This window comes from Vibrio sp. 10N.261.51.F11 (assembly GCF_041471665.1).
GTDB classification, from domain to species: Bacteria; Pseudomonadota; Gammaproteobacteria; order Enterobacterales; family Vibrionaceae; genus Vibrio; species Vibrio crassostreae_C.
The window spans coordinates 1-57671 of sequence record NZ_JBFROW010000010.1 but is presented as its reverse complement, the minus strand read 5'-3'; the positions used below and the strand labels follow the sequence as shown (position 1 = coordinate 57671).

Genomic DNA, 57671 nt, shown 5'->3' with positions numbered 1-57671 from the left:
ATCTTCGCTTTGGTCGATGTTGGATTCTCTAAGTCATACGGCGGTTGCCAATCGTCTACAGGCTTTAATCTGTCTACCTGATTCACAACCGACACCACAATCGGCTTCTTGCGTGAGATGTTGTTAGGATCGTCATAGAAAGCATCAAATCTATCTTTCAATTGCTTATCCAAATCACGCGCAGATTGATTAGCTTTAAGCACCCATAACACCACATCGGCTTGGGTCATCTCTTTCAGCATTAAGGCTTCGGTTTTAGGATTGCCATCAAGCCCTTGAAGATCAACCACGCGAACATCATTGTCGTCGACAAACGCGTTGTAAACCGTTGAAGTGTCGGTTGATGGCAGTACATCCACTTCGGCAACCAGCTCTTGCTTAAGGGCATTAATCAGTGAAGATTTACCAGAGCTCGTTTGCCCCACCAGCACGATTCGCACGGGCTCTAGCTCTGGAGCAAAGCGTTGTTCGTCGAGTTCAGAAACATCAGACACTTTAAGTGCCTCATCTTCAATGCTGAAACGTCCGCTGTAGAGGTCAATCGCCACCGCCGCAACTTCATCTAACAAGGCTTGTTTGGCGGCGTATTGCATGTCATCAACCACACCCCTTGTCATCGTTGCTGTCGCTTGTTCTCGTCCTAAATCAGAAATCACCTTGAGTGGATTCAAATACAAGTTTTTAAGGTGGTTACCCCAAATAGCCGCTTTGAAGATCTTCTGTCCTAGCTCACCGTATTTATCGTAGGCTTCGTAGCCCGCTTTGATGTAAGAAACCTTGAGATACTCAATGCCGGGGATATGCTCTCGCACTACCAATTTGTAGCGTCGGCTGACCTCTTCGAACAGCTTTAGCCCTTCAGGAATCGAAAAATCGAGTGATTTCTTATCAAACTTTTTCGCAACAAATTCAAGTACCTCTAAACCGGTTTGGTCTAGGTTACCCCACTCTATGTCGACCATTAATTGTTGGCGTACATGGTGTTTTGAATCATTCCAGATCGACAGTTCTTTTTGAGACCAATCAGCCGAAGCCTTAACCAATGCATCGTTGATATCAGCTTTTTTATGCTGTGATTCAGCTTCAGCAATATCCTCGCCAAGGCCGCCACTCTCTTTATTCGAGAAAGACTCTTTATTTGAAGAGCGGCTTGAAGAACGGCTAGAAATGAATAAAGGAATGGTGAACACCAAGGTACTCACGGCAATGGCAATCGACATTTCGAGTAGATAACCGTATTTGATCGCCAAGAAGACACCAAAACCCATCATGATAATGCTTGGGAAGATCGCCGAAATCAGGGCAATGCCCCAGCGTCCGCTCGATAGCACCGCCAGTAATCGAAATAGGTTTCTAATTTTCTTCATAACCCGACGCCGCCTTTCCTTTTTTCAGAGATTCTTTGTAGATCTTCTGCATCTCTTGTTCAGACACTTCTTCACCTTTGTTCTTATGATAGAAGTAAAAACAAGCCGCGCGACCTAAACCATAAGAGGTGCCGAAACTCATTGCCGCTGCAGCCACCGCACCTACCGTTTGACCATAAACTGGAATCAGCTTTATCAACTGTCGAGTGCCCAGCTTCATTCCGTATTGCAAAGCAAAGCTGCTTCCCAGAGTGCCTATCAACTCACTAAAGACTCTCTTATTCCATTCGACCCCATATTGATTGGCCAAGCTGTGAAGCATTTTGGCTTGAATCGCAGGTACCGACACCAAACCAACACCCGGAATCAGGTCACTCGCTGCGGCACTTCCTGCATACCAAAGCACTTCGTTTTCTACTTGATCAAAGTTGGCTTCTTCTTGCGTGGAATGTTCTTTGTCTTGCACCATCATTCCTATCACCGGAAGAATACTGCTCAGCTTTTCTAACAAGATGTCATAGTTGTAAACCGCTTCGCTGTTAGACATAGCGTTGTCATCCGTTTCGAAATCGACCGCTACCGATTCAAACTCTTTACCCCAAGCCTTCTCTACTTGGTTGGTGTTGAACTGAATTTGCCTTGCTCGATCTGGTTCACTGGAAGACAACACCGCCGTATGAACCAGCAACAAGTGTTTAATCTTCTTCTGTTTCTTAATCTGTTTTAGAGCCGTAAGCACAGCGGATTGTTCAGGTTCGTCGGCTTTCATTACAACGACTAACGCATTACCTGCCTGACCAATCTCTTCCAAATCCTCTTTCGCATCGTAATTCGCTTCGCTGAGTCCTCTGGCATCAAGAAACCTCATCACGGGTTTGTCTTGCGGAAACTCATACGACATCGCCGTCATGGTACAAGGCGCAAAACCATTGCCCACTTCTACAGAAGAGTCGCCCGTGACCGCTTGAATAAACGATGACTTGCCCGCCCCCGTTTTGCCCAACAGCCACAATGTAGGAAGATGCTTGCGCTGATATTCATGAGCCTGAGTCAAGTCTGGGTTCTTGCTCGGATTAATGAAGTCTTTTATTTGATCAAACATGTTTAGAGTAACGCTCACTTGATGTTGAGATTCGAGTTGATGACAAAGCAATACTGACTTATATAATCACAAATCATATTAAACTTATGTTTGTTCAGTCGCACAGGTTTACAATGCCTAAACGCTTGTTTTTATTTGCGCGCTCATTTTTATAGACGCTTTTTTATACGTACGGGTATCATCGTATTGATTCGGGTACCTAACGAACATCAACAAACACAGAGAGCTCAAAGAGAAGTATGGAACAAATTTATTTAGCTGGCGGCTGCTTGTGGGGTGTACAAGAATTTATTAAGTACGTTCCTGGTGTTATCAGCACAGAAGCAGGCCGTGCTAATGGAAGGGCCCAGCCAACAGAGAACAAAACGACACAAAGCGACGGCACACAAAGCGATTACAATGGCTACGCGGAGTGCGTACAAATTGAATTTGATCCAAACATCACGTCAGTCACGATTTTGATGGAACACTTGTTTGAGATTATCGACCCTTACAGCTTGAATAAACAAGGTGTCGATGTCGGAGAGAAATACCGCACAGGTGTATACAGCACTAATGCAGAACACTTAACCGAAGCTAAGCACTATATTTCTTCAAGAGATGATGCCGACCGTATCGCTATTGAGGTGTTGCCGTTGACCAATTATGTTGCCAGCGACGACATCCACCAGCATCACTTAAGTCACTTCCCTGAAGATCACCACTTATGTCATATCCCTTGGGATCTACTGCATAAGTATAAATCACAGTAGTCTCGACGTAAGATTGAGATGATCACGACCTAAGATCGATAAAGCCTCAACAGACATTATCTGTTGAGGCTTTTTAAGTGTTAATGGTCAAGACAGCTATCGTGAATTGATTTGATAGCTCAAACCATTAAGCATTAGCCATTAAGTAATGACCCATAGCCAATAACTTACTTAGTCGTATTCTCAAGCACGTAGTCCGGACCCGCTGTTTCAGCCGTCACGACCGCAAGTTTAGACACGTCTGCACCTTCGCCTTGATAAGCGTTGATACCGTTCTCAACCGTCATTTTTGGCAGTTCAACCGAATAGCTTTCAATCAACCCAGAATCCGTTACTTGACCTACGTAAGTTTCGTCTGTGTAGGTTGCGCCGACTAATGGGTAATCTTGCGTTGCACGCACACTTACAAATTCAGGAGATTGCGAGTTATCAACCACGTTGTGTTTGAACGCCACATCAACGCCCGCATAAATGCCTTCCACTTCTGCGTTGTCAAACAAACTTACACGGTGGCTTTGGTTGCCGTAAACAATGCCCCACTCAGTGTCGACTAGAGAGTTATTCTCGATGGTGATGTTTTTCGGTGTCCACTGCTTGTTCAGCTCTTTGCCTTTCACCGATTGATCTAGCTGCTCACCATTCGCTACGTCGATAATACCTGTGTTAATAACAATGCCGCCACGTAGGTCAGCGTTGCCTTCGATCAAACCATCGCGGCCTCGAGTGTTTGCAATGTAGTTATTGCGAATCACATGATCTTCATCGTAGATACGGACGCCGCCGGTTAGGCGCTTTCCATTGCCAAGAATCATGTTGTTCTCAACCGTGTTGCCTTTTCCGTGACGCAGTGAAATAAGCGCGGTGCTTTGGAAAATAGTATTACCTGAGATCGTGTTGTCGCCCGACTTAATCGAGATAAGCTCACGCTCACCATCCATATCGATCATCAGGTTGTTCACGAACTTAGAACTTGAATCCCACTGTGAAGCTTTAGAATCACCAATACGGATCGCTTCCCAGCTGTTGCCGTTGTAACGAATCGCTTCTTTGATATCGAATTCATTGAATTGGTTAGGCTTTTGATCCATGAAGATATTATTTGCGATCAGGTGGTTGTCGGCTGTGTCATCTTTTTGTACACCGATCAAAGTGCCGCGTTTTTGCTTACCTTCGAAACGGTTGTTGATGACTTTGCCATCTTTACCCCATAGAGAAACCCATAGGTACTTTGGATACTCAGAACGACGCTCGTCTGGCTCGTACGTGTAATCATGGTTGAAGTAGTAGAATGTTGAGTTTTGCAGCGTGTTGCCATTACCCATCATACGTACTGCACCAAAGCGTTCGTTAGGACCGCCCTCAGTAAATACCAAGCCATCAAGCGTGATGTCATCGCCTTTCAGTTCAAACTGAATCAAACCAGTGATCCACGCAGAGCCTGCTTGCTCAGCCTTGATAGTGATGTCATTCGCCGTGATCGTCACTTGACCTAAGTTCGCGTATTTACCGGCAGGGATAACCACTTCGTCGCCATCTTTTAGGTTTTCAAATTGTGCTTTAAGCGCAGCCACTTGCTCTTCCGAAGCAACGGCTAAAGTGTCGCCATCTACCTCTGTTAAGCGGTCACTGCTCAATAGGTAACTACGGTCAATTTCGCTAACAGCAGGCGTAGCTTGTTCAGCGACACTGACTACGGGTGCTGTTTTTTCTTGTGTTGTACAGCCTGTTGCAAAAGCGAGTGTGAACGCGCTAATAATGCTTACCGATAATAGTTTTTTGTTCATCGTACATCTCACATTAAAGTTTGGATTATAAAAATGACGACCACCCGTTCAGGTGGCCGTGATGTTATTTAGGATGCGTATTAAATTAGCCTTCGGCTGGAGTCACTTCGTCTTGTTGCTCGACTTTGTCATCGACTGCTTTAACAAGTAACAGACCAACAGAGAACACAATCAAGCCACACAGAACGAATACCATGCGTCCCCACATTGGGTTTGGCAGTACGAACATAGTCATTACGCCCACACCCGCTACCGCGATAAGTGAACCCAACATACGACGTTGCTTGTTATCCAGTTTCTTCTGTTCATTACTTTCAGCAACTAGTGGCGTCGCTAGGTTGTTGAAGAACTTGTCTACGTCTTTCTCACGGTGCTCAGCAAGAGGCTTGTAGAACAGTGTTGAAAGAACAAAGAAGCCAGCAGTAAATATGATGTGACCGATAAGGCCGATAGCCACTTTCAGGTCAGCCCACTCACGGCCAGTTAGTTCATTTAGACCGAACCAGTTTTGAATCATGTCCGCAGTGATAACGAAACCAACGAAGTAAGAAACCACACCACCTACAACTAGCGTGCCCCAACCTGCCCAATCCGGTGTTTTACGGATGAAGAAGCCACAGAATGCTGGAATTGTCATTGGGAAGCCGATCAATGCGCCCACGTACATCATGGTGTCGAAAAGGCTCAGACCTTTAAGAGAGTTGATGAACAGAGCAACCAAGATGATCGCGATACCGAAGAAGGTAGACGTTAGTTTAGAAACAACCATTAGCTCTTTCTCTGTCGCTTTAGGACGAAGAATCGGCTCGTAGAAGTTCTTAACGAAGATACCTGAGTTACGGTTTAGACCTGAGTCCATTGAAGACATTGTTGCTGCGAACATAGCGGCAATCAGAAGGCCAACCATACCTGCAGGCATGTATTCTTGAACGAAGTAAAGGTAAGCGAAGTCAGCGGCTTTGCTGCCAGCTTCTGGGTAAGCAGCTGCTAAATCAACACCTTGACCAGCCATGAACCAAGAAGGCATGAACCAGATGATTGGACCAAGCGTCATTAGTACACAAGCAAGCAGTGCTGCTTTACGTGCGTTGTTTGAATCTTTTGCAGCAAGGTAACGGTAAGAGTTAAGCATGTTGTTGGTAATGCTGAACTGCTTTAAGAAGATGAACACAGCCCAGATGCTGAAGATGCTCATGTAGTTAAGGTTGTCACCCGTGATGAACGAATCCGTTGGGAAGTCGCTAATGATCTGCGTAACACCGCCACCGTGGTAAATAGCAACGACTGCACATGTCACCGTTACTGCCATGATGATAACCATCTGCATAAAGTCAGATGCGATTACCGCCCAAGAGCCGCCCGTCACTGACATCACCAGTACAACCAGACCCGTTAGGACAATCGTCGTTGTCATATCAAAGCCGAAGATACCCGATGCGATGATTGCTAGACCATTCAACCAAATACCTGCAGAGATAACGCTGTTTGGCATACCAGACCAAGTAAATACTTGCTCATTCACCTTACCAAAACGCATACGAATCGCTTCAATTACCGTCACAACACGCAGTTGACGGAACTTCGGAGCGAAGTAAAGGTAGTTCATTAGGTAACCGAATGCGTTCGCGATGAAGATAATCGCTACGGCAAAGCCATCGGTAAAGGCTTTACCTGCTGCACCAGTAAATGTCCAAGCACTGAACTGGGTCATAAATGCGGTTGCACCTACCATCCACCACAGCATATTACCTCCCCCACGGAAGTAATCACTTGTCGTACTTGTAAACGTTCGAAACATCCACCCTATCGCAATTAAGAATAGGAAGTAGATGCCAACTATCAGGGTATTGAGTTCCATCGTTAGACCTTTTATTTATGTTTTTTTGTTGAGGTCACTATAAATAAATGGCAAGTATATTTGTACTACAATAATCCAAATGCGTGACAGTGATCTTACAGTCTGACACTCAATTAATCATACAAGTGATCGAGTTCAAAGTTGCACCACCTAGGAGCGCAATTCCTCAAGTCAGTGCAGTTATCCGCACTAAATTTCGACCAAAACCCCGAAAAACATGAACAAAGTCTCTAAAAATCGAAGATTCATCGTTAAAAACTATTATTCTTGACGATCAAAGCTTAAAGAAGAGCAGCAAAAATATCGTTAGATATAATTTATAAAAATGAATTAAACCAATGCATTTGTAGTACAAATAAGATCGATAATTTGCTTTTAAAAGTTCCTTATATTAGGCAGCCAATAATGAAAACTTGAAAACCACTATTAGATACTGACAGGGATACACGGAAGTGAAATGCTTTTAACACACCCGTTACACTTTCCCCGTCCAATAAAAAGGTGTCATTATGAAGAAATACGTTCCAATCTTAATTGCTCTTAGTACGGTATCTTCTATGAGCTATGCAGCAACACCGCGTGAAGATGCTGTTGACTACTTACAGATGCGTAAAGGCGTGGCTTACCAAGTAAACCATTCAAAACCTTTCACTGGTCAATTTGAAGAGAAGTTCGATAACGGCCAAGTCGCGACCCAAGCTCAGTTTGCCGATGGCTTAGAACTTGGGCTAGAAACTAACTGGTATCCGAATGGCCAAGTCGCTTCTAAAGTGAATTACGTAAAAGGTGAACTGCAAGGCAAAGCTGAAACCTGGTATCCAAACGGACAGAAAAAAGCAGAACTCAATTATAAAGACAATGAATTATCAGGCACCGCCTCTCGCTGGTATCCCAATGGGGAACAAAGCCTGACAGCTGAATACAGCGACGGACAAAAAGATGGATTGGTAACGGACTACTACCCGAACGGTAATAAGGCCAGCCAAGCGAAGTTTGATGAAGGTGAAGTCGCGAACGGAAAACTTACTCGCTGGAATACTAACGGTGACAAAGTTGAAGAACTGACCTTTAAAGATCACAAAGTCACCTCTAAACAGGTGTGGATGCCTACAGAAAGCTAAGCCTCAAGAACAGCTCTCACGGAGCTCTTTGATATAACTAAACGCCTGCTGTTAAAGTTTGCAGCTACACGTCTGCAACTAAGAGACAAGAGAAGAGAAGAGAAGGGAAACGAACATTCATGTGATTAAGCGTGAATGTTCGTGGCTTTGATGCTGTAACAGACTCACTTGAGCGTGTTGTCATCAACCTAAAAGCCTATTCTTAAGCCGCGGTTTACACGCTTATTGAGCCGCACACGACTCTCTACTCAAATTTAAAATAAAAAAACGCTCATGTTGCCTGTATCAACATGAGCGCAAGGGTAGATCTTCGACTACCATCTCCTACCTTTCTAGATGAAAGCAGAAGTTATAATTAGAATAGTTGGGAGCAATAATCAAAATGCTTTCGCAAGCACTTCAACGATTTCTTCTTTGTCGCTGATGAGAACAACGGGTAACGATTCGAACCCAGTTCATTCCTATCAAGTTCATACTTATATAGCAGGCTATGTCACTACCTTGCCTACTACATTTCAAACCTTCTCTGATTGAGCTTTAAATCACCTCAAGTAAATGTCTCATGTTCTTAAAGCGGTGGATTTAATCCATTTAGCTTCAAGACCACTCTTACTTATTCGGCTTCACACCGTCTGTTCATGCAATCAACACAGCAAAGTTATGTGTTGCTAAAGAAAGTTAGTAAATAATAATGTATTACAAATAAAAATGATATCTAAAGGTTCAATTTTTTGCTGTAGCGCACATTTATTGATGAACAAAACTCTTCAAAACCATTATCAACAGCCAAACAAATCACTAAAAAACATCAACTTAACAAGACAACTCGATTTTGTAACCCTTTGTAAATAGTGGTTTTGTCCTAACAACACGATCAAGTTCACAGATCATCACGCCTCGGATCGCTACCATATTTGTATTATTTAAATGCAAAATAAATTTGAAATAACCAAGAAATAATTTCAAAAACAAAATGCATTTAAGACAAGAACTACTCTATTTGGCTTGTAATTATGGCCAATACTCAACCTATAAATATGGAATTAATACCATGAATAAAACTAAAATCGTGATTGCTGTGGCATCTGTACTCGCTGCTGGCTCTGTATCTGCTGCGTCTTTCGATATGAGACACGAATACAAGAGTCATACAGATCAACACGCTACTCGTGTAAAACTTGGCGATAGCATTGGCAACTTCCTTGTAGATATCGAAGCGAAATTCAAGGGAGAAGACGGTAAATTCATGGAAGATTTGAAGAACAATGGTTGGGAGCTTGGTCTAAACTACCGTCATGTACTAAACGATAACTGGACAATGACTTACGGTATGCCAATTGAAGGTCGTGAATCTGGCGTTACATACAAGCCTCAAGTTCGTGCAACATACAAAGTGGATAGCGTTGATGGTCTAAGCCTAAGTGCTCGTTACCGTTACGATATGAGACAGAACACTAGCAGCTCAGAGTATCAATTCGATGACAATGGTGATGTTATTGTTGATAGTGACGGTGTTCCAATCACGGTTGATAAAAACGTTTCTAATCAACGTCGTCACCGTCTAACGGCAAACGTTAACTACTCAATGGAAAACTGGCGCTTTGGTCTAGAAGGTAACTACTACAAAGCGGATGGCTATGACATCTACGACAACGACGATACCAACTACGAGTTGAACGCAAGCATTCGCCATATTATGGGTCAATGGGCACCATATGTAGAGTTTGGTGATGTGAGCACTTCATCAACTAAAGCGACTCGTGAACTGCGTAGCCGTGTTGGTCTAACTTACAGCTTCTAATCGATAGCTACATGAATAATCTAAGATAATTACTGTCCTAATTTTCTAAGACCTAAACAAAAGCCAGCTTAATCGCTGGCTTTTTTTCCTTTAAAATCAGTAAAATAAGAGCCGCGCACTTGCAGCTCTTTTTCCTAGTGACTAATCCGATAGAGAAAGGCAACGGTCACATTATCGTTAGGCACAACTCGCTTCTGCTGAGCCAAAAACAATTCCGCTGTCGAAACGGCATCGGCTAATGCATTGTGGCTGTTGTACTCAGGAAGCCCGTACCTTTCGCGAGTCCCTGCCAAGGTTAAATCGACTTCTTCATGATTGCTGATCGCTTTCTCCATGCTTTTCTCAATACACAAGGTATCAAGCCAAAGCAGAGGAATCGCTCTTAAACCGTAGCAGCGAAGAAGGTATTGGCTAATGAACTTCTCTTCGACTACACACGCGTGCGCGACGATAATCTTGCCTTTCGCTGCTTCGAAGAAAGCGAGCATCGCATCATGAATAGATGCGCCCTCTTCCAGCATCTGTGGTGTGATGTGGTTAATCACCGCAGTTTCAGCGTTAATCTGAGAATCATTGTTCAGGTAGATATGCTTGGCAGAAGCCAAATCGATTCGTCCTTTCACCACATCGACCCATCCCATAGACAAGATAAGATCTTGTTCGCTGTCTAAGCCTGTGGTTTCGAGATCCAACACGATATAGTCGCTGTCTTTGGCCAAATCCGTCATTTCAGGACAAGGCTGTTCTACCAGATCATGTAACGCTTCTGGCAGCTTAACCGTACCCAAATATTGCTTACGCTTGCGTTTAATTCGTTCAAGCGGGTGAAAATAGTTTAGCATTCGTTTTAAACATTTATTAGTTGAACATAGCTTCATTAACGTGCTCCGAAACGAATTTTCGCCGCTTCTTGAAGGTCAGCAATGATCCTAAAGGCATCTTTCAAGTGTTTACGCTCAAAGCTACCAAAGCTATCTGGGTTGATGTTGTTGTCAGGCACATCCCCGTTCTTCAGCGCTTCAAGTTGATGGCCAAAACGGAAAGAGAGAATGAACTGGTAAGCACCCAGAATGTTCTTGAATGCATCGTCGCTCAGCATGCCTTTTTCATTGGCAGCAGCGAAACGTTCGTCAGTCGCCGACAAATCGCACTCCACAGCAAGGCCATAAATACGCGCTAAGTCGATAATCAAGTTGATCGCGTACTTCTTCACGTTCAACGTTTTCTTATTCTCACCTGACTTCTCTAGCACTAAGCTATTGAAGATGCCAAGTGGCGGGTTGGTATTGACCGCGTCTTTCACTAGCGTGCTTAAAAACTCACGGTTACCGCGAATATTGCTATGCAGCTCATCGCGCAGAATACCTTCGAACTCACTGTTGCCGTAGATAGTACGAATTTCTAGGAACACACTGATATTAAGCAAGCGTTCGTACTCTGGGTTAGCCACCCACTTCTTGTAGTAGTGCTTCCATACACTGAGTGGCTGACACCATTTTGGCGTCGCAGCCATGAATTTACCTGGACATAATGGGTAGTGACAGCTTGCTAAGCCGTTGGTCACCATCATCGCTAAGTGTTTGAAGTAAATACGGTCACTGTCGGTTGCATCGTCAGCAAGAACAATCGCGCTGTCTTGGTCCGACAACATGTGCACTTCATTACGTGCGTGCGATCCGGCTACGATCCAAGAGAAATCACACGGTGGTGGGCCTAACTTATCAATCGCTATTTGAATCAATCGACGGGTGTAGGCGTCCATAATCATGGTCATTACCTTGCCGACGGTTTCAGGCGCCACTTTACCTTCCACCAGCGCTTCAAAAATAGCTTGTCGCTCTGAGGTGAACGAAGACATGGTTTTCACGCTGCCCGCGTATTTGATTTTCTCGATCAAGAATATCGCTTGAACACGGTGGTTTTGAACCAAATGAGACGTAGTAAGAAGACCAACGACCTTATTCTCTTTCACAACGGGCAAGTTACGGATATTAAATTGCATCATGATAGAGGCCGCATGCAGCACCAGATCATCCGGTTTTACAGTAAGTGGAGAGTGCGTCATTACCTCTGAGATCAGGCTATCAGTACTCACGCCGTGGGCAATCACTCGCTTAGTCATGTCTCGGTCGGTGATCAAACCAACAATGGTTTCACCTTCATAGATCACGGCACACGGTGAGCGTTGATGAAGCATTTCAACCGCAACCGACTGGATGGTTTGCTCAGACTTAACAATTGCCACCTGCCCGCTTGCCACTTCCTCAACTTTACGAATGAACAGGCCTTTCTCTTTATTCGACCAGACCACATCCAGTGCCGACTTCAAGCGAACCTGCGCCTGTGAAGCAAAGTGTTCTGCGCAACTTGGAAAGGCTTTGAAAAGCGTTTGAAGTGCCGAGTGTGGAATCACATAAAGTAAGGTGTTTTCGATTGCGACAGCTCTATAGCCTTTTTCGTCGTTGACTTCAGAATCTAAGAACGTAAAGCCAAACAAATCTTCACTGCCTAGACGGGCACGAAGCACACCATCCGATTTTCGTTGCTCCATAGAGCCCGTTCGAATGATATAGAGCGATTTTTCCTTCCCAGACTCACACAAATCGACCACATCTCCCTTGCCGAGATAAGTAATTTGCACGTTAGAGGCAAGTTCGCGAAGTGCTTGTTTAGGGATCTTATCGAATGGGTCGATTTGACCTATGAATTGAAGAATATTTGGCAGTAGAGACTGAGGCATAATCACACTCACAATAATTTAATTAGTATTATTATATAACTTAAAATACTGGTTACTAGTGCTTTTAACGAAACAGCAAATAATAGATTAAATATTGGACACCAGTCAGGTTTTCATCAAATTTGGATGCAAAAAAAGCACGTATCAAACGTGCTTTTTAGAGGTCACTGCTGAAATTAGCTTTTGAATAACCGTAATTTTAACTTTGACTACCCTAGTTTTACGAGAATGCCCTCTCGTCGATAATGCAAAACGATCAAAGCTAAAATAACAGTGAAAACAATTAACTAGCGGCTGGTAATCTGTGGTTTGTTTCTAACAGGTGACTTGCTGACGCGTGGCGTGCTTTGTCACTATTACCTGCCATGATTGCTTCATAAATCTGGCGGTGTTCGTTAATACAAGTACTTCCCTCTTCAGAAGAGTGAGAAATAAAGTTAACAAACATGGTCGTTAAGATGTTACCAAATGGAAGATAGAAGTCGTTACCTGTTGCATTGAAGATCAGGCTATGGAACTTCATGTCGATATCTAGCCAACGCTCTTGATCAAGCGTTTCTTCGCTAGAAATTTCTACCATTTGTTGGAAAATACCAGACAGCTCAATGCGTTGTTCTGCACTCGCGAACTGAGCAGCTAAAGCACACGCTTCTGGTTCAATCGCGCGGCGTAAACCCAAAAACTGATGACAGAATTGGTCTGTATCGGCCAAACCGTCCATCCATTCGATCAATTGTGGATCTAAGAAGTTCCAGAATGCACGGTCAACAACGCGAGTACCGATCTTAGGACGAGATTCTAATAGGCCTTTTGAAGTCAGAAGCTTAACCGCTTCTCTTAATGCTGTTCTACTGATACCAAATTGCTCACACAGAGCCATCTCACCAGGGATAATAGAACCTTGAGGCAAATTGCCCGACAAAATACCACGGGCGATTTCACGTGCAACTTGCACATGAAGGCTTCGCTTAGAGCCTGAAATAGAATTGAAAGAGCCAGCCATGTGTCTACTTACCGATTAGATATGTATTATTTAACTCGGACTATAGCACTGATTTATATCTTCACCAACACAGCATCAGAATAACGTGAGGTCACTACCAGTAAAGGTTGGAGCAATATTTCACAAACCTGCTCATCTTTAGGTTTATAAAACCAATTCAACCTATCAATTCATACAAATAGTTCTCATTTACTATTTCAATGTATGCGTGAACTCACAAAACCACCCTTACTCTCACTATTTATGTCGGTAATAACCCGTTTTTAGATAAACACCCTTGAATATAGCAAGTGTTATTGTATGATTTATTGGCGTGAATAATCTACAATATAGGCGGCTCTGATGTTTAACGATTTAAAAGGCAAACGCATTCTAATTACTGGCTCTACTGCTGGTATGGGTTTAGCTACCGCACGTGTCTTTGCAAAATACGGCGCAAAAATCGGCATCAATAGTCGTGCTTTCAGCCCAAAAGTCGATGACGTTCTATCTGAACTTACCGCACTGGGTGGCGATGTTGCCTTTTTTCCTGCAAACCTAATGGACACATTAGAGTGCGAAAGGTTAGTCAAAGAGTTCACTGATCATTTTGGTGGCATGGACGTGTTGATTAACAACGCCGGTGGCCTTGGTGGTCGCGCCAATCTAGAAAATATCGATGATGAGTTTTATGAGCGCGTAATGAACCTTAATGTTCGCTCTGCGCTGATGACAACCAAGTTCTCTATCCCGCACTTACGCGCCTCTGCTGCTGAGTCCGGGCAAACATCTTGTGTGATTAGCACAGGATCTATCGCCGCTCGCGAAGGCGGTGGTGTTGGTGCAGGCATCTATGCCGCGTCTAAGGCTTGGTTACACGACATTCACCGCAATTGGGTGAAAGAGTTCGCGCAAGACAATATCCGTTTCAACATTGTTTCACCGGGCACTATCGACACCGCATTTCACGATGGCAAGAGCGACGATTTGAAAGCGACCATTGCTAACAACATTCCAATGGGACGCTTTGGCCATATTGATGAAGTTGCCCCTTCATTCGCTTTCTTTGCATCGCACGCTTGCAGCGGTTACATCACAGGTCAAATCCTAGATGTTAACGGCGGACAAATAACGCCCTAGTTAGCTGGTTTATATAAGCTCACTCAGCGATTTAAGTTCGCCACACTATATAAGGTTAACAGACCCGAGTAGATGAGGGAAAACCTCACACTAAATTCGACGTATACACTGACACTAAACACCAGATTCGTCTGGCTTTTAGTGTTTTCAAAGTTTCAATTTCAGGTGGTTTAAATGTCAATATTTACATTGGTGGAAGATTCAAGCCGCCGAATTCATGTTCAAGTGGCGAGACAAATTGCTCGCAAGATCTTGTCAGGCGAGTTAGAAGAAAATCAAAAGTTACCCAGCGAAATGGAGCTGTGCGAAATCTTTGGAGTGAGCAGAACTGCCCTTCGAGAATCAACTAAGCTACTTTCGGCAAAAGGTTTAATCGAGTCGAAGCCAAAAGTGGGCACTCGTATCAAACCGAGAACACAGTGGCACTTCTTGGACCCGCAATTGCTGTACTGGATCCAAGATTTAGAAGATACTAAACCCTTCTTGTCTCAATTTTTAGGCTTAAGAAAAGCGATTGACCCGGAAGCGTGTGCACTCGCTGCAACCAATGCAACTGTAGAGCAACGCAAAGAGCTTTCGATTCTTTTCCAGAAAATGACCATCGCAGCAAATAGCTTCGATTATGAAGAGTGGACGACCAACGATCACCTGTTTCACCAAACGATTTTCTTATCGACAGGTAATCAATTTTACATTCCATTCGCGAACATTCTGTCGACTATCTTCAAGCAGTTTATCGACCACTCCGCTGAAGGCGGTCGCTTCTGTTTAGAAGAACACAAAGCGATTTACGACGCAATAATGTCTGGCGATGCCAAGCAAGCTCGAATTGCTTCTCAAGTCCTGCTAGACGATGAGAACCAAAAGCTCTCTAGGGTTGAATTAGCCATCGCATAACCGAGATTAACCAAACTGACTTGTTTTTCAAAGACACAAGTCAGTCTTGTTTTAGCACCCATTTTTTAACCATCAACTACCGTAGTGTTTTCTTCTTTAAACGCTCTACTCCGCCACCTCAGAGAAAGCTTACGGTTATACACATAAGGTGTTGTTTGTGTCTTCACAATCGTACGTAAGGAAAAATTTCTCTCTCGCCTGGCCCCTCGCCTTAAACGGTATCTTGATGCAGTCGATGTTGATGATCGACACACTGCTTGTCTCTCCTCTTGGTGAAATACCTTTGGCTGCCATGGGAATTGCGACCACTATGGTTGCTTTTGTACTCGGTATTCAAATGGCGCTGGCAAACGGCACTCAGCTAGTATTAAGCCGCGCCGTGGGTTCTGGCATTACCGCTTCATTATCCAAAGCGTTTTGGGCAGGTCTGTTCATCAACTTAGGTATCGCGACAATATTTTGGTTTCTGCTCACCTTTTTAGAACAGCCTTTAATTCAAGCCTTAACCGACGATAAAGCCCTTTACTTAGAAATCAGCCACTACCTTGATATCTCAAAGTATCTCGTCATTTTCACAGCATTAACGCAAGTAATTATCGCCCTATTTAATGCATTAGGAAGAACCAAGATACCGTTTAAAGGGTATTTGATTGAATTGCCGATCAACGCTGTACTTTCTTATGGACTCATTCACGGCTTTTCAAATTTCGAAGGTATTGGTGTTCAAGGCGCCGCGCTAGGCAGTGTTATTGCTATCACCCTTCGCCTTGTGTATCTGGTTCTTTGCGTGTATTTGAGCTCAGCAATTTCACTCAAATTAGACGCCCAGCGATCTGAGTTCATGACAAACGTTCGTCGTCACTTTATCGAGATATTCCCTGTCGCAGCAAATGTAACCATGCTATTGATTGGCGCAACGATTTATCAGTTACTGTATTCGCAACTTAACATCAACGCGTATGTTGCGATTACTTTGGTGATGCCTTGGATCAGGGCTGTCTCTCAATTTATTACTGCTTGGGCTCACTCTTCCGCAATTACTATCAGCCAAGCGATTGGCTCTAAAAAGATGGATGACCTAGTCAAAAACGTCGATACCAGTATTGATATTGCGGTCGTCATTTCTTTTGTGTGTGCAATCTTGTTCGCAGGATTAAGTCTGGTTATTGGTGACATTTACCCGAACTTGGATGAGTCTACCTATCAAGCATTGGCCGTTATCGCCCCACTCTACATCTTCTTGCCGATTGTCCGTGGCTACAACACGGTTCATGGGAATGTATTAAGAGCACTAGGAAAAACGACCGCAGTCTTCAAAATCAACTTTACTGGTCAATGGGTAATTTCAATTCCATTGTGTGCATTGATCATCTTTGGATTAGACGGTTCTATCTTTTGGGCTTTCGCTATCCAACCATTCGAAGAAGTCGTTAAAGCTTTCCCATTCCGTCATTTGGCTCGAAAGTCTCTTAAAGAGTTTGATGCCGACAAAGCTAAAGAGTTGATGTATGACTAAACTCCGTATCGAGTTGCCGTCCTAAAATCTTCCCACGCGTTCTGAATACAACCTTGTCTTTTGACAAGGTTGTATTGTTTTAGCTGTACCATTCATTGGTAGGCTTCAGCACACCCTCATTGATACCAAGGTCACATTAATACCAAGGTCATCTTAAAACTCATATAAAACAAAAAGACCACTCAACATTCGGTTAAGTGGTCTTCGAAAATATTCCTTAAGGACTGCGTCTAGCTAGCCTATTGGTTATGCTATGTGCTATTTACCGTTCAACTTAAGCGCTGAGAAAGTCACACTGTTGTAATCGCCATTCTTTTTATCGATAGCGAAATCGCCAGTACCGCCACAACCAGGTCCCCATACAGGGTGAGAATCGCTCACGCTACATTGGCCGTATGCGCCCGCTTTGTAGTAAAAATCATCTTCAGCATAACCCGTTGGTGAATCAAGTTCATCGATGCCCTTACTCAGGTCGATTTCATACTTAACGGTATCGTGACGCTCGGTTTCAAACGTTAGGTACATCATGGTGCCTTTCACTTCCACTTTGTAACTAAACTCTTCACCAAGAGCAATACCCGCTTCACCCGGCTCTGCAGGGTTTTCCCACGTGTTACCCCAAACAGGGTAAGCTATATCGGCACGGTTAGGATCTTTTTTCTCTAGGTTACGTTCATAGTTCCAGAATACTGAACCCATTTCTTGGTCAGGAAACTTCTTATAGAAGATCTTTAGTGGTTCATTACCATGCCCATAACCGGTTCCAGCTTTGATTAGCTCATTATGTTTTTTAGCGTGAATCTGACCAACAACCACCGAGTGAGCTGGGTACTTTTCTGGGAACTTAGCGTTAACTGAGACGTGATTAACTTTTAATGTCGCTTCTAATGTTCCGCCAACAGCACTGTATTCACTAGCCGCTGGGTGACTCGACAGTGCCCACTGGTTTCCTTTATCAGCCGTATCGATAGAGAAATCTGCGCCTCTTGGCATTTGTCGTAATTCAGAACGCGCATTCTTCGAGTTTTTCGTCGTAATCGCTTGGTTCTGCACTTCAAATACAAGGTTGCCGTCTTTATCAAGATGGAAGAAATCACTATGTGAGTAGCTCATCATGGCTACCCCTTCTATTTCATCAACACGACCATCTTCATTAATATCTGAAGGTATGGTTATTTTCCAATTATGCATATCGAATTTATCGGCAGGTACGGGGTAAGAAACACCGTTATTTGCGAAAGTAACCATTGGTACAGTCGCTAATAGCGCCACTGCTAATATGTTTTTCTTAAACATGACTCATCCTTTATTGTTAAATAAGTACCAAGTTCTCTCAGCACAGAAAATACTTTGAACACTGATTCGCAATAACTATTTTCTTCAATTTAAATAGTCCAACCACAAAAATTAGGGTTAACAGCTTGTTAAACACACTCAAATACAGCTCTTATCTTTTCGAACAAGATCTCTTGGATAAAGCAGCTACTCGTAACAACCAAGGTTGCCATCACCACCAAACCCCAAAGATAAATCGAATATTTGTCTTATTTTAACATTTTTAATTTCGTATATTCTCAAGCATTATAAATATGAGAAGCGAGTCATGCTCAACCTAATAAATAGGCGCAAAACTGGGACATTCATTACATTTAACTATATATTCACTCCATTATTCAGAACTTCTTGATAGATATCACAGAAATACTAAGCGGTAATAAATACCATATTTGTCATACATTAATTTAATACCATTTATAGTGTTAAATTGTGAGCCATGGGTATATTGGATGTATCCAAAATAAAAAATAATAGTGAGACAAAGGTATGAACTCTATTACAAAAATTGCTGCAATTGTTGCTACAACTCTTCTTGCAGGCACAGCGACTGGCGCAACTCTTGATTACCGTGCAGAACATAAGCATGAAGACGATAAATACGCGCATCGTATTAAAATTGGCGGAAGTACGAAAATAGCAGACGAGACAAAGCTATATTTTAGCGTTGAACAAAAGTTCGCTCCAAATGCAGAAGGCGATATATATAACCAATTGGAACGCGGAGATTCTGAGTTTGATTGGGGTGTTCGTTATGCGTTAGATGAAAAGTGGTATTTGCAGCCAGGTATGCCTATTACGTTCGGCGATGAAAAAACAACATTTAAACCACAGTTTCGTGTTGGGTATAAAGCTGACTTCGGTCTAACAACGGCTCTTCGTTACCGTCATGAATTCCAAAACTACACAGACAGTTCAAGCAGTTCTCTCACAAAAGTTAACGGCGACAAAATAGCATTAGCTGGTGAGACTGTTCAGCAAGGTAAATTTACATTGACTGGCGCTTATAAATTCCAAGACGAAGATTTAAAAAACCTTCAATTAAGTTATGAGGCGAACTACGTCAAAAGCTACGAAGATCAAGTCAAAGCGAATGGTGAAGATTGGGAATGGGATTTAGGTGTAAAAATCGGCTATAAATTCGATAACCTAAGACCTTATGTTGAATTTTGGACATCAGATTACGGCTCAGCGGAAGAGAATGAACGTCAGTTGAAAACACGCGTTGGTGTTACATACTCATTTTAAACATGGTGACTATCCATTCTTTAAAAAGGCTTATAAATTTCTAAGCCTTTTTTATGGTTCATCGCGGCTTTCCCGGGAAAGCCGCTTTTATCTTCAGTAAGCATTTGTTCTATATATCTTTTTAGGCACTCCGTTATACGAGCTTAAAGCTCCAACCAAGATAGAGATTCTGTTTTTATGCCGCAGTTACGACACTTAATTCTTCGTGTTTAAACAGAAAGTTCAACAAGAACACCGAGCAACATGGTCTCTTTTACATGACGCCATTGATACTCATGAATAGCCTCGGCCTCGAGACCACAAAGGCACTTAGCCTCAGAGTTAGGTTTAAGAGTCAGGGTAATAAGTGATGCTGTCTGATGAGACTTTATTATTTGAAAACCTTCCCAGAATGAAGGTAGGAAAGTATGATTCGGCATGAAAACGGTCGTTTGTGTATGGTTTTTGTTTGGCGACTAAACCATATCACTTACTGCCGTTTTTTTTTAGTTCCCGCTAATCCGCGTTGAACCTTTTTTATTGACGAAGTATCCTAAAACCCAAAACTTGTAGAGCGAAGCCTTAGGATTAAATAAAAGTAGTCCTATCGGTAATGAAAAAATGGCAGCTAATAATAGCTGCCATTTTAGTTGTAAATTCAACTTATTCATTATTCCTGATACTGATCGTGCGATACGTCTAGCTGGTAGAAAGTCGCTTGTGAGTAATCGTCTAGGTCGCCGCTGATGTTTTGGTTGTAAACACCGGCTTTGAAGTACATGTACTTGCCGCCTGCGTCGTAGCCGCTGTTGCTCATATCAACCACTTGTACAACATCGTCTTTGCCTTCACGCATTAAAGTAACTGTCATCGTGTTGCCTTTAACGTCAATGCGGTAGCTGAACACTTCGCCAAGTGCGATACCATCTTCACCTACTTCTGCCGTCATATCGCCCACGAGAGGGTAGAAGTCCTCTTTTGTTGCGTCTTGGCTTTCGTGTGCAAAGTAAACTGCGCCCGTAGCTTGGTTTGGCAATTTACGGTAGTACAAACGAATCGGCTCATCGTTTTGATCGTGAATCTGACCAATGATAAAGCGACCTACTTCATTCGCATTACCTGTCGTTGTTGCGTGGTCGATTTTCAACGTCGCTTCTAGAACGCCGTCGATACCAGCCGCCGACTCTAAGTCAGATTCAGGCGCGCTTGAGAATACCCAGTTGTTCTTGTTAACACCTTTAGTACTAATAGACTGATCACCACGACGCATCATTTCACGAAGCTCTGTACGCGCGTACTTAGTGTTTTTAGAGGTACGTACACCCTTCACATAAGCCTTGAATACTAGACCCCCATCGTCAGCGGTGTAGAAGATTTCAGGGTGTTGGTAACCGTTTGCAAGGTTCCACTCAGACACATCATCAGGTTTGCCATTTTTGTCATGGTCAAATGGTTGAGATAGGTACCAATGCGTCATGTCAAAGTTTTCGCTCGGTGCGTTACCAGCAACTGGTATCGCTGGTAGGCCTGTCGGAACTTGAAGTGCACTGCGAGTGTCACATTCAACGGTCGTCTCACAAGGGTAAACCGCTGCTACACCGAAGTTACCAGAGCGTAGATCTTTGCGCGCATCTTTACGTGCTTTTTCTGCCGCTTTCATTTCAGCGATAATCACGGCTTCTGCTGCTACCACGTCTGAAGTGATGATATGGCTAGCAGGACATGCGTTAATGCTACAGTTAACCGCCGCTAATCCAGTCACACTGTTCCAACCGTTTTTGGTGTTACCGTGACCAACGTATCTTACGTAGCGTGCTTGCACTGCTGGCTCAAATTGGAAACGCTCTAGGCCGATAGCTTTACCAGAACTCAGTTGGTTCTCAAGTACCGTCGTCCAGGTTTCGCCATCGACACTCACTTGAATATCAAATTTAGATTGGCGCTGATTACCTTTACTGAAAGATGCCTGAACCGCGTCAAACTCTTGTACTGAACCATAGTCTAGTGTTGCCCACTCACCGTCACCCGCTGAAGACCAACGTGTGGTTAGATCTTGGTCAATAAGACGATCTGGGCCGTTACCATCATGGCTACTAGCGGCAACTGAAACTGGCGTTAGAAGCGCTTCACCCGTTTCTTTGTTATTTGGAAAATCAGCAGTCGTCGTGCTCGTGCTCGCACAACCAACCGCAAGTAGAATAGAAGAAGCGAGTAAGGTTTTTAGAGTAATTTGTTTCATATTTAATCCATTATTATAATACAAAGACAGCGTTCGTAAGTGAAAGCTAAATCAGCAAACACGAGCTATAAGGCGGTTCCCCTCTCAGTATTTGCGATAACATGAAAATATTACGTAATCTTATAATACAAATAAAATATTTCATTGAATAAATGAGACTGGGAACACTTTCCGATTTTTCTATGCTTTAACTGGATCACACTTCCTATTGATAAAAGACAATATATAGAAATTTAGAATACAAAATAAGCTCGTCATCTACGGCTCTCCTCCACTGAATGTGCGAGCTATAAACTCAATAAGACGAGTTCCCAGCAATCAGAAAACGCCGATTTATCTCTCCCTAAAAACCGAAAAGACCACATTAATGTGATCTTTTAATTTAATGTAGGAACGGCTTAAATCTCGACTCAATCAATAGTGTGCCGCTCTAAGAGAACTAAAGCTGACATCGAACACCTCACCAGCATAGCCGCTATCAGGTTTAAATTGAGGGTAAATGCCCGCTTTGAAATAGAAAGCGATGTCTGTCGATGTCCAATCTGACGTCAACGAGGCCGTGTCCCCATTTTTATCTGTGTAATCTTGTCCCCAAGGGATTAAATGAGAAACGGTGTTGGTTCCATCTAAATCATGAGTCGCCAAGTAGATACCTTCTGGATTGGCTCGAATCGTATATCGCCACTCTTCACTTGCCGAATAAGTCCCTAACTCGACACTGAACGGGTCACAATGATCACAGTCTTGGTTGTTGCGCTCAAAATCAGAGTTCAGTATCACTCTTACTGGCTTACTCTCGCCTTCCCATAACAGTTTCACCAATGCTTGATTGATCTTCCAACCATGGATTTGTCCAAGTACCACTTTTGGATCTTGATTGTTGATGTTCGGGTAATCTTCAATTCGCAAGCTTGCGGTTAACTCGTGACTGGTAGCGTTCGTTCTAGTGTCGTCCAAATACCAACTTGTATCTTCATCGCTGGTGCTACAATCCGGTTGAACACTGCTTTGATACAACTCCCTGAGCTCAGAGCGAATATAGCTAGAGTTTTGGGTAGAGGTGCCGTATCCCATATCCGCTCTAAAGTGCATTCTTCCTTCATCAGTATTGAAGTAAGAAAGATCAATATCACTGTCGTACACATCGCTGTCATTTGAAAGAAGATCTTTACTCGATTCACAACGTTCTGGTTCTAACTCAGCAGCACTGTCACCACCGCTTCCATACCAATCATTCTTACTCGGTGGAATAGTCAGCTTCCAATCATTAATGTCCCAATCGTTTGATCCATCGATTTGAGTCGTGGTGTATCTCAACGCCTGATAGTAAGCAATCGCTTCACCATTCTCAAATTGGTTATAGATACCCGCTTTGAAGTAGCTCAATAAATGCTGCCAGTAAGCGATGTCTTGATTCACTTTTACTTCATCATTCACTTTGAGCGACAGTGTGTTCTCATAAACAGAAAGATCAAATTTGGTAAAACTGTCCAATTCCGCCTCACCTAAATCGTAGCGATTGTATGACGTGGCATAACAATCCGAAGAGTCAGCAGCGCTGCTACAATCAATGGCATTGTTTTTCATGACTGCCCAGTAGTGACCTGTGAGGCCATCTCGTTCTTGCTCCCAAACCACACGCAATAGCGGATGAGGGATATAACCCGTACCACTCTCATCAGTCCCCTTATTGTGTATCTGCAGCAACGTCACTTCATCATGGTCGGCAGGTGAACTCGCCATTGCATGCTCGATATCAGGTAAGCTTATTTCCGCATACAAGCTTCGTCTTACACCCGTTTCATTGATATCGAAGTTTTCTCCCTCACGAACCTCAGAACGCATCTTATAGTTCGCCATTTTAAAAATTAGGTTTTCCGTCTCTTCATCTGCGTAAAAGTAATTACTGATGTAACCATCGAAATCGCCATCTTTCACTTCAGAGGTTTTGTTGCCCTCTGTGCCGTTAGGATCCGATACCTGAAGGTCAGAACTGGAGAGGATGTTTTGATACTTAGCAATATCATAAGGCGCAACAACGCCATAAGACGTTCCTGGACTGGTGTTATCAGAAGGGTCATCGCTATCACTTGAGCTATTTGAACTGCTTCAACCGCAGCCATAGGTGAGTGAAGCGAGAGCGACGATGAGGGTTGGCTTATTCACATTTATCTCACTTATCCATAAGAGTAGAGTGATAAGATATATTTGTACTATTTTATGTCAATTATCTATTTATCATAATGTGAGATGCGACAAATGAGGTGATATGAGGTGGCGCTACCGAGGATTTAGAGACAAAAACAACGCAGAAAGGCCACTCTAAACTCGACAGGTTTGGAGTGGCTCTCAGGCTAAAAGCCACAATTAAAACATTGATTTTTAGTGTTTATTAATAGAAACGTTAGACTTTAAAGCTACTCATTAGCTCGCTAACGCTGCCATTCAGTGTTTTGATTTCAGCCGACTCTGTCAGTTGATCTTGGCTTAGCTTATTGAGTTCCTCAACGAAGCTTTCAATCTTATGCATGTTCTTAGCGATACTATGAATCAAGGCATTTTGCTCGACAGAAGAAGCAGAGATATCGTTGTTGAAACGACTCACGGTTTTCATCTGTTCCGTCAGCTTCGCTAGCATGTTTACCGCTTGCACAACTTGAGCACGAGTCATCTCACAATTGCTCTTCGTTAACTCGATCGATTTAACCAAGCCATCCGATTTAGATTGCAACCCAGATAACGCCTCTTCGATTTCAGAGGTGCTGATTTGAGTTCGGTTTGCTAGCGCACGGACTTCGTCAGCCACGACAGCAAAACCTCGACCATGCTCGCCTGCTCTCGCCGCCTCAATGGATGCATTCAGCGCAAGCAAGTTGGTTTGCTCAGCAATACCACCAATCACAGACACTATCGACTGGATGCTCTGTGTTTCATTGGCCATAGAACGAATATCATCCGACGTCGTACAAACTTGCTTCTCAAGATCACTGATGTACGTTTCGGTCACAGTGTTAATTTGCTTAGTCTCGTCACTGGACACGGCCGCATCTTGCGCTGCTTCTGCCGCAAACTGTGAGTTCTTCTCGACTTCACTTGAAGCCTCGGACAATCCATTAATCGCAGAGACCACCTGAACCGTTTCATCGGTATGAACTTTCAGTACATCGCTGGTTTCCTTGCAGCCTTCTCGAATACTTAATACCTTGGTATCAAGATCTGAGTTCTTGAATTTCACGTCTTTAACCATCTCTTGCAAGCCAATGATGAACAAGTTGATGTCTTTGGCGATGTGTCCTAGGTCGTCATTACTTTTCTCTGCGAGCCTTTGGGTCAGGTCGCCATTACCTTGAGAAAGGTCGTGAACAATCTTACGCAATGACACGATTGGGCGGTAGAAACGATTCAGGATTAAAGTCATCAATATGACCGACCCCAACACACAGGCAATAATCAGCATTCGAGCATCCGACATCACACCATTCAGCTGATCGAGCGCAAGTTCAGGATCAATACTAGAAATCATGTACCACTCTTTCTGGCTGCCAATATCGACCTTCTTAGCCATCAAGATTCGCTGATTACCATCAATCATACCTTCAATGAATTGGTCAGGTAGTTCAATAGCTTCATTGAGTTTCATTAAGGCGTCAGCAGAAGATATATTGCTCTGTGGAAGCACGTTTTCTATTGTGGATACAATTACCATCCCTCTCTCATCCACGATGATACCTTTGGCTTCGTAGATGCTATCTAGCTGTTTGAGCTGAGTTTCCAAATCATCAAATCGAATGTCTGCCATGATGACGCGATCTTGATAGGTGTAAGTCACACCAATCATAGGTACTTGAGTACTCTTGGTGAAAAACAGATCACTAAAAGATAAACCTGATTTCAATTTCGCTTGTTGATACCAAGGACGAGTCGTTGGGTTGTATTTTTCTTTGATTCCAACACCGTTTGGGAAAGACTCTGAAGGACGAGAAGTGTAAGAACGACCATCATCAAAACCCACTACAATCTTGTCAATACCACCGAGCTTAGCGGCAAAATGCATCAGCGCTTCGTTTGGTACTTGGTATGGGGATTTCATGAACTCTTGTGCAACGGAATTGACCGTATCGATGGTGCGCTGGACGGTGCTTTCAATCTGATTAATTTCTATCGTTAACGAGTGATCAATCTCGTTATAAATCGTTTGGTTTACTTGATCAGTCGCCAAGTTAAGCGTGAACCAGTTCGTAAATGCCAAGGCACTGGAACTGACGATCGCCACCATTAAAATCAATTTTCCTTTAAACCCTAGAGACAATTTTGAATTCATAAAACTCATAATCCATATCAACCTATGTCTATTATTTTTATCCGAATGAAATGGTCATTTTTTAGATATTCGAAGATACGGGAAGCAAAACTTGTTCATGCCGTTCCATCGTCACAACCATCAATTTAATTAATATTGTATGTTTAATTGACTGCACTTTCTGTGAGCAATCTTGACATATCAAAACTGGTTAAAATCACCCTGTGACATAGGTATCATTTATGAGTTTGAACTTTTAACATGATTAGAAAGGAATAATTAACCAATTAAAAATGATCAACTTTCAGATGATTACCTCACAACTTCGCCGATAATACCTCCACTCAAATTATTCATATCACTTTCGGTCACCTGACTAGGAAAGTGAGCCTTAGGTCACATTTTCACTAACCAACCATTCACTCAAGGCATTCAATCTTAAAATTTATTTGTAATACAATAAGCCTTAAGTTATGGTGTATTTGAATCATAACTTAAGTTCTTTCTGGATGCTTTTGTTCAGTTCAAAGTGATAATTGAAGCAGCCGCTTTAAGGTCATTGAACTCGTTTAACGTAGAAACTGTCGGGGGATCTCGTTATTCGTTTTTTCACTTTCTATTGATCATTTGTTTTTCCAGACGGCTCGTCCGAACATGCCCATACAGTCACCAGCTGTGTGGGTTTTTTTTACTTTCTTTTCAGACCCGATATACGAGCGGTGTTAAGCCATCGCCAACAATCAGTTAAGTGCACTGGTTTAAGCTTGCGAGGAAAAGTGAGTGAGTTGGTGCTAGAAGGCTTTGAATTTACAAATAGATATAGATATAGATATAGAAACAAAAATAGGAATTGAGGCAGTAACAAAGTTGAACAGAGTTTTGAGTAGGTGTAGCTGAGGAAGTAGAAGTAGAAGAGTTTAACGAGGGAACAAAGGGTTGGGTATGGCAGATAAAAACGAACCTCGCTGAGGTATCGCCGCCTAAAAAGACAGGCAATACCCTAGCGAGGTCGTACGTCGATTACTTCTCTAGTTTAGCGAAGTAGTCGAAGATTACTGGTACGTCGTTGTTACCCATTCCTGCGTCAACAGCAGCTTGTAGGCTAGTTGCAGTACCTTGAGCAATTAGAGACTCAGTACCTAGCTCTTCACAAAGAGCAAGGAAGTAACCAAGATCTTTGTTAGCGTTAGCAACAGAGAAACCTAGCTTCTCTTCGCCGTCTACTGCGTAGAACTTACAGAATTGCATGAATGGTGAGTTAGATGGACCTGCAGACATGATGTCAAACAGTTGTTGGCCATCAACACCAGCGCGTTGAGCAACAGCGAAAGCTTGAGACATAGTCGCAACAGTCGTCATACCCATGAAGTTGTTTACAAGCTTAGTAACGTGACCAGAACCTAGAGCACCTAGGTGGAATACGTTTTCGCCTTGCTCTTCAAGAACAGGTTTAACTTTGTTGAAAGTTTCCATGTCGCCAGCAGCCATGATGTTCAGAAGACCATCTTTAGCGTGTGCAGGAGTACGGCCTAGAGGTGCGTCGATCATGCCCGCGCCTTTTTCAGCTAGAGCTGCGCCGATTTTCTTAGTAGAAGCAGGGATAGAAGTACCGAAGTCTACTAATACTGCGCCTTCTTTGATGCCAGCTAGAACGCCGTCTTCGCCGTAAACGATTTTTTCAACAACAGCAGAAGTTGTAAGACAAAACTGAACGATATCACTTGCAGCCGCTAGTTCTTTAGCAGAAGTGAATGCAGTTGCGTTGCCGCGATCTGTAACGCGAGCAACAGCTTCAGCGCTTAGATCCATTACGTTTACGTGGTAGCCGCGCTTTTGTAGGTTTTCAACCATGTTGCCGCCCATAAGACCTAGGCCAATGAAACCGATTACAGGTTTAGTCATGTTCAAACTCCAAATATAGTATTGTATGATTATATGGTCATTATAATAACGACGTCTTTTCCGTTACGCAATAGTTTTAGGGTAATCCTTCAATGCTTAGACGCAAGTTGTGACGGGGATTCACTTTACGAGAAAATATGGGGCACGCTTTGTACTTACAGGAACTATTTGCCAGTTTAAAAACCGTCTATTGATGAAATAACATACGTTAAATGTCATACGATTAGTAAGCACAAGCTACGCCTTTACCTATGTATAGTTCACGACTCCCCTACTCAGCCAGTGATTAGACTGTTCACGCAGAAGTAAGTCATATCAGTTTTTACGAAAAAGGGGTTGGCGCCCTATTCTTTTAACAGAGCGATACATGCGAGTCTCGTATACGACTCATGCACCTTTCATTGAACATCGTGGCTAAGTACATGCCCGATCTTTGTATGTATCAGCTTCCAGGTTCAGCCATCGAACTATTGGCTTGGCATCGAGAAGCGATTGATTTCTCGGCCAATTAGTTTCGTTTCAACCTGATGGGGTTCCCAACTTTGCCAACTTAACTGACTTATCCAACTTACTAACTAGCCAAACAAAAAAACTCCGAGCTTTCACTCGGAGTTTTTAGTATCTAGCTTCTGTTGCTTCAGCGAATTACAGTTCGATTGAAACCGTTTCACCGTCAACATTTAGCATTAGCGTGTTGCCTTCAAGCTTGTGAGACACTTCAACTTGCTCGCCTTCGTTCTTATTAGGAACAAGAAGCGTCAGGATGTTGTGCTCTTTCGATGGCTTGAATTCCACTTCAACGTGACGGTGGATTTCAAGATCTTTGAACTCGTATGGGTCAACTTCGCCAAAACCTTCAACATTCTTAACTGACGTGATGTTATCAGCAGACTCGTTGATGAAGTTTACGTCTAGGTGCGCAACTTCGCCACGGATAGTGAAAGACTTTTCTGCCACTTCGTTTGCGAAAGTTGTGTGCATTAGCCAAGTCATGTCTTTCTCTTCAGAAAGCGTTGCCTTGTCTTGCATTACGAAGACTTTACCTTGAACGAACCAAACCTTACGCTTGTAAGATTCAATTTCAGGAACGAAGTACTTGTAAGATGCCGTTGCATCACCTTCAACCATCTTCACATCAGATTCAGTGTCGAAGTCAGAGATAGTGCCGCCCGCTTCGATACAGAAGCGATCTTGGTGGTTTTCGTAGCCCGTGTTCTTGTTCTCGCCGTACTGACCTTTACCGCCAAATAGTGGAAGGTTCTTAGAGAACGTTTGACGACGCCATTTCGTGTGCATATCAACACCGAAACCACCGTAGTAGCCAGTGATTGACGCTAGCGTTTCACCGAATGCATGCAAGGTGAATGCGTTTTGGTCACCGTGAGAGTGGCTGATTGAGCCAAACGGAGAACATTTGAATACCATGTGAATATGGTTATCACGCTCAGTCATCTTGTTGTGGAATGCAGCCCAACCCGTGATTGGGAATACTTTCAACAGTGGATCATTCGATGGTGCTTTCTCTTCAGGTGCATCCCAAAGGAAGTTAAAGCGAAGATCGTCGTAACCGAAGTCCCACCAACCGAAGTTGTAGAATTTGGTGTGCGCTTCAGTATCACGGCCTTTCAGTTGGTTGTAGTACCAAACGTACTCAGGCTTCTGGTTAACACCTGCGTAGTGCTTAATGTTGTAAGCCAGTTTTAGACCTGGGAAATCACCGATTGAAGACTGGTCACAGAAGCTCGCGCGCTTAGAGTGAACAGGCATGCAGTAAAGCGGGAAATCACCTGTGTTTTCGTAGAATGTTTTGTTAAACATGTCTACGCCACAGTATGCTTTCAATAGATCGAATGCTTCGCCTAGGAATGCAGTTTGCGTGTTCCAGTAGTCAGGACCTTCAGCCCAACCGCCGTCTACACCGCCCCATGGTGGGTAGTGTACTGCGTAGTATTCTAGTGCGTATGCAATGTACTCGCCTGCTTTCGGGTGATCGTGGTAAAGCGCGATACACGTTGGGATGATAGCAGAAGAGATAGAACGAACACCGTGGCTGTTCAGTGGGTTGTTCAATAGATCAACCGTCACTTTCAGGTGGTGCATGATTTCGTCTAGACGCTCAATCAAAGCATCTTGAACTTGCTGACGTTCTTCATCTGTGAAGTAGCCGTGTAGCCAGTCGTAACCCCAAGCCATAGCCGCGATAACACGGAAAGCCGCTTCATCGTTATAGCCACGAGAAGTCACGCCTTCTGGATCGTACGTAGACAGTTTTAGAGTCCAAGCTTTTGCTTTAGCAATTAGCGCTTCGTCTTCTTTCACAACACCAGCAATTGCTAGGTTACGTGTCGCGTTTAGTGCCATTTGGCAATCAACGTACATTTGACGCCAGTAAGGACGCCATAGAGAAGCTTTGCCTACCGTGTCAGCTGGGTACGCTTGAGGCTCTTCGAAAGGAGCAGTCTCAAGGAACTTAACTGTCGAGTTATTGTAGAAATCATCAAACATGCAGTGAGCTTCATCAGCTTTCACTTTCGCTTTGAATTCTTCTAACTGATCTGCTTGAACAAGAAGACGTGGACGTGCTTCGCTCAAGTTGTCTAGGAATGATAGGTCGAAGTCACGTTTCTGTACTTCGATAGGGAGTAGGTCTACAAGATTACCTGCTGAAGTATCATTCTCCAGCTTCATCTTCCTGATTGCATCAAGAGATTTTTGGTCGCTCATTCTAACTCACTTATTTTTCAAGTTGATTGAAAGGAATTAGCAATAATATACGTCTTATTGTAGGACAATTGAATATATTTCGATTCGATTGAACCATTTTGTACAGTTTTCGTGATTTAGGTCAGATATCTTCCACCTGACAGTTTTTCCGTGTCGCAGAACAAAAAATGCGACGCCCTTTCGAGTCGTCGCATTCTATTATAAACGTTTTCTATGTATTAGCTTTCGGTTACTGCTTTCGCTTGCTTGCCGCCGTCATCGACCGCTTTAACCAGTAAGACACCAACACCACCAACAATCACACCACAAAGAATGAAGACTAGACGTCCCCACATTGGGTTAGTGAGTAGAGCCATTAGCATGATACCGACACCCGCTACCGCAATCAGTTTACCAAGCATTTCACGCTGTTTGTTATCCAGTACTTTCTGTTCTGCTGACTCCGCAACTAATGGAGTAGACAGGTTACCGAAGAACTTATCAACGTCTGCTTGACGCTTCTCAGTTAATGGCTTGTAGAACAGAGTTGATAGGATGAAGAAACCACCTGTCAGCGTAATGTGAGCAATCAGACCGATAGCAACCTTAACATCAGACCATTCACGGCTTGTTAGCTCTTCTAGACCGAAGATTGAAGACACCATTTCAGCGTTAACAACGAAACCCACGTAGTAAGAAACAAAACCACCAACCACTAGCGTACCCCAACCAGCCCAGTCCGGAGTCTTCTTAATAAAGAAGCCAAGGAATGCAGGAATTGTCATTGGGAAGCCGATCAGTGCGCCTACATACATCATGGTATCGAACAGGCTCAAACCTTTAAGCGAGTTGATGAACTGTGCAATAAGGATGATAGCAATACCAAACACGGCAGAAGTAATCTTAGAAACCGTTACTAGTTCTTTTTCGCTAGCCGTACCTTTACGAACGATTGGTTCATAGAAGTTCTTAACAAAGATACCCGAGTTACGGTTTAGACCAGAATCCATTGAAGACATTGTCGCTGCAAACATCGCCGCAACTAGAAGGCCAACCATACCTGCTGGCATGTACTCTTGTACGAAGTATAGGTAGGCAAAGTCACCCGCTTTCTTACCTGCTTCTGGGTAAGCTGCTGCTAGGTCGACACCTTGACCTGCAATGTACCAAGAAGGCATGAACCAGATAAATACACCACAAAGCATTAGCACACACGCTAGTAGCGCCGCTTTCTTCGCGTTCTTTGAGTCTTTAGCCGCTAGGTAACGGTAAGAGTTAAGCATGTTGTTAGTAATAGAGAACTGCTTCACGAAGATGAAGAATGCCCAAATGCTGAAGATGCTTAAGTAGTTAATGTTGTTACCAGAAAGGAAAGAACCGCCTTCCGCTACAGGGAAGTTATTCACGATTTCACCAACACCGCCACCTTGAACAACAGCAACAACAGCACATGTCACGGTTACTGCCATGATGATAACCATCTGCATAAAGTCAGATGCAATTACCGCCCATGAACCACCCGTTACAGACATTGCCAATACAACCAAACCGGTAATCCAGATAGTTGCTGTCATGTCGAAACCGAAGATACCAGAAGCGATGATTGCTAGTGCGTTTAACCATACACCGGCAGAAACAACACTGTTTGGCATTGAAGACCAAGTGAACACTTGTTCGTTAGTCGCACCGAAACGCATACGAATTGCTTCGATTACCGTTACTACACGTAGTTGACGGAACTTTGGAGCAAAATATGCGAAGTTCATGAAGTAACCAAATGCGTTGGCTACGAAGATGACCGCTACTGCAAAACCATCGTTATACGCTTTACCTGCCGCACCGGTGAATGTCCATGCACTAAACTGGGTCATAAAGGCGGTTGCACCAACCATCCACCACAACATGTTACCGCCCCCGCGGAAGTAGTCACTGGTGGTACTTGTAAATGTTCTAAACATCCAACCTATCGCAATCAAGAATAGGAAATAAATGCCGACAATAATCGTGTTGAGTTCCATCGTGTATCCTTTGTCCGTTGTATTTTGTTACGAGGACTATAGGAAATCTCAAACTTTATTTGTAGTACAATAATCCAAATAAGTGATGGCGATCTTATTTTGATTGATTAAGTTAATTATATATATGACATAGGATGGAATATGGCCAATCCATTAAGGAAATTACTGGTGTTTGAGATGAAAACTCAAAAAACCAAGACCAAAGAACATCACACCCATTAAAATCAAAGACTTATAAAAAAGCGAGACTTTGCACACTTATTAACAAATACAACCAAACACATATAAATATAAAATTCTCAAAAATAATAAAAGCCAAATCTGAGCTAAATCCCCCTCATTTATCACACAATAAACCAGTGTTTTTATCTATTGAGAGTGGACAATTTCATTAGAATTCAACTTAAATTAATCCATATTGAAGCGGCATATCCTGTTCAAACGATGGCGGATTAAAAATATACAAAAATGAAAAATCATGGATGACGCATAATTATTTGGGGGGGAGCTCGAGTGTCTAAAACGAATATCGAGCGTAATATTATTTTTATTTTGATGGTAAAGAGAACGACCGCTAGGCGTATACAAGAAGGAACTGACTTAAGAAGGAGTTAAGCGAGGGTGAACCAAAACAGTGCCACACATGGTGCAACACGCTTTCTAAAAACAAAAAAGGCATGCACTTGGCATACCTTTTTGACTGGTTCAAATGAAGTTGAAAACCGTGTTTAGCTTGCAGTGGCTAAACGGTGGTTAGCATCTTGCAAGTGAGCCGCTGACATTGTACGAGCTTTTTCACTGTCGCCAGCCATAATCGCTTCATAGATTCTACGGTGTTCATTGATACATGTGCTGCCCTCTTCAGAAGAGTGCACGATGAAGTTAACGAACATGGTCGTCAGAATATTGCCGAATGGCAGGTAGAAATCGTTACCTGTCGCATTAAAGATCAAGCTATGGAAACGAGTATCGATGTCTGTCCAACGTTCTTGGTCAAACACTTCTGCGTCATCCACTTCAACCATCTTCTGGAAGATCTCTGAAAGCTCGATACGTTGCTCAGCAGTCGCAAATTTTGCAGCTAATGCACACGCTTCAGGTTCAATCGCACGGCGAAGGCCTAAAAACTGAGAACAGAATTGGTCTATGTCGGTTAGACCATCCATCCATTCAATCAGTTGAGGATCAAGAAAGTTCCAGTATGCGCGATCTACTACACGAGTACCGATTTTCGGGCGGGACTCTAATAAACCTTTAGAGGTCAATAACTTAACTGCTTCACGAAGTGCCGTACGGCTGATACCAAACTGTTCACACAGCGCCATTTCACCAGGAATAATAGAACCTTGTGGCAGTTCACCAGACAAGATTCCACGAGCGATTTCACGCGCTACTTGCACGTGCAGGCTGCGCTTCGAGCCCGAGATTGAATTAAAAGTGCTAACCATAAGTTCACTTATTTTATATGTTATGTTTATGTATTATTTAAAGATTACTATAACAGGATTTCAACCTAGCGCCAATTGAGTAAAATCAAAGCGGATAGTAGCTGTTAATTTATTCAATTAATCAGACACTTAGAAAGCATCTAATTTCTCTTAGCTAGAAACACTGTGTTATACCACTAACAAAACCCTCGCCGAGCATGTAGGTTCGTCATTCTCGTTTTCTCTGCTCGCTTCCAAAAACATCACTCAATTTGGCTAAAATAATGGAACCGAAAAACGGTTAGTATATTCACTACACAAGTTAACCTAGTTCAAATTAATAGGTTCAAGTCGTCTACGTACTGCAGATTCAGACATAAGCTCTGTAGCTCCCAACGCTAATTCAATTCCATCAGAACCGCACTTCGTTGACCACAGTCCCTATCCCTTCAATCGTGACACTCACTTGGTCCTTGTCGGACAAATCATAGGTTCTTCCCGGCGTTCCCATGAAAACAAGATCGCCCGGTTTGAGGGTAAAATAGTGGCTCAAGTAGCTGATGACTTTTGTAGGTTTGTGAATCATAAACGAAGTATTCTCTTGTTGAACAACCTTGCCATTTACACGCGTGGTTAATTGCACGTTGTTATAATCGATACCACGAACAATCGTATTACCAATGGGGCCAAAGCCATCTGAAGCTTTCGCTCGTAACCATTGTAAATCCGTGCCTTGCCAGCTCCTCTCTGTAATATCGTTACCCACCGTGACACCAAAGATCGCTTGCTCGGCTTCTTCTTCACTGGCTTGACTGAGCTCTTTCCCAATCACAACCACCAGCTCGCCCTCAAAATGAACATTTCTTGCTTTTGGTGGCACTTGAATCACTTCGCCTGTAAGAATCAAAGAAGAAGGAAGTTTAAGAAACATCGGCGGTGGTGCATCGGCAGGTGAGGCTAAGTGGCTAGCGAAGTTCATCCCGACGGCGAAGACTTTCTCTGGTTTTGTCGGCAGCAACACCTCAACCGACTCTAACGAGATCGAATTTTTTGCTACCGAATATTCTCCAAAGATATCGCCGATGACCGGTAACACAGCGTCATTGTCTAACTTTCCATAACTGACTTTGTCTTGGTATTGATAACGGACGAAATGCTCACTGCTCACCTCAACATTGTTATTTTCTGCCGCCAATGCGACGCCAGACATCGTAACTATTGCCAATAACCACTTCATCCTTGAATCCCTTCATTTTTAAATCCTAAATTATACTTTAGCCCACTCTGTAGGATTCGAAGGAAAAGGGAAGCTCTGTAGCCCTCTCTCTTCCCTCCCCCTTATAAAAGCAGCATACATAAAAAAACCGAGCAACTCGCAGTGAGTTACTCGGTTTGACTTATTCCCGATGTATTCAGTCGTTGTTGGTATCAACGAACGATTTTGCAATCACGACTGAATTCAATGTGATGCTTCGTTCCCGCAAAGCACCACATCAACACAAGCCATCGTTAAATAACTTGCATGTGATACCAATCGTAGCAAATAACTGATCACCCTAGCTTGTTAAAAAGCTCGATAACTTCGTTAGAATTTTTGATTGTAGAATAACTACTTATCGAAAAATTCTGCCTTGTTCTCAAGCTTTTTTCCTGCGCTATTTCTGCTCACTTACTTACTGTGATTAGTATTAATCATTTACAGTTGAGCAAATGATCCTTCCCACGAGTATGTCTCACCCGCAAACTCAACAGTGTGAGTTGCTTGCTGCGTGTCTTCAGCTTGGTTTGAGATACCGTAGTGGTAAGTGTTACCAGAAGTAGTCTGAATGCGAACAACAGTCCCGACACTGTTATGGCCCACAACAGATACTGATTTAACTAGACCACGAGCGCCTACAGAGGCTTCGATAGACTCGTTAAAGTAACCATGCGTTTCTAGTACAGAAGCAAACACGTGGTTTTGACCAGACTGACGTAAGATGAACGCAGGCTCACTCTTAAGGTTGAAGTCTGGATCGTTAGCACCAGTGCGAGCAAAAATCACTTCGCTGCCCGCATTCGCGCTAGTTACTAGGCTGTAGTAGCTGCTGTCATGTAGCCAGCTTACTAAAGAACCTTCTTCGTTTACTTTGCCTGAAGCCACGTTCCATAGATGTTGGTAACCGTTGTCTTCACCTAGCGGCTTAAGCGTTTTTTCCATGTTGTAATCAAAGTCAGTACGGATGATCTGACCAGAGTGGTGAACGGGTAGGTCGTACTGGTGTTCAGCGTCAGCTTCGATGCGGTATACGTCGATAACAAGTGGCTTTTCGAACTCAGGAAGTTCAGCAAGAATCACGCTGCGTTGCATGTCTACGCCAGTGTAGTACTCAGAAATGGTGCCGCTCATGCCTTGTAGAGACTGGTCGTCTGCTACGAAGAAGTGCTTCTGACCAAACTTAGACTCAGCCAGTGCTGTGTTGAAGTTGTTCTGCGTTTTCTGATCAACCGTTACTGTGTTGTGAGCAACCGTCTGCTTACAGTAAGACTTGTTCTCTGGGATGTAACGACCGCCAAACTTAGGCTCCACGTTTACCCAACGACCGAAGCCGTAATCGTGCAGCACTTCGTGGCCACGGTTGAATACGCTTAGGTGTAAGCCATCGTAGTGACCGTGGTCTAGCGCAGAGTGGTACTGGTGGTCTGAACCGTGCTGACCAAACCAGATCAACGCCATGGTATCTGCGGTCTTAGGGTCGCCGTCTTTCTCGTCACGGTGACGAAGAATGCTAACGCCGCCTTTCTCGCCTTCAGGGCCGTCCGTTACAAACAGGCTACCCCAGTTAAATGCTTTGATATCGTCTGCTGCATCAACCGCGTCAGACAGTGTTTTACCTGAAGCATGAACCCAAACGTTTTGTTGGTGATCAGCCATACCAAGCAGAGTTTTAGTCTGCTCGTAACGGTGGTAACACACAGACGTCGCCATGATCACGCCTTCATCGTTGATAGAGATCGTCTTCGATGAATCATTTAGAGCTGGCAATGTACCGTCTGGGAATGCGGTTTTGAATACAGAGTACGACGTTGTCTTAATCACTGAATCGTTGAATTCATAGATACCAACTTCAGGCTGACGACGTTCAATTGCTTCAGCGAACAGGTAGATTGGACGTAGAGAGAAACGGTGGTAGTAAGGACCTTCCATGTAGTAGCCGTCTGGCGAAAACAGTTGGTCAAGTTGCGCTAAGAAACCGCCGCTTACTTTGTCTAGTTTCAGGCCGTAAAGCGCTTTGTCTACAGACTCTTGATCGTTGATTGCGTAACCACAGATACCTACTGCTGCCACCGCCCATAAGCCGTGGTTGTGTACGATATCGAAGTCGTGTGCGTAAGTCACAACGAACATTTCGATCATTTGCTTAAGAAGATCGTCTTCGATCAGACGTTTTTGCTCTTCAGAGATCGTGTGGTAAATACAGCTGTACGCACAAGAAGCGTAAAGCATCCACATGTTCTCGTTCAACGTTTGGTGGAACAACTTACCCGGAGGGTTAGAGTCACGGCTTACGTTGCTTTCAAGCGTTGGGTATACCGTCGCGTACGCAGTTAACATATCAACGATGTAGTCACGGTATTTTGTTTCCTCAGTGATAAGGAACAAACGGCCGGCTAGATCCATGTGGATGTAGTTTTGCTTGTGACGGTTATGTTCGTAACCGCCGCCTTCACCGTGACCTGGAACTTCAATGCCAACTTCAACCATGTAAGCGTCAGTTTGTTTAATATCGCGAGTCAGTGCGTTACCTAAAAGGCTATCCTTGCCAAGTTCTTTACGAAGCTCTGCTGCTTCATCAAAGTTAAGTAAAAGTGGTTGATAGCTCATTATTATTTCCCCTGCTCTGCTGTGCTTGCTAATTCTGGGTTTAAAATTATTTCTACTGAGTAGAAGCCTGTCCAGCTGTATACTTTGCCGTTCAGTTCTACTTTGTGTTCAGTGCTGTCAGTCGCGCCAAGTTGGTTGCTGATCATCACTGTCACGTTTGATTTCTCTGTCGTAATTTCTACTACTGAACCGATATTGGTGTGAGCCACTACTTTGATGTCTTTCACAACACCACGTGCACTTACAGATTGCTCGAATTCTTCGTTGAAGTAACCGTGCGTTTCAACAACAGAAGCAAACAGTGTTGTTTCGCCTTTGCTGCGTAGAATGAATGCAGGCTCTGAACGTAGGTTGAAGCTTGGGTCGTTAGCGCCAGTGCGAGTAAAGATCACTTCAGCATTGTCGTTAGACGTTGCACCTAGCCAAGTGTAGTACGTGTTGTTTTGTAGCCAGCTTACAAGTGCTGTGCCCTTCACTTCACCGCTTGCCACGTTCCATAGGTGTTGGTAACCGAAATCGTCACCTAGCGTGTTCAGCTCTTTGTTTGCTTGGTATTCAAAGTTAGTGCGAACAATCTGACCTTGATATTGGTGTGAGTAGTCGTATTGATGCTCGCCTTCACCGCCTTTTACTGAATCTAAGCGGTATAGGTCTAACAATAACGGAGATTCTAATTCTTCAAGATTTAGCATGAACACGCTGCGTTGCATGTCAAAGCCTTGGTAATGATCGTTTGCAAATGCACTCATGCCGTTGATTTGCTCGTCTTCTACTTTAAAGAAGTGAGGTAAACCGTGTACTGAGTCTGCACGTTCAACATCAAAGTTGTTCTGACATTTTTCATCAATCGTAACTGCATTGTGAGCAATCGTTTGACGAGCGTAAGATTTGTTTTCGTCTAGGTAACGGCCGCCGAATTTTGGCTCAACGTTCACCCAACGACAGAAGCCATATTCACGCAGTACTTCTTGACCACGGTTGAAGAAAGAAATACCCAGCGTATCAAAGTTGCCGTGACCCATGCCGTGTTGGCCGTAGTTCATAACAAGTTGAGAAACGTCGCCTTTCTTATCCTGCATACGGATAAAGCCTTGCGCGCCGTTATGACCTTGAGGGCCTTCGTTCAACTCAACACTTGGCCAGAAAGGCATGCCGATTTCTTTCTCAGCAGAAGCCGCTTCGTAGGCTTTAGATAGCTCAAGACCACATGGATGCATCCATACCGCGTCTTGAATCTTCGCCATACCAAGAATGTTTTGGTCTACGCCGTTTTCAGAAGAGTAATGCTTGCTGTAAACACTTACTGCAACCTGAACACCCATGTCTGTGATACCCATAGTACGAGAAGCATCATTCAGAGCCGGGAACTCACCGTTCGGGTAAGCCGTCGCCAGCATGGCTTGAACGGTGTTACCAATCACGCCGCCTTTGTAGTTGTAAATATCAACTTCAGGCATATGACGGTGGATCACTTCAGCGAACACACACGTTGGGCGAATCGCGTAGCGGTGGTAGTAAGGACCTTCCATGTAGTAGCCAGAAGGTGCAAACAGCTGAGAAACTTGCGCTAGGAAGCCGCCAGTGTCGTTACGGTCAATGCCGTACACCGACATTTCAAGGTATTCACGCTTGCCAAGAGCAAGACCACAAATACCGACAGCCGCTACTGCCCAAATACCGTGATTGTGAATTCGGTCGAAGTCGTGTGCGTATTTAACCGTGAACATTTCTAACATTGGTTCGAAAATACGAGACTCAATATTGTCGCGTTGTTCTTGTGTCAAGGTTGAAGCAACACAAGAGTAAGCTAAGCTTGAGAACATTAACCAGCAGTGTTCGTTCAGGATTTGGTGGAACAAACGACCTGTAGGGTTAGTGTTTTTCTGTACGTGGTAATCAAACGTTAGGTATTTATCTGCGTATTCTTCTAGTAATTCTGTAACAAAGTCAGCGTACTTTTGCTCTTTAGTGATCAAGAACATGCGACCAGCTAGATTCATGTACGTGTAATTTTGCTTATGGCGGTTATGTTCGTAACCCCCAGCTTCACCATGACCTGGGACATCAATAGGTAAACGCATGAATGCTTCTAGATCTTTCGCGTTCGCTGCAATGGTTTTGCCCATTAAGCTAGAACGGCCCACTTCAAGATGAAGCTGCTCGATTTCTGCTTCAGTCAACAATACTGGTTTAGTCGTCATATTCTTTGTCACCCTCAATAAAGAGTTTATCTGCTTAAACTTTGATTAAATTTTCAAACTCCATATAAAGTAATACAATATGAGCTTTAATTATACCTATTCGTCGCTAAATGATGAGTAGAGTCACATAATTAGCCATAAGTCATTGATGTAGCTGGCTAATGGTAAATATTAGCCATTTATTAAGTTGTTGATTTATTTACGCTATATAAAGTATCGCTTGATCAATATCACACAAATTTAGATATATTGTATTACAATTAGGCTCATTCCCTTATGATGGATGCAAGTTAAGTAACACTTAAAAGATTTAAACAGATTAGGAGATACACAATGAACTCTTTCTTTATCCTAGATGAAAACCCATGGGAAGAACTTGGTGGCGGCATTAAGCGTAAAATCGTTGCTTACACTGACGATCTAATGGCAGTACACCTATGTTTTGATAAGGGCGCGATTGGCCACCCTCATACTCACGAAATCCATGACCAAATCGGTTACGTAGTTCGTGGTAGCTTCGAAGCTGAGATTGAAGGCGAAAAGAAAGTCCTTAAAGAAGGCGATGCTTACTTCGCTCGTAAACACATGATGCACGGTGCAGTTGCACTAGAGCAAGACAGCATCCTTCTTGATATCTTCAACCCTGCGCGTGAAGATTTCCTAAAATAATAAACAGCGCAACCTCAGTTGCTAAGGTAAGCATATGAAATCATTAAACATCGCGGTCATTGGCGAGTGCATGGTTGAGCTACAAAAGAAACAAGACGGGCTTAAGCAAAGTTTCGGTGGCGATACACTAAATACTGCACTTTACTTGTCTCGCTTAACAAAAGAGCAAGATATCAACACGAGCTACGTAACAGCGCTAGGCACTGACCCATTCAGTACCGACATGTTAGAAAAGTGGCAAGCGGAAGGTATCGACACTAGCTTAATTGCTCAGCTTGATCACAAACAACCAGGGCTTTACTACATCGAGACCGATGAAACTGGTGAACGCAGTTTCCACTACTGGCGTAATGATGCTGCAGCAAAATTCATGTTTGACCAGGAAGACACACCTGCTCTACTTGACAAGTTATTCTCTTTTGATGCGGTTTACCTAAGCGGTATTACGCTTGCTATCTTGACAGAGAATGGACGCACGCAGCTATTCAACTTCTTAGACAAATTTAAAGCGCAAGGCGGCCAAGTATTCTTCGACAATAACTTCCGTCCAAAACTTTGGGAAAGTCAACAAGAAGCGATTTCTTGGTACTTGAAGATGCTTAAGTACACTGACACGGCTCTACTGACGTTCGATGACGAGCAAGAGTTGTACGGCGACGAAAGCATTGAACAGTGTATTGCACGTACGTCTGAATCTGGTGTGAAAGAGATCATCATTAAACGTGGTGCTAAAGACTGCCTAGTAGTTGAAAGCCAAAGCGCTCAGTACGTTGCTCCAAACCCAGTAGACAACATTGTTGATACTACAGCGGCTGGCGACTCGTTCAGCGCGGGCTTCCTAGCTAAGCGCTTAAGCGGTGGCAATGCACGTGATGCAGCGTTAGCTGGTCATATTGTGGCAGGGACTGTGATTCAGCATCCAGGTGCTATCATTCCTCTAGAAGCGACGCCTGATCTGTCTCTATAATTACGCACTTTAACTATTAATCAAGGGTTTGCTTAGTTGAAAGCAAGCCCACATTTAACGTGAGAAAGAATTCATGACGACATTAAATGAACAACTAGCAAACCTAAAAGTAATTCCTGTAATCGCTATCAACCGTGCTGAAGACGCTATCCCTCTAGGTAAAGCACTTGTTGAAAACGGCATGCCATGTGCAGAAATCACGCTTCGTACAGAATGTGCAATCGAAGCGATTCGCATCATGCGTAAAGAATTCCCAGACATGCTAATTGGTTCAGGTACTGTACTGACTAACGAGCAAGTTGACGCATCTATCGAAGCTGGCGTTGATTTCATCGTAAGCCCAGGTTTCAACCCGCGCACTGTTCAATACTGTATCGATAAAGGCGTTGCAATCGTACCGGGTGTTAACAACCCAAGCCTAGTGGAACAAGCAATGGAAATGGGCCTTCGCACGTTGAAGTTCTTCCCTGCTGAGCCTTCTGGCGGTACTGGCATGCTTAAAGCACTAACAGCGGTTTACCCTGTTAAATTTATGCCTACTGGTGGTGTAAGCTTGAAGAATGTAGATGAATACCTATCGATCCCTTCTGTACTTGCGTGTGGCGGTACTTGGATGGTTCCAACTAACCTTATCGACGAAGGTAAGTGGGAAGAACTAGGCAAGCTTGTTCGTGACGCAGTTGATCACGTTAACGCTTAATCTGTTTTAGATTTAGTGATGAAGCCTCACCTCGGTGGGGCTTTTTGTTATCTGTCATTTATTGCGCTGACTAACCGTAAACACGCTCAATCAACGTTCTGTTTCCCCTATACCCTATCGCCTTTCTCCCTATGGGCTCGTAAAGATCCGTGACTAAGACAGGCAAGAACGAGTAATGTAAGGCTTTCAATCTACGTCAGTATGCATCTAGCGAAGCGTTACTGGTGCCCCCTATCGCCTATCCAGTTTCTTATCCAGCCCCTTACCCAGCAATGGTCCTTTTCGATACGTCATCAAGCATCTCTCATGGCATGCACTGAAGACCACAATAGACAAAGTGAGCCGCAAAATGTGTCCCGTCGTCCAGTTTAACGCCCACTCAGTGACAAAAATTCCAAATACGCACCTCTATGATGAATAAATAGCATAGAAAGGCTTCATGGCCGCAGATAAACAGAAAATAGCGAAGTGAAAACAATGAGCTACACTTGAAATCTCAATACAAAAATTTTCAGTATAGGGTTCCAAATTAACGTGAATGTCGTCGCACAACACACCAATTTGTAGCACATTTGTTACGGTTATAATTAAAATCTTATAGATACGGCAAAGTAAGCGCTTTTGTTTATATTGTAATACATATAAACATTTAACCCTCAATTTATTTTAGATCTCAAACAAAATGCACTCACATTTAAATTCAATTAAAACAAATACTTATATAACCACGTGTTAGAGGCCGAAAAATCAATGCGACCTAGATCATACTAAAGACATATTGTAGTACAAATAAACCTTGGGACGCGTTAATCTAAGCCCAGTTAATTATGATATTTAAAAGGCTGAAAAGATGACTATTGATACTTTTGTTGTTCTCGCCTACTTCTTCTTTTTAATCGCGATTGGTTGGATGTTCCGTAAGTTCACCACCTCTACAAGTGATTACTTCAGAGGGGGCGGCAAAATGTTGTGGTGGATGGTTGGTGCAACTGCCTTCATGACACAATTTTCAGCATGGACGTTTACAGGTGCCGCAGGACGCGCATTCAATGACGGTTTCGTTATTGTAATCCTATTCTTAGCCAATGCTTTTGGCTACTTCATGAACTATATGTACTTCGCTCCAAAGTTCCGCCAACTTCGTGTGGTAACGGCGATCGAAGCTATTCGTCAGCGCTTTGGTAAAACGTCTGAACAGTTCTTCACATGGGCAGGTATGCCGGACAGCCTTATCTCTGCAGGTATCTGGCTAAACGGTCTAGCTATCTTTGTAGCAGCGGTATTCAACATCCCAATGGAAGCTACCATTGTGGTAACGGGTATGGTTCTAGTATTGATGGCAGTAACCGGCGGCTCTTGGGCGGTTGTCGCTTCTGACTTCATGCAAATGCTTGTAATCATGGCCGTGACAATCACTTGTGCGGTAGCAGCTTACTTCCACGGTGGCGGCTTAACTAACATTGTTGCTAACTTCGACGGCGACTTCATGTTAGGTAACAACCTAAACTACATGAGCATCTTCATCCTTTGGGTTGTATTCATCTTCGTGAAGCAGTTCGGTGTAATGAACAACAGCATCAACGCATACCGTTACCTATGTGCAAAAGACAGTGAAAACGCACGTAAAGCGGCAGGCCTAGCATGTATCCTTATGGTTGTTGGTCCACTAATTTGGTTCCTACCACCTTGGTACGTTAGTGCATTCATGCCTGAGTTCGCTGAGCAATACACATCAATGGGCGACAAAGCCGGTGATGCTGCTTACCTAGCATTCGTACAAAACGTAATGCCAGCAGGTATGGTTGGTCTTCTTATGTCAGCAATGTTCGCTGCAACGATGTCTTCTATGGATTCAGGTTTGAACCGTAACGCTGGTATCTTTGTAATGAACTTCTACAGCCCGATTCTTCGTAAAAATGCGACTCAGAAAGAGCTGGTTATTGTAAGTAAGATAACGACTATCATGATGGGTATTTTCATCATTGCGATTGGTCTATTCATTAACTCTCTGCGTCACTTAAGCTTGTTCGATATCGTAATGAACGTAGGTGCGTTGATTGGCTTCCCAATGCTTATCCCTGTCCTACTAGGTATGTGGATTCGTAAGACACCTGACTGGGCTGGTTGGTCTACTCTAGTGGTTGGTGGTTTCGTTTCTTACATCTTCGGTATCTCTCTGCAAGCAGAAGACATCGAGAACCTATTTGGTCTAGAAACAGCGCTTACAGGCCGTGAATGGAGCGACTTGAAAGTAGGTCTTAGCTTAGCTGCTCACGTAGTGTTCACAGGTGGTTACTTCATCATGACTTCTCGCTTCTACAAAGGCCTATCGCCAGAGCGTGAGAAAGAAGTTGACCAACTATTCACTAACTGGAACACGCCGCTTGTAGCGGAAGGTGAAGAGCAACAAAACCTAGATACTAAACAGCGTTCAATGCTTGGTAAGCTTATCAGCACAGCAGGTTTCGGTATCCTAGCAATGGCTCTGATTCCAAACGAACCAACAGGACGCTTATTGTTCCTACTATGTGGTTCGATGGTACTAACCGTTGGTATCCTGCTGGTTAACGCATCTAAAGCTCCGGCTAAGATGAACAACGAGTCAGTTGCCAAATAGCTAAACAGCTAAATAAGCAGCTAACAAGTTAAACCAAAATGAAGCCCATGTTATTCGATAACATGGGCTTTTTGTTTGTCTTCGGTTTATCAAAATAGAATATGAAACGCATCTCGATTAATGCGCATAAAGCGTAGAAATACCTATCTCCTGCCCTCGTTTTATCTTCTTTTCCAACCTTTCCAATGGTTTGATCTCTTTCTCTGATTGTTTCTGTTACTTTGAATGACAACACAAACACAACAGACAATTACAATGAAAAAAACATCACTATTACTTGCCTCCATTGCTCTGGCACTTTCTGGTGTCGCACAAGCTGACCAGCTAGAAGACATTCAAAAATCAGGCACTTTGCGTGTGGGCACTACTGGCGACTACAAGCCTTTCTCTTACTTCGATGGTAAAAGCTACTCTGGCTACGATATCGATGTTGCACAGCACATCGCGGAACAATTAGGCGTTGAATTGAAGATTGTTCGTACCACATGGAAAGCTCTACTGACCGACCTAGACGACGATAAGTACGACATCGCGATGGGCGGCATTACGCGTAAAATGCAGCGTCAGTTAAACGCGGAACAAACTCAAGGCTACATGACCTTTGGTAAGTGTTTCTTGGTTGCGAAAGGCACCGCAGAACAGTACGACAGCATTGAGAAAGTGAACCTTTCTTCTGTTCGTGTGGGAGTGAACATTGGCGGTACTAACGAGATCTTTGCCGACGCGAACTTGCAGAACGCAAGCTTCACACGCTACGAGAACAACCTCGACGTACCGAAAGCAGTAGCAGAAGGCAAAGTTGATGTGATGGTGACAGAAACCCCTGAAGGTCTGTTCTATCAGGTAACTGACGAACGTCTTGAAGCGGCCCGCTGCGAAACCCCGTTCACCAACAGTCAGTTCGGCTACCTGATTCCTAAAGGTGAACAACGTTTGTTGAACACGGTGAACTTCATTATGGATGAGATGAAATTGAAAGGTGTTGAAGAAGAGTTCCTGATCCACAACTCCCTTAAGTAACTCTTTTCAATTTATACCGTACAAAAAAGAGGCCAGCAATGCTGGCCTCTTTCGTTATGGTTCAATGGTTCGCTTTAACCGTGAGTTATCACATTCTGCTGTACCAATGCATCCAGAATGTCCGAAGGCATGGTGCTACTTAAGGTTAGCTGTGGCGCAAGGTCTTCAACCACAATCACCTGTTCCGTAGTACCTAAGCCATCCGGGTTGATCGTAAGCTCAATATCATCCCCGTCCACTTTCGCGTCTATTTGTTGTAGCAACGCGGTCATGTCTGGAGATGTATTTTTAAGCTCCGGCAACACTTCTCTCAAGTCAATGCTGTCCCCTTCCGACAAATCAAAGTCGGTAATCGTATCTTCAACACCATCTTCGATGTTAAGCCATACGAACGAGTCCATACCATCACCACCAGTCAGAATGTCTGAGCCTCCGCCGCCAATCAGGGTGTCGTTACCGTCACCGCCAACAAGCGTATCGTCACCTGCGCCACCTTCAAGTCGATCATTCCCTGAACCACCCGTTAAGTCAGTCGCATTAGCACCAGCCAGTAACTGAACATCATCGGTTTCCGAAGCCAAGTTAATATCAACTGCGTTAGACACAATGTTCAAGTTAAGGTCAATCGATGCAGAGGTTGCTGTATCGTTGTTGTCAGTCTCTTCAGAAACCGCCTCGACTTTCAGTGTGTAGTTACCTGGAGTTTGAGAAAGCCCAACCGCTTGCAAGCTTTCAATTGCATCTGCCGTTGCTACCCAAACACCACCGCCAAGATCCGTCACAGAACCCGCAGCACTGGTGATTTGAGCGCCAGCAGGTACATCACTGATATGCAGCGTTAGCTCTTCTGTAATGTCCGTTAAGGCTGCGATAATCCCAACTAAAGGAATGCCACTCGCACTCACAGACTGACTCGCAGTAATGTTTCTCACGTAGTTAGTCGCACTATCGATAGACAGGGTTGGTGCATTCGCCACTGGCGTCACCGCGATGTTGTAAACCACAGGTGCTGTCTCTATCGCAATACCTGAAGGGTTGCCGCTGTCTTTGGCAACAACTTCTAATCCAATGCTATTGGTTGGAGACAGGCTCGCATCAAGGAAAACACCATTTGGACTGGTTGGCGTATCAATCAACGCATTCAGGTCACTCAATGTCCCCACTAAGATGACTGAACCCGTGTTGTTGCCGTTAACAACAACCGTCGTCACTGCTGGAAGTGATACATTCAATGTACCGTAATCCACCGTCAGCGTGACGGTCATCAGATCATCAGAAAATGTATCTACATAATCAGGGTCACTGACATTGATACCACTCAACAGTTGACCAGCATCCTCGTCAATAACCGTAGTGACACTGTCACCATTAACGACCGGTGTATCGTTCACTCCATCGACAATCGCGGTGATCTCCGCTGTATCCGTTAGGAAGTCATTAGCGCCGTTGGTTGTACCATCATCCTCTACGGTATAGGTAAACTTAACGTTGCCGTTGTATTCATCAGCTGCCGTAAATACCCAGTATGGGCCAGTGATCGTAGCATCATCAGCACCACCTACGTTCTCGAAGCGTTGTAGTTGACCTTGGCCTTCATCGAGCGCCAGATTAGTCACGGTAATCGTGTCGTTTTCCGGATCGCTCGTCGCAGCAATTAAATCGCCCTCTTTGATGATCAACTGACCTTCTTCAAGGATGTTGCCTAAGTCGATGTCCGTTGCTACAGGAGCGTCATTCACTTCCGTTACTTCAAGACTAATTTCAGCACTGTCGGTTAGGAAGTCATCCGCGCCATTAGTTGTACCGTCATCAGTAATTGAGTAATTGAATTTAACGTCACCGTTAAAGTCGTTGTCCGCTACAAATAGCCAGAATGGTCCGGTAATCGCCGCGTCATCGGCGCCACCTGCATTTTCAAAGCGGGTTAGTTGGCCTTGTCCCTGAGTCAGAGTTACACCAGTTACTGTTAAGTTGTGGTTTTCTGGGTCAGAGCTTGCTGCAATTAAATCCCCTTCAACAATGACGATTTGACCATCTTCTGCAATCGAACCTAAATCAACGTCTGTCGCGACAGGTGCATCATTCACTTCCGTTACGATGAGGCTAATTTCAGCGCTATCGGTCAAGAAATCATCCACACCATTGGTTGTGCCATCATCGATAATGGAATAGTTGAATTTCACATCACCGTTGAAATCATTATCTGCAACGAACAGCCAGAATGGTCCGGTAATCGCCGCGTTATCGGCGCCACCTGCGTTTTCAAAGCGCGTTAATTGGCCTTGTCCTTGAGTCAGGGTTACACCCGTAACCGTCAGGTTATGGTTTTCAATGTCAGAACTTACTGAAATCAAGTCTCCTTCCACAATCACTATTTGACCATCTTCAGCAATCGAACCTAAATCAACATCAGTTGCCACAGGAGCGTCATTCACTTCCGTTACTTTAATGGTGAAAGTAGTTTGGTTGGTCTGTGCTGTATTCGGATCACCCGCATCAATCAAGCCATTATTACCGCCGTCATCGAGTGTTGCATTAATCGTGACTAAACCACTCTGGTTGAGATAGTTCTGGTCTGAGTCTGGTTTGAAAGTCACGGCTCCATTAGTCAATGCGGTATTGATGTCGGCTTCTTTACCGGTAATCACCAATGAGCCACCAGGTTGCAATACAAACGTCACGTCAGGTGAGCTCGTAAACTCAAACACACCTTGCGCTCCCGGAAGTGTTTGATCGACTTGCAACGTAAGAACATACGGAGCGTCTGGATTATCAAAGTTAGCATCAACGTCGTAGATACTAAAGTTGTCGATAGCAACACTAATGTCTTCCGATGTTTCAATATTCGTTACGTTCACAAAGATCGGTTGATCGTTAATAGGATCAATCACCAGATCAACATCGAAGCTGGTTGGCGTCCCCAAATATTCGGTGTTATCAGCGTCAGTATCCACAGAGCGAACGGTAATCTGCAGCGGGCCATTAATGCCTAATACATTACCCGTATCGCTATTGTGTTCACCTGAATTGAATACGATCTTATCGAGCGACTGTGCAGGAACATCAAGTGTCCAAAGCTGCGTAACTGGATCATAACTAGCCAAGGTTGTGCCGTCTGGATAATAGATAGAGGCATCTTGAGGAACGCCCGCAACTTCTACTCGAAGTGTCTCTGGTGCATTCTCGGTATAAGTGCCGTTGCCCGTTGCAGATAGCTCTTTATCCAAAATCGTCGCATTGATTTCGATATCAATGTTTTGACCTTCGTTACCTGTCACAGAATCTGTTGGATTAGTATCAACATCATCACCCACAGGTACCACATGCAGCTTAAAGCTTGGCAGATTTGATGCTGCAGTAGGCACACCCAACAAAGATTCTTGAGTAAATACGGCAACACCAAATTCAGCCGTACCACTGAAGTCCTTAGGCGGTAAAATCGAAATCTCACTCAAGTCGAACGATAACCCTGATGCTTGAGGTAGTTGAACACTCCACTCACCACCACCATTATTCTTCACCGTGTATGCCGAACCAGCATCTGCACGCATCTGGAAGCCATCAGGTACATCTGTAAACTTAATCGACACAAACTGTTCTGAGCCATCAAGGTCAGTCAGTGCAATCGATACAGGCCCTGTGCCCGACAAAGAAATCAGCTGGTCCTCAGTACCCGTAATCTCGATAACATCAGGATCGCTACCCGGGCCAGTGACAGACACGTCATCCACCACAGGAACGACTTCAAAACTGACATTGGTAGAGAAAGTATCGGTATCAGTCGCGCTGCCAGTTGGCGAAGCTGCATCATTGTATGTAGCAGTATCGGTAATCGTCCCGCTGACATTCACTTGCACCTGATTTACGTCATTATCTGTTGGGTAATTTAACGCCGGTCGGAATAGTACATTATCCAACGCGCCTGCATTAATCTCAGCTTCATTAAAGGTCACCGATGTGCCAAGCGATACCCCCGCGCTGGTATAGAAAGCCCCAACACTCGTGTCATTTAACGTCAGTGTGATAGAGGTGAATTTTTCGTCACCACCTTCAACTCCGCTTACTTGGTCATCAATGGTCGAGCTGAAATCAAGTTGGATATAGGTATCTTCGTAGCCGACTGGATCTTGCCCTGCTTGACCGTCGGTATCGACAGGGTTAAACGAATCGTCAAGCGAACCAACGACAGTAACGTCAATATCTGGGTTACCTTCAACATCAGGAGCAACTTTAATGACTACTTCTGTCACTAGAGTTTTCTCATCCCCCGACAATACGTCTTTAGTTACTATCGTCAACGGCAACCTAAAGTCGCCGGAGTAGTCGGCTGGTAAGTTAAGCAGTAGTCCAGAGAGGTCGGTCGAGACCCCTTGATCGACGGTAGTCTGGAATACATATTTGCCATTAACAAAGTCTAGGTCGCTGCTTCCCGATAAACTAATTGGGAAGGTGACTTCGTTCACCGCTCCTGGATTAATGGTCACACTGTCATCAATAATGATGGTCACTTGATCAGTTGAGTCATCTTCGCCCGAGAAAGTAATTAAACCATTCAATGCCGTACCTAGATCTAACTGGGTGTCCTCAATCGCATCAACAACACTGTCTGGTGTTATATCAATATCGGCTGCAACCTTAGTACTCCCAGCCACCACTTGAGGGAATGACAGAGTGACTTCTCCGTCCCTACGAGCGGCCGTAGATGACTCAACCTCAGCACCATCACCTCGGTCTATTACCGTGCTAAAGATATCCATCTTGATGTCATTGAACCCTCCTGCCCCGCTGTTTCCTGAAGGAAGAACAAGGCCGTTCGATGCACTGATGCTAAATATGTCTTCATTCGTTACAACCCAGCGCCCATTGCCTTCATAAGCAGCGCCAATAACGAGCAGTTGATTGAGTACAGCATCTGATAGCTCCGAACCGTCCACGTTTGTTAATTCAATAACTAACTGGTCAACTTCTTCGATAGCGGACGAAGCATCTGTTTCTTGATATCGAATGACGAACTCATCCGTAACCGATGTATTATCGCTGTTGGTTGTGAACTTAAGCACGCCAGTGTTTGCATCAGCAACTACGGTTGCTAGTGCTCCAGTACCCAGCACATCATCGACGATAAGCTTGTTGCTAGCGTCTTTCGGCTCAACGACTGGACGTACGATAACATCAATCGAGCCCGTGATTGTCGCGGTAGCGATGCCCTGACCAGGATCAGTCGCATCAACATACTCATGATCTCGCTCTTCGATCATGACAACCGTATTAAGCGTAAAGTCGGTGCTCGAGTCTTGTTCAGGTGTGATCTGAATAAAATTATTGTTCAGTGCAATTTGAGTAAACTCTTCTGCCGTCTGTCCACTCTTCGGCGTAATGGTTAAAGTGCCTGCTGAAGCATCGTAAACCCAAGTTACATCGCCATTAACCACAACACTTTCAACATCTGTCGGAATGGCACTGATCACAATAGAAGTGAAATGCTCATCATCATCAATATAATCAGTACCCTCTGGGTGCCAATCAATACTGATCGCCGTATCTTCATCGCCATTAGTGACTGTGCTGTACGTCGCTGAGGTATCGATTCTAGGTTCGACTAACACTCGCACTTCTTGGTCAAACGTAAGCGTATGACCGTCATTCTCAGTCACGATCACTTTACCCTGAATGTGAATGTTCTCTGTTGAAGAATCGACAGGTCTGATGCGGATTCCTGAGGTTTTACCTGCGTCAGTGATGTTCGCTTCGTAGATAGGTTTAGAAAGATCGGGGCTACCACCCGGACCGGTTTCGTAACCGACAAAGTTAAGGTCAATAACGGTACCGTCACCGTCTTCCAGAATAACGCCATCAGGAATACCCGAGAGGATAACGGTTATGGATTCTGAACCATCGTCAGGTAATGGGGTTTGATCTACTGCTGCAGGATCAGGTCTTCTCTCTCCCGACAACACGGTGAAATCAAGCTCGGCGTAGCTGTCTCCATTCTGGCTCTCTTGGATCGTGGTTTGAACACCAGGTGTTGTGCCATCGGTGATTGCTGTCCAAGCCGTACCGTTTGTACCTCCATAAGGAATATCTGCAACCCCTTTAACCTCAACGTTAACCGTTTTAGTTCCTAGGATTTCTTCATCAACTTGTGCACCAGTAGAGAGGTTCGCAGTGTCTTTAACCACACCGGTTACATCAAAAGTAAAATCGACATTGCTGTGTTTAGTCGGAACAATCTCTACGTTGGCGAGATCGGAATACGCCACTTCCTGATAATCAATACCGTTAATAGTGATTGTAGGAACTGGGGTCGTAGTTCCAAGGAAATAAAGCACCGCCCCTTCGGTAATATTACTGATACGAACAAATAGCTCTTCTGAACCATCAGTGTCCACTGAACCGTTCATTGTGATGACTTCGTCTAGCATGAAGGCATCTTTGTTGTCCAGAGGACCTAGGTAGTCTGGGTCATCAATATTGTCTTCGTTAATACGAATCCGGTTAACACTGAACGACCCAGGGTCCGCATCGGCAGTCACATCAATGATAATGTTTTGCTCAACAGAGCGAGCGGTCGTTTTGTCTAACCCGCCGTTCGCTGAATCATCGTATGGGTTAAGCGTCTCTTCCGTAATTGCCGTCGCTTTGAACTCAATTTGTCCAGAGAAGTTGTCGATTGGGTTAACGACTGTGCTATTAATATCAGCAGATGCGATGATATAAACACCATTAACAGGCGTTAACACATTGCCATTTTGATCAAGTAACTCAAACTTCCCATCACCCTGAATCGCTTCAAGTTCATAGGTAATCGTCTCAGTATTGCTGTTATCTTGCGATTCAGCATTCAGCTGCAACGTAACATTGTCTTCATCTTCATTCACTTGATACTGATAAGTACTGTTGGCGTCATCCCACGTTGCAATATCCGCTACCGCTTCAATCTCGATTCTGAAGTTTGAGTTAACGGTGTGATCCGTATTGCCATTTTTCTCAATTTCTAGCTCATAACGAACGCGCCCACCAGTTTCATCCGAACTAGCGTGTTGGTCCGGAACAAAGAACAAGTTGTCTATCGTCGCAATAGTTTGTCTTGGCTCATTCGGATTTGGAGCAAAGCTTTGTTCGAGTTGAGGAGGACCAAATATAATGCTCCCATTTGACTCAGGCACTAATTCAATGTAGTCAGCACCATCAAAGTAATAAAAAGTACCTTGATGACTATCACCTCCGTTCGGGCTTTTAATCGTCAACTGGCCAATAGATTCAGCGTTATCTTGGTCATACAGACTAACTTGCAGCGCAACTTGAGCTGGCGCATTAGGCAAACCATTTTGGTTATCTTGAATATTCTCAAGAGCCGGCTCATCGCCTGTTGCATAAGGTATGGTTGAGTCTCTACCCGCATCCTCGAAGGTCGTCACTTTCAGAGCGATTCTTGTAGAGTCCCTATCAGTAATCGTTATATCTAACGGTGTTTCAGAGGTATCTAAATCGCCATCCGTCGCAATCACATTAATCGAAAAATCGATGGTGTCTAGGCCGTCATGATCGAGATAGCCGTTAGCTCTAAATTCAACCTCGCCATTTGAGTTGATACGCAAACGCCCTAGCTCACGGGTGTCCACGCCACCACTACCATCGTCGGTTTGTTCGTACACTCGTACTTGTTGACTACCGCTATTTAAATCGAAACTGCTGCTGTACGGCCCGCTGTTTCCTGTACGGAAAACAATATCTGCACCATTACTGGTAATGCCCTCAATTCGACTCAGTACCGCGCCATCCGCGCCGACATCCGTCGCATTAGCAAACATGTCAACTTTGGAATTACCATAGCCCTGGCCTTCAATTCGTGTGATCGATTGAGTTGTCACCAATGGAACATCATCAGTCACCGTGATTTTCAAATCGATCGCGTTTGATTGGTCTTGATCAAAATCTTCTGCAACAACAGAAAAGTTAAGGTCAATTGCGTTTTCATTCGCGCCATCAGGGTGCTTAAGTGGTTTAAACAATTCAAACTGATAGCTGTTATCCGAGGTATCGAAAATAATCTCAAACACAGCTTCATTACTCGTTGCAGTTTGAGCAACGTAAGTAAATGTTGTGCCGCTTTGTGAAACAGCAAGCCACTCTAAACTTTCTCCGTTGGAGGTTAAGCCAGTCAGAACCAAATCTTCATCAACCAGTTCATACTTCACAACACCATCCGCGCCTTCATCGACAGTGAACAGGCCATTAATAATGGTGTCTTCAGATTGATCGGAACCAATACCAGTAAGATCGTCTTCATCGACAACCGTTTCACCCGTCGGCGCACTCATTACTGGCGCATCGTCTAGCACCTCGATTGGCAATACATATTGGTTAGAATCATCGCCATCACCATCAACAGCAACAACATCAAACGGTATTGTTAGTGTATCGAGGTTGCTCGGTGTCGTGGCGTGATTGAGAGGTCCAAGCAAGGTAAACGTGTAAGCACCATCATCAGTCAGCACTAATGTGAAAATTGGCGTTCCGCCTGGGTCAGTTGCACCTTGGTAGGTGGTCGTGTTAGCAGCACCTGTGATCTCGGTGATCTTAATACCTTCATTGCCAGACGATAGCGTCGCTTCTAGAGTTGAGATATTGCGTAGTTCGTAAACCTCAACTTTGTCTGCACCTTCAGTCGTAACAAATGCACCTGTCGCCTGAGCGACAACAGAGCCTAAATCTTCTTCATCAACGACAAATGTACTCGCAACCGTCGTATCAGTGATCGTTGGCGCATCATCGAGCACCTCAATTGGCAATACATATTGGTTAGAATCATCGCCATCACCATCAACAGCAACAACATCAAACGGTATTGTTAATGTATCGAGGTTATTTGGTGTCGTAGCGTGATTGAGAGGGCCAAGCAAGGTAAAGGTATAAGCACCGTCATCAGTCAGTACTAGTGTAAAAATTGGCGTTCCACCTGGGTCCGTTGCCCCTTGGTAGGTAGTCGTATTAGCGGCACCTGTGATCTCAGTGATCTTAATACCTTCATTGCCCGACGATAGCGTCGCTTCCAGCGTTGAGATATTGCGTAGTTCGTAAACCTCTACTTGGTCTGCACCTTCAGTGGTAACAAACGAGCCTGTCGCCTGAGCGACAATAGAGCCTAAATCGCCTTCATCAACGGCAAACGTACTCGCAACCGTCGTATCAGTGATGGTTGGCACATCATCCATCACCGTGATCTTCAGATCGATCGCATTCGATTTATCTTGGTCGAAATCTTCAGCTACAACAGAGAAGTTAAGGTTAATCGCGTTTTCACCCGCGCCATCAAGGTGCTTAAGTGGTTTAAACAATTCGAATTTATAGCTGTTATCTGAGGTATCGAAGATAATTTCGAATACCGCTTCACTACTCGCTGCTGTTTGAGCAACGTAAGTAAATGTTGTGCCGCTTTGTGACACAGCTTGCCACTCTAAGCTTTCTCCATCGGAGGTTAAGCCAGTAAGAACCAAAGTTTCATTAACCAACTCATACTTCACAACGCCATCGGCACCTTCATCAATCGTAAATAGTCCATTAATAATGGTGTCTTCAGATTGATCTGAACCAATACTAGTAAGATCGTCTTCATCGACAACCGCTTCACCCGTTGGCGCCGTCATTACTGGCGTGTCATCGAGCACCTCGATTGGCAATACATATTGGTTAGAATCATCGCCATCACCATCAACGGCAACGACATCGAATGGAATCGTTAAGGTATTGGAGTTCGGGCTTGTTGGATGGTTCAGAGGACCTAACAACGTAAACGTATAAGAGCCATCATTCGCTAGCGCGAGCGTGAAGATAGGAGTCCCGCTTGTCGTCGTACCTTGATAGGTCGTTGTGTTAGCCGCCCCTGTGATTTCTGTAATAGAAATCGCTTCAGTTCCAGAGGTCAATGTCGCTTCAAGCGCTGAGACATTACGCAGTTCGTAAACCTCTACTTGGTCTGCACCTTCAGTGGTAACAAACGAGCCTGTCGCCTGAGCGACAACAGAGCCTAAATCGTCTTCATCAACGACAAACGTACTAGCAATAGTCGTATCAGTGATGGTTGGCACATCATCCGTCACCGTGATCTTCAAATCGATCGCATTCGATTTATCTTGGTCGAAGTCTTCAGCTACAACAGAGAAGTTAAGGTTAATCGCGTTTTCACCCGCGCCATCAAGGTGCTTAAGTGGTTTAAACAATTCGAATTGATAGCTGTTATCTGAGGTATCGAAAATAATTTCGAACACTGCTTCATTACTCGTTGCTGTTTGAGCAACGTAAGTAAATGTTGTGCCGCTTTGTGAAACAGCTTGCCACTCTAAACTTTCTCCATCAGAGGTTAAGCCAGTCAGAACCAAATCTTCATCGACCAACTCATACTTCACAACACCATCGGCGCCTTCATCGACCGTGAACAGTCCGTTGATAATTGTGTCTTCAGATTGATCTGAACCAATGCCAGTAAGATCGTCTTCATCGACAACGGTTTCACCGGTCGGCGCCGTCATAACAGGCACATCATCGAGCACCTCGATTGGCAATACATACTGATTAGAATCATCGCCATCACCATCAACGGCAACGACATCGAATGGAATCGTTAAGGTATTGGAGTTCGGGCTTGTTGGATGGTTCAGAGGACCTAACAATGTAAAGGTATAGGAGCCATCATCACCTAATGCCAACGTGAAGATTGGCGTTCCACTTGTCGTCGTACCTTGATAGGTCGTTGTGTTAGCAGCACCTGTGATTTCTGTAATAGAAATCGCTTCAGTTCCAGAGGTCAATGTCGCTTCAAGCGCTGAGACATTACGCAGTTCGTAAACCTCAACTTGGTCGGCACCTTCAGTCGTAACAAATGCACCTGTCGCCTGAGCGACAACAGAGCCTAAATCGTCTTCATCAACGACAAACGTACTCGCAACCGTCGTATCAGTGATGGTTGGCGCATCATCGAGCACCTCAATTGGCAATACATATTGGTTAGAATCATCGCCGTCACCATCAACGGCCACAACATCAAACGGTATTGTTAATGTATCGAGGTTATTTGGTGTCGTAGCGTGATTGAGAGGGCCAAGTAAAGTAAACGTATAAGCACCGTCATCAGTCAGCACTAATGTAAAAATTGGCGTTCCGCCTGGGTCCGTTGCGCCTTGGTAGGTGGTCGTGTTAGCCGCACCTGTGATCTCAGTGATCTTAATACCTTCATTGCCCGACGATAGCGTCGATTCCAGAGTCGAGATATTACGTAGTTCGTAAGCCTCTACTTGGTCTGCACCTTCCGTGGTAACAAACGAGCCTGCCGCCTGAGCGATAACAGAGCCTAAATCGCCTTCATCAACGACAAACGTACTCGCAACCGTCGTATCAGTGATGGTTGGCACATCATCGAGCACC

31 protein-coding genes and 3 pseudogenes (1 of these 34 running past the window's edge) are annotated in these 57671 nt (G+C 44.1%); 13 read left to right on the top strand and 21 right to left on the bottom strand.

From position 1 onward, the window contains the following. Together AB4351_RS04570 and AB4351_RS04565 are read right to left on the bottom strand one after the other, a co-directional pair. A protein-coding gene (locus AB4351_RS04570; protein ID WP_372125188.1) for a GTPase family protein crosses the window boundary here: on the bottom strand, positions 1–1367 show its 5' portion. 310 nt of this gene lie to the left of the window's left edge; 1367 of the gene's 1677 nt are visible here — the first part of the coding sequence; the start codon lies at positions 1365–1367; the stop codon falls past the left edge of the window. Continuing rightward, positions 1354–2469 carry a YcjF family protein gene (locus tag AB4351_RS04565; RefSeq protein WP_372125186.1) on the bottom strand — a complete coding sequence of 372 codons (1116 nt, stop codon included), beginning with the start codon at positions 2467–2469 and terminating at the stop codon, positions 1354–1356. The genes AB4351_RS04570 and AB4351_RS04565 overlap by 14 nt, the downstream gene beginning before the upstream one ends. 239 nt (positions 2470–2708) lie before the next feature. Here AB4351_RS04565 and AB4351_RS04560 point away from each other — a divergent pair, with 239 nt between their 5' ends. Then, positions 2709–3221 (top strand): peptide-methionine (S)-S-oxide reductase, encoded by a 513-nt coding sequence (locus tag AB4351_RS04560; RefSeq protein ID WP_372125183.1) that lies wholly within the window; start codon positions 2709–2711, stop codon positions 3219–3221. A gap of 167 nt (positions 3222–3388) precedes the next feature. Here AB4351_RS04560 and AB4351_RS04555 read toward each other — a convergent pair whose 3' ends face one another. Both AB4351_RS04555 and AB4351_RS04550 read right to left on the bottom strand, forming a co-directional pair. Further along, entirely contained in the window at positions 3389–5005 is a 1617-nt protein-coding gene (locus AB4351_RS04555; protein ID WP_017069965.1) for a polysaccharide lyase 6 family protein, read from the bottom strand. Positions 5006–5090: 85 nt separating this feature from the next. Next, on the bottom strand, positions 5091–6863 hold the full coding sequence (locus tag AB4351_RS04550; RefSeq protein WP_017067389.1) for a sodium:solute symporter family transporter: 1773 nt from the start codon (positions 6861–6863) through the stop codon (positions 5091–5093). Positions 6864–7372: 509 nt separating this feature from the next. Between AB4351_RS04550 and AB4351_RS04545 the strand changes: the two genes are divergently transcribed. Both AB4351_RS04545 and AB4351_RS04540 read left to right on the top strand, forming a co-directional pair. Then, positions 7373–7984, top strand: coding sequence for a toxin-antitoxin system YwqK family antitoxin (locus tag AB4351_RS04545; protein ID WP_017061462.1), 612 nt, complete (start codon positions 7373–7375; stop codon positions 7982–7984). A 1051-nt stretch (positions 7985–9035) separates the two neighbouring features. Beyond that, positions 9036–9785, top strand: a complete 750-nt coding sequence (locus tag AB4351_RS04540) for an oligogalacturonate-specific porin KdgM family protein (RefSeq protein WP_048616477.1) — start codon at positions 9036–9038, stop codon at positions 9783–9785. A gap of 134 nt (positions 9786–9919) precedes the next feature. On the opposite strand, the gene AB4351_RS04535 is transcribed toward AB4351_RS04540, so the two are convergent. From AB4351_RS04535 to AB4351_RS04525, 3 genes are all read right to left on the bottom strand, one after another. Beyond that, positions 9920–10663 (bottom strand): 3'-5' exonuclease, encoded by a 744-nt coding sequence (locus tag AB4351_RS04535; RefSeq protein WP_102394492.1) that lies wholly within the window; start codon positions 10661–10663, stop codon positions 9920–9922. Further along, entirely contained in the window at positions 10663–12525 is a 1863-nt protein-coding gene (locus tag AB4351_RS04530) for a DUF294 nucleotidyltransferase-like domain-containing protein (RefSeq protein ID WP_017069961.1), read from the bottom strand. The genes AB4351_RS04535 and AB4351_RS04530 overlap by 1 nt, the downstream gene beginning before the upstream one ends. 283 nt (positions 12526–12808) lie before the next feature. Next, the gene (locus AB4351_RS04525; RefSeq protein WP_017072471.1) at positions 12809–13528 is read right to left on the bottom strand and encodes a FadR/GntR family transcriptional regulator; all 720 of its coding nucleotides are present in this window, start codon (positions 13526–13528) and stop codon (positions 12809–12811) included. A gap of 342 nt (positions 13529–13870) precedes the next feature. Between AB4351_RS04525 and AB4351_RS04520 the strand changes: the two genes are divergently transcribed. The 3 genes from AB4351_RS04520 (at position 13871) to AB4351_RS04510 (ending at position 17060) form a co-directional block, all read left to right on the top strand. Beyond that, positions 13871–14647 (top strand): SDR family NAD(P)-dependent oxidoreductase, encoded by a 777-nt coding sequence (locus tag AB4351_RS04520; RefSeq protein ID WP_017072470.1) that lies wholly within the window; start codon positions 13871–13873, stop codon positions 14645–14647. A 174-nt stretch (positions 14648–14821) separates the two neighbouring features. Then, complete coding sequence (locus AB4351_RS04515; RefSeq protein ID WP_017063624.1) at positions 14822–15544, top strand: FadR/GntR family transcriptional regulator; 723 nt, start codon at positions 14822–14824, stop codon at positions 15542–15544. A 148-nt stretch (positions 15545–15692) separates the two neighbouring features. Then, positions 15693–17060, top strand: a complete 1368-nt coding sequence (locus AB4351_RS04510) for an MATE family efflux transporter (RefSeq protein WP_372125180.1) — start codon at positions 15693–15695, stop codon at positions 17058–17060. A 258-nt stretch (positions 17061–17318) separates the two neighbouring features. Here AB4351_RS04510 and AB4351_RS04505 read toward each other — a convergent pair whose 3' ends face one another. Then, positions 17319–18356, bottom strand: coding sequence for a polysaccharide lyase family 7 protein (locus AB4351_RS04505; protein WP_017063622.1), 1038 nt, complete (start codon positions 18354–18356; stop codon positions 17319–17321). 528 nt (positions 18357–18884) lie between these two features. On the opposite strand from AB4351_RS04505, the gene AB4351_RS04500 reads away from it, so the two are divergent. Beyond that, the gene (locus tag AB4351_RS04500; protein WP_372125178.1) at positions 18885–19643 is read left to right on the top strand and encodes an oligogalacturonate-specific porin KdgM family protein; all 759 of its coding nucleotides are present in this window, start codon (positions 18885–18887) and stop codon (positions 19641–19643) included. A 649-nt stretch (positions 19644–20292) separates the two neighbouring features. Here the strand turns inward: AB4351_RS04500 and AB4351_RS04495 are convergent. The 4 genes and pseudogenes from AB4351_RS04495 to AB4351_RS04480 form a co-directional block, all read right to left on the bottom strand. Then, complete coding sequence (locus AB4351_RS04495) at positions 20293–21861, bottom strand: polysaccharide lyase family 7 protein (protein ID WP_372125177.1); 1569 nt, start codon at positions 21859–21861, stop codon at positions 20293–20295. Between the two features lie 414 nt (positions 21862–22275). Further along, positions 22276–24027: pseudogene (locus AB4351_RS04490) on the bottom strand (polysaccharide lyase family 7 protein). Positions 24028–24265: 238 nt separating this feature from the next. Beyond that, positions 24266–26137: a methyl-accepting chemotaxis protein gene (locus AB4351_RS04485; RefSeq protein WP_372125214.1), complete on the bottom strand. Its 1872-nt coding sequence runs from the start codon at positions 26135–26137 to the stop codon at positions 24266–24268. A 1044-nt stretch (positions 26138–27181) separates the two neighbouring features. Next, positions 27182–28063, bottom strand: coding sequence for an NAD(P)-dependent oxidoreductase (locus AB4351_RS04480; protein ID WP_004733521.1), 882 nt, complete (start codon positions 28061–28063; stop codon positions 27182–27184). A 389-nt stretch (positions 28064–28452) separates the two neighbouring features. Between AB4351_RS04480 and AB4351_RS04475 the strand changes: the two genes are divergently transcribed. Continuing rightward, the gene (locus tag AB4351_RS04475) at positions 28453–28575 is read left to right on the top strand and encodes a hypothetical protein (RefSeq protein ID WP_372125175.1); all 123 of its coding nucleotides are present in this window, start codon (positions 28453–28455) and stop codon (positions 28573–28575) included. Positions 28576–28708: 133 nt separating this feature from the next. On the opposite strand, the gene AB4351_RS04470 is transcribed toward AB4351_RS04475, so the two are convergent. The 6 genes from AB4351_RS04470 to AB4351_RS04445 all read right to left on the bottom strand — a co-directional run bounded on the left by AB4351_RS04470 (position 28709) and on the right by AB4351_RS04445 (position 40277). Beyond that, the gene (locus tag AB4351_RS04470) at positions 28709–30787 is read right to left on the bottom strand and encodes a DUF4962 domain-containing protein (protein ID WP_372125174.1); all 2079 of its coding nucleotides are present in this window, start codon (positions 30785–30787) and stop codon (positions 28709–28711) included. Between the two features lie 218 nt (positions 30788–31005). Then, positions 31006–32784: a sodium:solute symporter family transporter gene (locus tag AB4351_RS04465; protein WP_017061477.1), complete on the bottom strand. Its 1779-nt coding sequence runs from the start codon at positions 32782–32784 to the stop codon at positions 31006–31008. A 728-nt stretch (positions 32785–33512) separates the two neighbouring features. Then, positions 33513–34232 carry a FadR/GntR family transcriptional regulator gene (locus AB4351_RS04460; protein ID WP_048613948.1) on the bottom strand — a complete coding sequence of 240 codons (720 nt, stop codon included), beginning with the start codon at positions 34230–34232 and terminating at the stop codon, positions 33513–33515. Between the two features lie 391 nt (positions 34233–34623). Beyond that, positions 34624–35421 carry a fumarylacetoacetate hydrolase family protein gene (locus tag AB4351_RS04455; protein WP_372125212.1) on the bottom strand — a complete coding sequence of 266 codons (798 nt, stop codon included), beginning with the start codon at positions 35419–35421 and terminating at the stop codon, positions 34624–34626. Positions 35422–35907: 486 nt separating this feature from the next. Next, on the bottom strand, positions 35908–38076 hold the full coding sequence (locus AB4351_RS04450; RefSeq protein ID WP_372125173.1) for a heparinase II/III family protein: 2169 nt from the start codon (positions 38074–38076) through the stop codon (positions 35908–35910). A gap of 2 nt (positions 38077–38078) precedes the next feature. Further along, on the bottom strand, positions 38079–40277 hold the full coding sequence (locus AB4351_RS04445; RefSeq protein WP_372125171.1) for a heparinase II/III family protein: 2199 nt from the start codon (positions 40275–40277) through the stop codon (positions 38079–38081). 333 nt (positions 40278–40610) lie between these two features. Between AB4351_RS04445 and AB4351_RS04440 the strand changes: the two genes are divergently transcribed. From AB4351_RS04440 to AB4351_RS04420, 5 genes are all read left to right on the top strand, one after another. Next, positions 40611–40946: a cupin domain-containing protein gene (locus AB4351_RS04440; protein ID WP_009846518.1), complete on the top strand. Its 336-nt coding sequence runs from the start codon at positions 40611–40613 to the stop codon at positions 40944–40946. Between the two features lie 34 nt (positions 40947–40980). Continuing rightward, entirely contained in the window at positions 40981–41913 is a 933-nt protein-coding gene (locus tag AB4351_RS04435) for a sugar kinase (protein ID WP_017061485.1), read from the top strand. Between the two features lie 73 nt (positions 41914–41986). Next, the gene (locus tag AB4351_RS04430) at positions 41987–42613 is read left to right on the top strand and encodes a bifunctional 4-hydroxy-2-oxoglutarate aldolase/2-dehydro-3-deoxy-phosphogluconate aldolase (RefSeq protein WP_017061486.1); all 627 of its coding nucleotides are present in this window, start codon (positions 41987–41989) and stop codon (positions 42611–42613) included. Between the two features lie 850 nt (positions 42614–43463). After that, a complete protein-coding gene (locus AB4351_RS04425) occupies positions 43464–45230 on the top strand; it encodes a sodium:solute symporter family protein (protein WP_017061487.1) in 1767 nt (588 codons plus the stop codon). Positions 45231–45485: 255 nt separating this feature from the next. Then, a complete protein-coding gene (locus AB4351_RS04420; RefSeq protein ID WP_029235150.1) occupies positions 45486–46250 on the top strand; it encodes a transporter substrate-binding domain-containing protein in 765 nt (254 codons plus the stop codon). Positions 46251–46324: 74 nt separating this feature from the next. Here AB4351_RS04420 and AB4351_RS04415 read toward each other — a convergent pair whose 3' ends face one another. The 3 genes and pseudogenes from AB4351_RS04415 to AB4351_RS22260 all read right to left on the bottom strand — a co-directional run. Next, the gene (locus tag AB4351_RS04415; RefSeq protein ID WP_408063692.1) at positions 46325–55390 is read right to left on the bottom strand and encodes a cadherin-like domain-containing protein; all 9066 of its coding nucleotides are present in this window, start codon (positions 55388–55390) and stop codon (positions 46325–46327) included. Positions 55391–55396: 6 nt separating this feature from the next. Further along, positions 55397–56242: pseudogene (locus AB4351_RS22265) on the bottom strand (hypothetical protein); the annotation flags it as partial. A gap of 69 nt (positions 56243–56311) precedes the next feature. Continuing rightward, positions 56312–57658, bottom strand: a pseudogene (locus tag AB4351_RS22260) (hypothetical protein); the annotation flags it as partial. Between the last annotated feature and the right edge of the window lie 13 nt (positions 57659–57671).

Bases quoted from the DNA above. Each gene is read 5' to 3' on its own strand.
- AB4351_RS04550 (WP_017067389.1), bottom strand. From the start codon at position 6,863: ATGGAACTCAATACCCTGATAGTTGGCATCTACTTCCTATTCTTAATT.
- AB4351_RS04500 (WP_372125178.1), top strand. From the start codon at position 18,885: ATGAACTCTATTACAAAAATTGCTGCAATTGTTGCTACAACTCTTCTT.
- AB4351_RS04475 (WP_372125175.1), top strand. From the start codon at position 28,453: ATGCACCTTTCATTGAACATCGTGGCTAAGTACATGCCCGATCTTTGT.
- AB4351_RS04530 (WP_017069961.1), bottom strand. From the start codon at position 12,525: ATGCCTCAGTCTCTACTGCCAAATATTCTTCAATTCATAGGTCAAATC.
- AB4351_RS04545 (WP_017061462.1), top strand. From the start codon at position 7,373: ATGAAGAAATACGTTCCAATCTTAATTGCTCTTAGTACGGTATCTTCT.
- AB4351_RS04535 (WP_102394492.1), bottom strand. From the start codon at position 10,663: ATGAAGCTATGTTCAACTAATAAATGTTTAAAACGAATGCTAAACTAT.
- AB4351_RS04435 (WP_017061485.1), top strand. From the start codon at position 40,981: ATGAAATCATTAAACATCGCGGTCATTGGCGAGTGCATGGTTGAGCTA.
- AB4351_RS04495 (WP_372125177.1), bottom strand. From the start codon at position 21,861: ATGAAACAAATTACTCTAAAAACCTTACTCGCTTCTTCTATTCTACTT.
- AB4351_RS04560 (WP_372125183.1), top strand. From the start codon at position 2,709: ATGGAACAAATTTATTTAGCTGGCGGCTGCTTGTGGGGTGTACAAGAA.
- AB4351_RS04565 (WP_372125186.1), bottom strand. From the start codon at position 2,469: ATGTTTGATCAAATAAAAGACTTCATTAATCCGAGCAAGAACCCAGAC.
- AB4351_RS04525 (WP_017072471.1), bottom strand. From the start codon at position 13,528: ATGGCTGGCTCTTTCAATTCTATTTCAGGCTCTAAGCGAAGCCTTCAT.
- AB4351_RS04430 (WP_017061486.1), top strand. From the start codon at position 41,987: ATGACGACATTAAATGAACAACTAGCAAACCTAAAAGTAATTCCTGTA.
- AB4351_RS04480 (WP_004733521.1), bottom strand. From the start codon at position 28,063: ATGACTAAACCTGTAATCGGTTTCATTGGCCTAGGTCTTATGGGCGGC.
- AB4351_RS04465 (WP_017061477.1), bottom strand. From the start codon at position 32,784: ATGGAACTCAACACGATTATTGTCGGCATTTATTTCCTATTCTTGATT.
- AB4351_RS04540 (WP_048616477.1), top strand. From the start codon at position 9,036: ATGAATAAAACTAAAATCGTGATTGCTGTGGCATCTGTACTCGCTGCT.
- AB4351_RS04515 (WP_017063624.1), top strand. From the start codon at position 14,822: ATGTCAATATTTACATTGGTGGAAGATTCAAGCCGCCGAATTCATGTT.
- AB4351_RS04450 (WP_372125173.1), bottom strand. From the start codon at position 38,076: ATGAGCTATCAACCACTTTTACTTAACTTTGATGAAGCAGCAGAGCTT.
- AB4351_RS04440 (WP_009846518.1), top strand. From the start codon at position 40,611: ATGAACTCTTTCTTTATCCTAGATGAAAACCCATGGGAAGAACTTGGT.
- AB4351_RS04555 (WP_017069965.1), bottom strand. From the start codon at position 5,005: ATGAACAAAAAACTATTATCGGTAAGCATTATTAGCGCGTTCACACTC.
- AB4351_RS04445 (WP_372125171.1), bottom strand. From the start codon at position 40,277: ATGACGACTAAACCAGTATTGTTGACTGAAGCAGAAATCGAGCAGCTT.
- AB4351_RS04420 (WP_029235150.1), top strand. From the start codon at position 45,486: ATGAAAAAAACATCACTATTACTTGCCTCCATTGCTCTGGCACTTTCT.
- AB4351_RS04505 (WP_017063622.1), bottom strand. From the start codon at position 18,356: ATGTTTAAGAAAAACATATTAGCAGTGGCGCTATTAGCGACTGTACCA.
- AB4351_RS04455 (WP_372125212.1), bottom strand. From the start codon at position 35,421: ATGTCTGGCGTCGCATTGGCGGCAGAAAATAACAATGTTGAGGTGAGC.
- AB4351_RS04485 (WP_372125214.1), bottom strand. From the start codon at position 26,137: ATGGTGGCGATCGTCAGTTCCAGTGCCTTGGCATTTACGAACTGGTTC.
- AB4351_RS04460 (WP_048613948.1), bottom strand. From the start codon at position 34,232: ATGGTTAGCACTTTTAATTCAATCTCGGGCTCGAAGCGCAGCCTGCAC.
- AB4351_RS04520 (WP_017072470.1), top strand. From the start codon at position 13,871: ATGTTTAACGATTTAAAAGGCAAACGCATTCTAATTACTGGCTCTACT.
- AB4351_RS04425 (WP_017061487.1), top strand. From the start codon at position 43,464: ATGACTATTGATACTTTTGTTGTTCTCGCCTACTTCTTCTTTTTAATC.
- AB4351_RS04470 (WP_372125174.1), bottom strand. From the start codon at position 30,787: ATGAGCGACCAAAAATCTCTTGATGCAATCAGGAAGATGAAGCTGGAG.